General features: G+C 70.5%; 54 protein-coding genes (1 of these 54 running past the window's edge). 31 read left to right on the forward strand and 23 right to left on the reverse strand.

The window, feature by feature from the left end; translation table 11 throughout:
* Positions 1–995 (reverse strand): RNA-guided endonuclease TnpB family protein (locus ASC60_RS34215; RefSeq protein WP_055557656.1); only part of this gene is annotated, 995 nt, incomplete at its 3' end.
* Positions 996–1,066: 71 nt separating this feature from the next.
* Here ASC60_RS34215 and ASC60_RS40145 point away from each other — a divergent pair.
* Positions 1,067–1,327 (forward strand): transposase, encoded by a 261-nt coding sequence (locus ASC60_RS40145; protein WP_370592998.1) that lies wholly within the window; start codon positions 1,067–1,069, stop codon positions 1,325–1,327.
* A 149-nt stretch (positions 1,328–1,476) separates the two neighbouring features.
* Positions 1,477–2,037 (forward strand): hypothetical protein, encoded by a 561-nt coding sequence (locus tag ASC60_RS34220; RefSeq protein ID WP_055557602.1) that lies wholly within the window; start codon positions 1,477–1,479, stop codon positions 2,035–2,037.
* A gap of 98 nt (positions 2,038–2,135) precedes the next feature.
* Here ASC60_RS34220 and ASC60_RS34225 read toward each other — a convergent pair whose 3' ends face one another.
* The 3 genes from ASC60_RS34225 to ASC60_RS34235 all read right to left on the reverse strand — a co-directional run bounded on the left by ASC60_RS34225 (position 2,136) and on the right by ASC60_RS34235 (position 5,107).
* A complete protein-coding gene (locus ASC60_RS34225) occupies positions 2,136–3,497 on the reverse strand; it encodes a diaminopimelate decarboxylase (RefSeq protein WP_055557603.1) in 1,362 nt (453 codons plus the stop codon).
* Between the two features lie 94 nt (positions 3,498–3,591).
* Positions 3,592–4,611, reverse strand: a complete 1,020-nt coding sequence (locus ASC60_RS34230; RefSeq protein ID WP_055557604.1) for an NADP-dependent oxidoreductase — start codon at positions 4,609–4,611, stop codon at positions 3,592–3,594.
* A gap of 142 nt (positions 4,612–4,753) precedes the next feature.
* Entirely contained in the window at positions 4,754–5,107 is a 354-nt protein-coding gene (locus ASC60_RS34235; protein ID WP_055557605.1) for a hypothetical protein, read from the reverse strand.
* Between the two features lie 250 nt (positions 5,108–5,357).
* Here ASC60_RS34235 and hutU point away from each other — a divergent pair, with 250 nt between their 5' ends.
* The 4 genes from hutU (at position 5,358) to hutI (ending at position 10,967) form a co-directional block, all read left to right on the forward strand.
* Positions 5,358–7,034 carry a urocanate hydratase gene (hutU, locus tag ASC60_RS34240; protein WP_055557606.1) on the forward strand — a complete coding sequence of 559 codons (1,677 nt, stop codon included), beginning with the start codon at positions 5,358–5,360 and terminating at the stop codon, positions 7,032–7,034.
* A gap of 95 nt (positions 7,035–7,129) precedes the next feature.
* Entirely contained in the window at positions 7,130–8,317 is a 1,188-nt protein-coding gene (locus tag ASC60_RS34245; RefSeq protein WP_199831126.1) for an allantoate amidohydrolase, read from the forward strand.
* Positions 8,314–9,687: a formimidoylglutamate deiminase gene (locus ASC60_RS34250; RefSeq protein ID WP_055557657.1), complete on the forward strand. Its 1,374-nt coding sequence runs from the start codon at positions 8,314–8,316 to the stop codon at positions 9,685–9,687. Before ASC60_RS34245 ends, ASC60_RS34250 begins: the two co-directional genes overlap by 4 nt.
* An 83-nt stretch (positions 9,688–9,770) precedes the next feature.
* Entirely contained in the window at positions 9,771–10,967 is a 1,197-nt protein-coding gene (gene hutI / locus ASC60_RS34255) for an imidazolonepropionase (RefSeq protein WP_055557608.1), read from the forward strand.
* 80 nt (positions 10,968–11,047) lie between these two features.
* Here hutI and ASC60_RS34260 read toward each other — a convergent pair whose 3' ends face one another.
* Positions 11,048–11,995: an RNA polymerase sigma factor SigF gene (locus tag ASC60_RS34260; protein WP_055557609.1), complete on the reverse strand. Its 948-nt coding sequence runs from the start codon at positions 11,993–11,995 to the stop codon at positions 11,048–11,050.
* Positions 11,996–12,247: 252 nt separating this feature from the next.
* Here ASC60_RS34260 and ASC60_RS34265 point away from each other — a divergent pair, with 252 nt between their 5' ends.
* The 6 genes from ASC60_RS34265 to ASC60_RS42420 all read left to right on the forward strand — a co-directional run bounded on the left by ASC60_RS34265 (position 12,248) and on the right by ASC60_RS42420 (position 17,649).
* Positions 12,248–12,616: an STAS domain-containing protein gene (locus tag ASC60_RS34265; RefSeq protein ID WP_055557610.1), complete on the forward strand. Its 369-nt coding sequence runs from the start codon at positions 12,248–12,250 to the stop codon at positions 12,614–12,616.
* 183 nt (positions 12,617–12,799) lie between these two features.
* The gene (locus ASC60_RS34270) at positions 12,800–13,321 is read left to right on the forward strand and encodes an ATP-binding protein (RefSeq protein ID WP_055557611.1); all 522 of its coding nucleotides are present in this window, start codon (positions 12,800–12,802) and stop codon (positions 13,319–13,321) included.
* A 253-nt stretch (positions 13,322–13,574) separates the two neighbouring features.
* Positions 13,575–14,324 carry an LPXTG cell wall anchor domain-containing protein gene (locus ASC60_RS34275; RefSeq protein WP_055557612.1) on the forward strand — a complete coding sequence of 250 codons (750 nt, stop codon included), beginning with the start codon at positions 13,575–13,577 and terminating at the stop codon, positions 14,322–14,324.
* Positions 14,325–14,333: 9 nt separating this feature from the next.
* Positions 14,334–15,245, forward strand: a complete 912-nt coding sequence (locus ASC60_RS34280; RefSeq protein WP_055557613.1) for a hypothetical protein — start codon at positions 14,334–14,336, stop codon at positions 15,243–15,245.
* On the forward strand, positions 15,164–16,321 hold the full coding sequence (locus ASC60_RS34285; protein ID WP_079038811.1) for a neocarzinostatin apoprotein domain-containing protein: 1,158 nt from the start codon (positions 15,164–15,166) through the stop codon (positions 16,319–16,321). Before ASC60_RS34280 ends, ASC60_RS34285 begins: the two co-directional genes overlap by 82 nt.
* Before the next feature lie 14 nt (positions 16,322–16,335).
* Positions 16,336–17,649, forward strand: coding sequence for a hypothetical protein (locus tag ASC60_RS42420; RefSeq protein ID WP_055557615.1), 1,314 nt, complete (start codon positions 16,336–16,338; stop codon positions 17,647–17,649).
* A 78-nt stretch (positions 17,650–17,727) separates the two neighbouring features.
* On the opposite strand, the gene ASC60_RS34295 is transcribed toward ASC60_RS42420, so the two are convergent.
* Positions 17,728–19,257 (reverse strand): peptide MFS transporter, encoded by a 1,530-nt coding sequence (locus ASC60_RS34295; protein ID WP_055557616.1) that lies wholly within the window; start codon positions 19,255–19,257, stop codon positions 17,728–17,730.
* 356 nt (positions 19,258–19,613) lie between these two features.
* On the opposite strand from ASC60_RS34295, the gene ASC60_RS34300 reads away from it, so the two are divergent.
* Complete coding sequence (locus tag ASC60_RS34300) at positions 19,614–20,294, forward strand: response regulator transcription factor (RefSeq protein ID WP_055557617.1); 681 nt, start codon at positions 19,614–19,616, stop codon at positions 20,292–20,294.
* A gap of 22 nt (positions 20,295–20,316) precedes the next feature.
* Complete coding sequence (locus tag ASC60_RS34305; RefSeq protein WP_055557618.1) at positions 20,317–21,567, forward strand: ATP-binding protein; 1,251 nt, start codon at positions 20,317–20,319, stop codon at positions 21,565–21,567.
* Between the two features lie 13 nt (positions 21,568–21,580).
* Here ASC60_RS34305 and ASC60_RS34310 read toward each other — a convergent pair whose 3' ends face one another.
* Positions 21,581–22,117 carry a GtrA family protein gene (locus ASC60_RS34310; protein WP_055557619.1) on the reverse strand — a complete coding sequence of 179 codons (537 nt, stop codon included), beginning with the start codon at positions 22,115–22,117 and terminating at the stop codon, positions 21,581–21,583.
* A gap of 165 nt (positions 22,118–22,282) precedes the next feature.
* Between ASC60_RS34310 and ASC60_RS34315 the strand changes: the two genes are divergently transcribed.
* The 4 genes from ASC60_RS34315 to ASC60_RS34330 all read left to right on the forward strand — a co-directional run bounded on the left by ASC60_RS34315 (position 22,283) and on the right by ASC60_RS34330 (position 27,287).
* Entirely contained in the window at positions 22,283–23,422 is a 1,140-nt protein-coding gene (locus ASC60_RS34315; protein ID WP_079038809.1) for a 5-(carboxyamino)imidazole ribonucleotide synthase, read from the forward strand.
* On the forward strand, positions 23,419–23,949 hold the full coding sequence (gene purE / locus ASC60_RS34320) for a 5-(carboxyamino)imidazole ribonucleotide mutase (RefSeq protein ID WP_055557621.1): 531 nt from the start codon (positions 23,419–23,421) through the stop codon (positions 23,947–23,949). Before ASC60_RS34315 ends, purE begins: the two co-directional genes overlap by 4 nt.
* 550 nt (positions 23,950–24,499) lie before the next feature.
* Positions 24,500–25,699 carry a dipeptidase gene (locus ASC60_RS34325; protein WP_055557622.1) on the forward strand — a complete coding sequence of 400 codons (1,200 nt, stop codon included), beginning with the start codon at positions 24,500–24,502 and terminating at the stop codon, positions 25,697–25,699.
* Between the two features lie 160 nt (positions 25,700–25,859).
* A complete protein-coding gene (locus tag ASC60_RS34330; protein ID WP_055557623.1) occupies positions 25,860–27,287 on the forward strand; it encodes an alkaline phosphatase family protein in 1,428 nt (475 codons plus the stop codon).
* A gap of 64 nt (positions 27,288–27,351) precedes the next feature.
* Here the strand turns inward: ASC60_RS34330 and ASC60_RS34335 are convergent, their stop codons facing one another.
* Complete coding sequence (locus ASC60_RS34335; RefSeq protein WP_055557624.1) at positions 27,352–27,720, reverse strand: VOC family protein; 369 nt, start codon at positions 27,718–27,720, stop codon at positions 27,352–27,354.
* Between the two features lie 128 nt (positions 27,721–27,848).
* Complete coding sequence (locus ASC60_RS34340; RefSeq protein WP_055557625.1) at positions 27,849–29,189, reverse strand: UDP-glucose/GDP-mannose dehydrogenase family protein; 1,341 nt, start codon at positions 29,187–29,189, stop codon at positions 27,849–27,851.
* A gap of 167 nt (positions 29,190–29,356) precedes the next feature.
* Between ASC60_RS34340 and ASC60_RS34345 the strand changes: the two genes are divergently transcribed.
* Positions 29,357–30,520, forward strand: coding sequence for an acyl-CoA dehydrogenase (locus ASC60_RS34345; RefSeq protein WP_267892847.1), 1,164 nt, complete (start codon positions 29,357–29,359; stop codon positions 30,518–30,520).
* Between the two features lie 199 nt (positions 30,521–30,719).
* Here the strand turns inward: ASC60_RS34345 and ASC60_RS34350 are convergent, their stop codons facing one another.
* Both ASC60_RS34350 and ASC60_RS34355 read right to left on the reverse strand, forming a co-directional pair.
* Positions 30,720–31,895, reverse strand: a complete 1,176-nt coding sequence (locus tag ASC60_RS34350) for a site-specific integrase (RefSeq protein WP_055557626.1) — start codon at positions 31,893–31,895, stop codon at positions 30,720–30,722.
* Positions 31,896–31,916: 21 nt separating this feature from the next.
* Positions 31,917–32,468, reverse strand: coding sequence for a hypothetical protein (locus ASC60_RS34355; RefSeq protein WP_055557627.1), 552 nt, complete (start codon positions 32,466–32,468; stop codon positions 31,917–31,919).
* 127 nt (positions 32,469–32,595) lie between these two features.
* On the opposite strand from ASC60_RS34355, the gene ASC60_RS43450 reads away from it, so the two are divergent.
* From ASC60_RS43450 to ASC60_RS43460, 3 genes are read left to right on the forward strand one after another with little or no spacing between them, the layout of a single operon-like run.
* Entirely contained in the window at positions 32,596–32,844 is a 249-nt protein-coding gene (locus tag ASC60_RS43450; protein WP_234357245.1) for a hypothetical protein, read from the forward strand.
* Complete coding sequence (locus ASC60_RS43455; RefSeq protein ID WP_234357246.1) at positions 32,838–33,353, forward strand: DUF3987 domain-containing protein; 516 nt, start codon at positions 32,838–32,840, stop codon at positions 33,351–33,353. Before ASC60_RS43450 ends, ASC60_RS43455 begins: the two co-directional genes overlap by 7 nt.
* Positions 33,350–33,781 (forward strand): hypothetical protein, encoded by a 432-nt coding sequence (locus ASC60_RS43460; protein WP_234357247.1) that lies wholly within the window; start codon positions 33,350–33,352, stop codon positions 33,779–33,781. The genes ASC60_RS43455 and ASC60_RS43460 overlap by 4 nt, the downstream gene beginning before the upstream one ends.
* Positions 33,782–33,846: 65 nt before the next feature.
* On the opposite strand, the gene ASC60_RS40155 is transcribed toward ASC60_RS43460, so the two are convergent.
* Positions 33,847–35,193 (reverse strand): transcriptional regulator, encoded by a 1,347-nt coding sequence (locus ASC60_RS40155; protein ID WP_079038810.1) that lies wholly within the window; start codon positions 35,191–35,193, stop codon positions 33,847–33,849.
* 745 nt (positions 35,194–35,938) lie between these two features.
* On the opposite strand from ASC60_RS40155, the gene ASC60_RS34365 reads away from it, so the two are divergent.
* The 3 genes from ASC60_RS34365 to ASC60_RS34375 all read left to right on the forward strand — a co-directional run bounded on the left by ASC60_RS34365 (position 35,939) and on the right by ASC60_RS34375 (position 37,718).
* Complete coding sequence (locus ASC60_RS34365) at positions 35,939–36,190, forward strand: hypothetical protein (protein WP_234357248.1); 252 nt, start codon at positions 35,939–35,941, stop codon at positions 36,188–36,190.
* 150 nt (positions 36,191–36,340) lie between these two features.
* Positions 36,341–36,787 (forward strand): hypothetical protein, encoded by a 447-nt coding sequence (locus ASC60_RS34370; RefSeq protein ID WP_055557629.1) that lies wholly within the window; start codon positions 36,341–36,343, stop codon positions 36,785–36,787.
* An 82-nt stretch (positions 36,788–36,869) separates the two neighbouring features.
* Complete coding sequence (locus tag ASC60_RS34375) at positions 36,870–37,718, forward strand: protein kinase (protein WP_055557630.1); 849 nt, start codon at positions 36,870–36,872, stop codon at positions 37,716–37,718.
* Between the two features lie 170 nt (positions 37,719–37,888).
* Here the strand turns inward: ASC60_RS34375 and ASC60_RS41900 are convergent, their stop codons facing one another.
* A complete protein-coding gene (locus tag ASC60_RS41900; protein WP_159043374.1) occupies positions 37,889–38,065 on the reverse strand; it encodes a hypothetical protein in 177 nt (58 codons plus the stop codon).
* 16 nt (positions 38,066–38,081) lie between these two features.
* Positions 38,082–39,392 carry an LCP family protein gene (locus ASC60_RS34380; protein WP_199831123.1) on the reverse strand — a complete coding sequence of 437 codons (1,311 nt, stop codon included), beginning with the start codon at positions 39,390–39,392 and terminating at the stop codon, positions 38,082–38,084.
* A gap of 107 nt (positions 39,393–39,499) precedes the next feature.
* On the opposite strand from ASC60_RS34380, the gene ASC60_RS34385 reads away from it, so the two are divergent.
* Complete coding sequence (locus ASC60_RS34385) at positions 39,500–40,051, forward strand: acyl-CoA thioesterase (RefSeq protein ID WP_055557632.1); 552 nt, start codon at positions 39,500–39,502, stop codon at positions 40,049–40,051.
* Between the two features lie 49 nt (positions 40,052–40,100).
* Here the strand turns inward: ASC60_RS34385 and ASC60_RS34390 are convergent, their stop codons facing one another.
* A complete protein-coding gene (locus ASC60_RS34390; RefSeq protein WP_055557633.1) occupies positions 40,101–41,540 on the reverse strand; it encodes an LCP family protein in 1,440 nt (479 codons plus the stop codon).
* 211 nt (positions 41,541–41,751) lie between these two features.
* Between ASC60_RS34390 and ASC60_RS34395 the strand changes: the two genes are divergently transcribed.
* Positions 41,752–42,774: a glycosyltransferase family 2 protein gene (locus ASC60_RS34395; RefSeq protein WP_055557634.1), complete on the forward strand. Its 1,023-nt coding sequence runs from the start codon at positions 41,752–41,754 to the stop codon at positions 42,772–42,774.
* 82 nt (positions 42,775–42,856) lie between these two features.
* Here ASC60_RS34395 and ASC60_RS34400 read toward each other — a convergent pair whose 3' ends face one another.
* From ASC60_RS34400 to ASC60_RS34415, 4 genes are all read right to left on the reverse strand, one after another.
* Positions 42,857–44,488, reverse strand: coding sequence for an LCP family protein (locus tag ASC60_RS34400; RefSeq protein ID WP_055557635.1), 1,632 nt, complete (start codon positions 44,486–44,488; stop codon positions 42,857–42,859).
* Positions 44,489–44,557: 69 nt separating this feature from the next.
* Positions 44,558–46,249 (reverse strand): LCP family protein, encoded by a 1,692-nt coding sequence (locus tag ASC60_RS34405; protein ID WP_055557636.1) that lies wholly within the window; start codon positions 46,247–46,249, stop codon positions 44,558–44,560.
* 230 nt (positions 46,250–46,479) lie between these two features.
* Positions 46,480–47,601: an LCP family protein gene (locus ASC60_RS34410; RefSeq protein WP_055557637.1), complete on the reverse strand. Its 1,122-nt coding sequence runs from the start codon at positions 47,599–47,601 to the stop codon at positions 46,480–46,482.
* A 220-nt stretch (positions 47,602–47,821) separates the two neighbouring features.
* On the reverse strand, positions 47,822–48,565 hold the full coding sequence (locus ASC60_RS34415; protein WP_055557638.1) for a TIGR03089 family protein: 744 nt from the start codon (positions 48,563–48,565) through the stop codon (positions 47,822–47,824).
* A gap of 127 nt (positions 48,566–48,692) precedes the next feature.
* Between ASC60_RS34415 and ASC60_RS34420 the strand changes: the two genes are divergently transcribed.
* Both ASC60_RS34420 and ASC60_RS34425 read left to right on the forward strand, forming a co-directional pair.
* Positions 48,693–50,090, forward strand: a complete 1,398-nt coding sequence (locus ASC60_RS34420; RefSeq protein ID WP_055557639.1) for a peptidoglycan recognition protein — start codon at positions 48,693–48,695, stop codon at positions 50,088–50,090.
* Positions 50,091–50,162: 72 nt separating this feature from the next.
* Positions 50,163–51,263 (forward strand): sugar phosphate nucleotidyltransferase, encoded by a 1,101-nt coding sequence (locus ASC60_RS34425; protein WP_055557640.1) that lies wholly within the window; start codon positions 50,163–50,165, stop codon positions 51,261–51,263.
* A 20-nt stretch (positions 51,264–51,283) separates the two neighbouring features.
* Here ASC60_RS34425 and ASC60_RS34430 read toward each other — a convergent pair whose 3' ends face one another.
* The 4 genes from ASC60_RS34430 to ASC60_RS34445 form a co-directional block, all read right to left on the reverse strand.
* A complete protein-coding gene (locus tag ASC60_RS34430; protein ID WP_199831124.1) occupies positions 51,284–52,189 on the reverse strand; it encodes a DNA-3-methyladenine glycosylase in 906 nt (301 codons plus the stop codon).
* Positions 52,190–52,404: 215 nt separating this feature from the next.
* Positions 52,405–53,745, reverse strand: coding sequence for a coenzyme F420-0:L-glutamate ligase (locus tag ASC60_RS34435; RefSeq protein WP_055557641.1), 1,341 nt, complete (start codon positions 53,743–53,745; stop codon positions 52,405–52,407).
* The gene (gene cofD / locus ASC60_RS34440; protein WP_055557642.1) at positions 53,742–54,704 is read right to left on the reverse strand and encodes a 2-phospho-L-lactate transferase; all 963 of its coding nucleotides are present in this window, start codon (positions 54,702–54,704) and stop codon (positions 53,742–53,744) included. The genes ASC60_RS34435 and cofD overlap by 4 nt, the downstream gene beginning before the upstream one ends.
* 110 nt (positions 54,705–54,814) lie before the next feature.
* The gene (locus ASC60_RS34445; RefSeq protein WP_055557643.1) at positions 54,815–55,339 is read right to left on the reverse strand and encodes a cysteine dioxygenase family protein; all 525 of its coding nucleotides are present in this window, start codon (positions 55,337–55,339) and stop codon (positions 54,815–54,817) included.
* A gap of 613 nt (positions 55,340–55,952) precedes the next feature.
* Between ASC60_RS34445 and ASC60_RS34450 the strand changes: the two genes are divergently transcribed.
* Entirely contained in the window at positions 55,953–56,216 is a 264-nt protein-coding gene (locus tag ASC60_RS34450; RefSeq protein ID WP_004952403.1) for a WhiB family transcriptional regulator, read from the forward strand.
* A 336-nt stretch (positions 56,217–56,552) separates the two neighbouring features.
* A protein-coding gene (locus tag ASC60_RS34455) for a glycosyltransferase family 2 protein (RefSeq protein ID WP_055557644.1) crosses the window boundary here: on the forward strand, positions 56,553–56,879 show its 5' portion. 3,576 nt of this gene lie beyond the right edge of the window; 327 of the gene's 3,903 nt are visible here — the first part of the coding sequence; it begins with the start codon at positions 56,553–56,555; its stop codon lies beyond the right edge, outside the window.

Here is a 56,879-nt window from a genome sequence, read left to right on the forward strand (position 1 = left end):
ACTCCGCACTCGGAGCAGACTTGCGAGGTCGGCTCGAAGCGTCCGATCTTCCCGAAGTACCTGCCGTGCTTGATGGCCTTGTACTCCAGCATGTTCACGAACGCCGACCATCCGGCGTCGTGCACGGACTTGGCCAGCCGGGTGCGTGCGAGGCCGGACACTGCGAGGTCTTCCACATACACCGCTTGGTTGTCGCGGATGATCTGTGTGGAGGCCCTGTGGTGCCAGTCCCGGCGGCGGTCGGCCACCCGGGCATGCTGCCGCGCGACCCGGACACGGGCCTTGGCCCGGTTCTTCGATCCCCGGGCCTTGCGGGAGAGATCCTTCTGCAACCGTTTGAGCTTCTTCTCAGCACGCCGCAGGAACTTCGGGGAGTGGATGCGGGTGCCGTCGGAGAGGACGGCGAAGGTGGTCAGGCCCAGGTCGATGCCGACTTCGGTCTCCAGCTCGGGGAGGATATGTGGTTCGGTGTTCACCACGAAGCTCATGAAGTACCGGCCCGCGCAGTCCTTGGTGACCGTCACAGAGGTGGGCGTGGCTGGAAGTGGCCTGGACCACGTGACCTTGATTGCGCCGACCTTGGCTACATACACCGTGCCGTTGTCCTGGAGAGAGAAGGCGTCGGCGGTCAGGCGGATGGACTGCCGCGTGTCCTTCTTCGACTTGTACCGAGGCGGTGCGACCTTGCGGCCTTTGCGTCTGCCTTTGAGGGAGTCGAAGAAGTTCCTGTAGGCGGTATCCAAGTCCCGCAGCGACTGCTGAAGCGCGACCGCCGATACCTCGGCGAGCCAGGCGCGCTCGGTGGTGCGCTTGGCCTGGGTGATGCGGTGCCGGGACAGCTCGGCCGACGTCACATACGGCCGCCCTGCCGCATGTGCTTCCTGCCGGTCGCGCAGGCAGTCGTTCCACACCACACGCACACACCCGAACGCCTGCGCCAGCGCGCGGCGCTGCGGGGCGTCCGGGTAGACCCGGTAGTTATAGCGGAGCTGCACGAACACGAACATATGTCGGCCTCATGGACAGCGAGGACGAATGTTGCCATGACAAGCATATGGTTTCGGCGATGCACGTTCACTTGATCGTTGTGACCAATTACCAGCGTGGAGTGTTCACCAATGAGATGCTGACACGCTGCGAAAAGATCATGCGGAACGTGTGCCAGGACTTCGAGGCGGACCAGTACACCAGAGCACCGCGGCGTCTTGCACGGACATCTACAGTCGCCGTCCTACTTCTCCGCCTCCTGCGGAGGCGCGCCGCTGACGATCCTCCGCCAACCCATCGAGCAGCAACAACGTCGGCTCTGACTTCCAGGCCAGAGTAGTCCAGAGATGCGGTTCATCCTCGGCCTGAAGGCCAGGGCATCCACGCAAGGTGATCGGTAGGCCTTTGAGAACCGCCATCTCACCGAATTCTCAGCGACCTTGACTACAGTCCGCGTTCGATGGCCTGAGACGTCGAGGAGGTCGGCAGATGGGACGCGGGGCGTATGCGCTGATACGGGTCGCCGTGGTCGTACGGGCACCCGCCGGATGGCTGTGGTGGTTGGGCGTTCTGGCCGGGGGCATCGGGACGCTGCTCCCCGGCCTCACCGGCCGCCGCATCGGCCTGCTGGCCGGGGCGGCGCTCTTCCTGATCGCGGCCCTTGTGGTGTTTGTCGTACGGCGCGGCCGGTATCTGACCCTGGCCCAGGAGGCCACCCGCGCGGGCGTGTCGGTGTTCCTCCAGGACCGCGCGGTGACCCTGCGGACCCGCCGCCGCGCCCTGCGGTGGTGGCTGCTCCTGGCCTTCCTGGCCGCTGTCGGCTCGTCCTTCGCCGTCCCCGCGGCGGGCGGCCTGCTGCTGGCGGGCCTCGGCGCGGGGCTGTGGGCGAAGGCGCTGTGGCTGGGCCGCTGGGAGCATGCGCACGACGCGCTGCTGTGGGTCCGTACGGACTGGGTCCCCCGTGGCCGACCGGCGGGCCGCGACGTCCGCGGCTACCAGACGACGGGCCCCGCGGCGGGCGACGCGGGGCCGGGCGGCGCGAAGCGGTGACTCCTGGCGGGGTGCGGGGTGCGGGCGCGGGCGCGGGTGTGCGGTGGGGGCGCGGTGCGTTCGGTGGGTGGTGGTGCCGCCGTTGGCGGCTTCCCGCTCTACAGGGCCGTCAGACCCTCGGCCTCGGCGCCGCCGCTCTCGGCCACGATCTCCGCCATCGTCTGCGGCTTCCGGACCTCCGCGAAGCGGACGCCGTCGTCGCCGGGCGCGAATCCGTACACGCCCGGCCTGGGCAGGCTGTTGTAGGCGAAGTGGTTCGAGAAGTAGTACGCGCCGGTGTCCAGCAGGCCCACCAGGTCCCCCGCCGCCAGCTCCGGCAGGGCCCGGTTCTCGGCCACCAGGTCGCCCGCGAAGCAGCAGGGGCCCGCGATGTCCTGGGTGACCGGGCCGTCGGGGCCCGTGCGCTTGGGGCGCCCGTTCGCGTCGTACGTGGCGACCCGCAGGGGCCAGGAGGTGGGGGCGAAGACCGTACGGGTGGCGAGCTGCGCGCCCGCGTGCGTCACGGCGATCGGTCGGCCGCCGGCCCACTTCGCGTATTCGACGCGCGCCAGCACCACTCCTGATTTGGCGAGGAGTGACCGCCCGAACTCGGTGACCAGGCCGTACCGCCCGTCGAGGAGACCGGGGACGGTGGTTTTCAGGAGTCGCGCGTACTCGTGGTAGCTGGGTGTCACCTCGTCGGAGGTGAAGTTCACGGGGAGGCCGCCGCCGATGTCGAGGGTGTCGATCTGGCGGCGGCCGACCGTCTGGTTGATCTCCTCGGCGAGTTCGTACGCGGCCCGGACGCCCGCCGCCATCAGCTCCAGCGGGCACCCCTGCGAGCCGACGTGGGCGTGCAGCCGGGTCAGCCAGGGGCGCTCGGCGAAGGCGCGTACGACCCAGTCGCGCGCCCCTACGTCGCGCAGCGCGACCCCGAACTTGGAGGTCTCCGTGGCGGTGCTGAGCGCGCCGATGCTGCCGCCGCCCACCTGCGGATTGACCCGCAGGCCCAGCGGGGACCGAGTGGGGACGGCGCCCACGAGCGCGTCGAGCCGGGCCAGCTCCTGCGGGTTGTCGGCGTTGACGGCGATGCCCAGGTCGAGGGCTTCGCGCAGCTCGGCGTGGGTCTTGGCGGGCGAGTCGAGGACGATGCGGCCGGGGTCCGCCCCGGCGGCCCGGGCGAGGGCCAGCTCACCGGGGCTGGCCACCTCGCAGCCCAGCCCCTCGTCGGTCAGCAGCCGCAGGACGGGGACGAGCGCGGCGGCCTTCACGGCGAAGGCGTGCAGAACGGGCGTGCCGGGCGCCGTGACCTCGTCGAAGGCGGCCCGCAGCTCGGCCGCGGCGGCGCGGATGCCGGTGACGTCGAGCAGTCCGACGACGGGCTGCTCGGGGCCGATCAGCCCCTGCTCGACGGCGGCACGCACGGCCCGCTCACGCCGCTCGACGGCGCTGGCCGGGACCGGGGTCGGGTTCGCAGTCATGCCCTCAGCCAACCACCCGACCGGGGCCACAGGCCAGGCCGGCGGGTGTGCGGGGCGCCGTGGCACCGATGCCGGGCCGGGTCCACGACCCGACTCATAGCTCCACCAGCACCGCCCCCAGGTGGCGTCCCTCCAGCAACTCCACCAGCGCGCGCGGGGCTTGGGCGATGCCGGTCAGGCGGGTGTGGGGGTAGGTGATGGCGCCCGCGCGCAGCGCGCGGCCGAATTCGCGCAGGTACGTCGGGGCCGCGTCCGGGTGGTCGTAGGCGCTGATGCCGCGCAGGGTGACGCCGCGGGTGATGAGGGCGAGGGTGCTGATCGGGGTGGTGGCGAGGGCGTCGTCGGACAGCTGGGCGGCGAGCGCGCCGACGAGGGCGAAGCGGGCCCTGCGGCGGGCCAGGGCGAGGGCGGCGCGCAGTTGCTCGCCGCCGACGGTGTCGAACAGGACGTCGATGCCGTCCGGCGCCGCCGCGCGCAGTTGCTCCTCGATGGGGGCCGCGCCGCGGATGACGACCGCGTCGTAGCCCAGCTCCTCGATGAGCCGGTCGGCCTTCGCACGGGAACCGGTGGAGCCGATGACCCGCGCGGCGCCGTGGAGCCGCGCGAACTGCCCGGCCAGGGTGCCGACCCCGCCCGCGGCCCCGGTGACGAACACCGTGTCGCCGCGCCGCACCCCGGCGCCGCGCACCACGCCCAGCCAGGCGGTGAAGCCCTGGGAGAGGTGGGCGGCGGGGTCGGGCAGCGCGTCGGGGTCGAGCGGGGGCGCCTCGGCCGCGTCGAGGACGGCGTACTCGCGCCAGCCGGAGTGGTGGCGGACGAGGGCGCCGCGGGTCAGGCCGGTGTCCGGCGGGGCGCTGACCACTTCGCCGATGGCGGGGCCCCGCATGACGTCGCCGACCCGGTTGCGCAGCTGCGGCAGGCCGAGGGTGCCGGGGTCGGCCGAGGTGAGCGGGCGCATGGCGGCGGCGACGCTCATCAGCCGGTTCCGCACCAGCACCTGGCCCCGGCCGGGGGTGGGCAGCGGGGCGTGGACGACCTCGAAGTGGTCGGTGGTGAGCGGCCCTTCGGGCCGGGCGGCGAGGCGCACCTCGCGATGGGTGACGGGCAGGGACACGGCGGGCTCCGGGACGGGCGGCGGCTGGGGGCGCCATGACGCCGACGAGATCGCCTCAGGGAATCTCGCAGGTCGCGCCTCAGCGGCCGAACGGGCGTCGGCGGCCGGCCGGCCGAACCGGCGGGCCGCCGAGGAGGAGGGATCAGGTGAAGTGGATACACCTGACGGTTTTCGCGGGGGTGATGTTCCTCCAGTGGTCGGCGTCGACGCTCCTATACAGGCCGGTGCACCTGCCCCGCGAAGGCGCGCCCGAGTAGAGGAAGACCTTGCCGGTGGTGGTGTTCTTGACCGATCGCATCGTGAAGGTCGCGATCGACACGTCCTTGAGCGGCGAGGGCCGGAGGAACGTCTTGCAGGTCCCCCTCAGATTCTCCTGCGAGCACAGCGTGACGCCGGCCGCCGTGGAGGACCGCGCCTGCGCAGCTTCGGCGACGGGGACGGTGACCAGCCCGGCGACAAGCGTGGCCACCGCAAGGGTCGTTACCTGCTTGAACATGTCGAGACTCCTGTCTGCGAGCGCGTGACCTGCCGACCGGCAGAGGCTGATTCCTGAATTCCACCCAGAAGACTGAAAGAACCCCGGTATTCGATATTTGCCAGGAAGTGCCCTGTCTAGTCGGTTTTGTGTGCCGTTTGTTCGGGGAACCGCCCGGGTGTATACCGCAGCCGCCCCTATTGACTAGCTATATTCATCAAAGACAAGATGTGAATAACTCGATCCAGTCGATGGCAGGGAGGCACGGCCCATGTCAGGACCGCGACCCGTACGGGCCCCGCGTGGTACGGAGCTGAGCGCCCGGGGGTGGCAGCAGGAAGCCGCCCTGCGGATGCTGCAGAACAACCTCGACCCGGAGGTCGCCGAGCACCCCGACAAGCTCGTCGTCTACGGCGGCACCGGCAAGGCGGCCCGCGACTGGCGTTCGTTCGACGCCATGGTCCGTACGCTGCGCACGCTGAAGCAGGACGAGACGATGCTCGTCCAGTCGGGCCGTCCGGTCGGCGTCATGCAGACCCACGAATGGGCGCCCCGCGTCCTGATCGCCAACTCCAACCTGGTCGGCGACTGGGCGAACTGGGAGGAGTTCCGCCGCCTGGAGGCGCTGGGCCTGACCATGTACGGCCAGATGACCGCGGGCTCGTGGATCTACATCGGCACCCAGGGCATCCTCCAGGGCACGTACGAGACGTTCGCGGCCGTCGCGGAGAAGCTGCATTCAATGGGTAAAGGGGTCCACGGCACCCTCGCCGGGACGATCACGCTCACGGCCGGTCTCGGCGGCATGGGCGGCGCCCAGCCGCTCGCGGTCACCATGAACGACGGCGTCGCGATCTGTATCGACTGCGACCCACGCGCCATCGAGCGCCGTATCGAGCACCGCTACCTGGACGTGCGCGCCGACAGCCTGGACCACGCGCTCCAGCTCGCGGTCGAGGCGCGCGACGCCCGCCGCCCGCTGTCCATCGGCGTGCTGGGGAACGCGGCCGAGCTGGTCCCGCGGCTGCTCGCGATGAACGCGCCGATCGACATCGTCACCGACCAGACCAGCGCCCACGACCCGCTGTCGTACCTGCCGATCGGCGTGGACTTCGACGAGATGGCGTCGTACGCCGCCGAGAAGCCCGCCGACTTCACCCAGCGGGCGCGCGAGGCGATGGCCCGGCACGTGGAGGCCATGGTCGGCTTCATGGACGCGGGCGCCGAGGTCTTCGACTACGGCAACTCGATCCGCGGCGAGGCCAAGCTCGCGGGCTTCGAGCGCGCCTTCGCCTTCCCCGGCTTCGTGCCCGCGTACATCCGGCCGCTGTTCTGCGAGGGCAAGGGCCCGTTCCGCTGGGCGGCGCTGTCCGGCGACCCGAAGGACATCGCGGCCACGGACAAGGCGATCCTCGACCTCTTCCCGGAGAACGAGTCCCTGGCCCGCTGGATCAAGATGGCGGGGGAGCGGGTCCACTTCCAGGGGCTGCCCGCCCGCATCTGCTGGCTCGGCTACGGTGAGCGCGACCGGGCGGGGGAGCGGTTCAACGAGATGGTGGCCGACGGGACGCTCGCCGCGCCGCTGGCCATCGGCCGCGACCACCTGGACTGCGGCTCGGTGGCCTCCCCGTACCGCGAGACCGAGGCCATGCTGGACGGCTCGGACGCGATCGCCGACTGGCCGCTGCTGAACGCCATGGTCAACGTGGCCTCGGGCGCCTCCTGGGTCTCGGTCCACCACGGCGGCGGGGTCGGCATGGGCCGCTCGATCCACGCGGGCCAGGTGACGGTCGCCGACGGTACGCCGCTGGCTGCCGAGAAGATCCGCCGCGTCCTGACGAACGACCCGGGGATGGGCGTGATCCGCCACGTGGACGCGGGCTACGACCGCGCCGACGAGGTGGCCGCCGAGCGCGACGTCCGCATCCCCATGAGGGAGTCGGAGTGACCGTGGTGCCCACCCCCCGGCCCGCATCCGCTCACCCAACGGAGGCTGAGACCACAGTGGGCACACCCCCCACGACCGGCGCGTCGTTCCACGAGATGTGGCGCGACCTCGCCCCCATCGGCCGCCACGCGGAAACCGGCGGCTACCGCCGCTACGCCTGGACCGGCGCCGACACCGACTGCCGGGCCTGGTTCCAGGCGCAGGCGGAGGCCCGCGGCCTCACCTACGAGCTGGACCGCAACGGCAACCAGTGGGCCTGGCTGGGCGACCCCACCGCGGGCGACGCCGTGGTCACCGGCTCCCACCTGGACTCCGTCCCCGACGGCGGCGCCTTCGACGGCCCCCTCGGCGTCGTCTCGTCCTTCGCCGCCCTGGACCAGCTCCGGGCACGCGGCGCCGCGCCCACCAAACCCCTCGCCATCGTCAACTTCGGCGACGAGGAGGGCGCCCGCTTCGGCCTGGCCTGCGTCGGGTCCCGGCTCACCGCGGGGCAGCTCGGCCCGGAGCAGGCGCACGCCCTCCGGGACGCGGACGGCGTCACGCTGCCGCGGGCCATGGAGCGCGCCGGGTACGACCCGGAGGCCATCGGGCCGGACCCGGAGCGGCTGGCCCGCATCGGCGCCTTCGTGGAGCTGCACATCGAGCAGGGCCGCGGCCTGAACGACACGAGCCACCCCGTGGGCGTCGCCTCCGCGATCTGGCCGCACGGCCGCTGGCGGTTCGACTTCCACGGCGAGGCCAATCACGCCGGGACGACCCGGCTGGACGACCGCCGCGACCCGATGCTCACCTACGCGAACACCGTCCTCGCGGCCCGCAAGAAGGCCCGCCTGGCGGGGGCGCTGGCGACCTTCGGCAAGGTGGGCGTCGAGCCGAACGGGGTGAACGCGATCGCCGGCCTGGTGCGCGGCTGGCTGGACTCGCGGGCCCCCGACGAGGAGACCCTGGCCGCCGTCGTCGGCGAGATCGAGCGCGCCGCGGTCGAGCGCGGGCGGCGCGACGGGGTGGACGTCCGCGTCACCCGGGAGTCCTTCACCCCCATCGTGGAATTCGCCCACGACCTGCGTGACCAGCTGTCGGGCCTGCTCGGCGGCGTTCCGGTCCTGCCCACCGGGGCCGGGCACGACGCGGGCATTTTGTCCGCGTCGGTTCCGACCGCCATGCTGTTTGTAAGGAACCCCACCGGCGTCTCGCACTCACCCGCGGAGACGGCGGGCGAGGACGACTGCCTCGCCGGTGTGGCCGCGCTCGCACAGGTACTGGAGGGGTTGGCGTGTCACTGACGGCGCAGACCTACTGGGCGGAGTACGCCTGGCTGGACGGGCAGGTGGTGCCGGACGTGGTCATCGTGGTGGCCACGGACGGGCGGATCAAGGCCGTGCGGCCCGGGAGCCCCCTGCATCCGGCCGGTTCCGTCACCCTGCGCGGTCTGACCGTCCCCGGCCTGGCCAACGCGCACAGCCACGCCTTCCACCGGGCGCTGCGCGGCATCGTGCAGGCGGGCGCCTCGGCGCGCCCGCCGGACGGGGCGGCGCCGGACTCCTTCTGGACCTGGCGCAAGGTGATGTACGAGGTGGCCGGCCGGCTCACCCCGGACAGCTACTTCGATCTCGCCCGCGCCGTGTACGCCGAGATGGCCATGGCGGGCATCACCTGCGTCGGCGAGTTCCACTATGTGCACCACGCGCCCGGCGGCGGCCGCTACGCCGACCCCAACGCCATGGGGGAGGCCCTGATCGCGGCCGCGGCCGAGGCCGGTATCCGCATCACCCTCCTCGACACCTGCTATCTCTCCTCCGGCTTCGGCAAGGAGCCCGACCAGCACCAGCTCCGCTTCTCGGACGGCACCGCGGACGCCTGGGCCGAGCGGGTCTCCGCGCTGAAGAGCGACGGCAACACCCGCGTCGGCGCCGCCATCCACTCGGTGCGGGCCGTGCCCGTCGATCAGCTCGCGACCGTGTCCGGCTGGGCCGAGGGGCAGGCGGCGCCCCTCCACGTCCACCTCTCCGAGCAGACCGCCGAGAACGACGCCTGCGTGGAGGCGCACGGCTTCACCCCCACCCGGCTGCTCGCCGACCACGGGGTGCTGGGCCCGCGCACGACCGCCGTGCACGCGACCCACCTCACCCCCGGCGACATCCGGCTGCTGGGCCACTCGGCCACCGGTGTGTGCATGTGCCCGACCACCGAGCGGGACCTCGCCGACGGCATCGGCCCGGCCGCCCAGCTGAGCCAGGCGGGCTCACCGCTGTCCCTGGGCAGCGACAGCCACGCCGTGATCGACATCCTCGAAGAGGCCCGCGCCATGGAGCTGGACGAGCGGCTGCACACCCGCACCCGCGGCCACTGGACCGCCGCCCAGCTGCTGCGCGCCGCCACCGCCGACGGTCACGCGGCGCTCGGCTGGGGCGCGGACACCGGCCGGATCGAGGTGGGCGCGCTCGCCGACCTCACCACGATCGCGCTGGATTCGGTCCGCACGGCGGGGCCGCCGGCCCGGCTGGGCGCCGAGACGGCGATATTCGCGGCGACCAACGCGGACGTCCGGCACACCGTGGTCGGCGGCCGCCACGTCGTACGGGACGGGGCGCACCAGCTCGTCCCGCGCGTCCCCGAAGCGCTGGCCGGAGCCATCGCGGCCCTGCACGGCTGACCAGCCCGACCAGGCTGACCACGCCGATCACATTGACCAGGCCGACCAGGCCCAGCCGGCTGATCAAGGAGAAGGCCCCCACCATGACCACCGCCACGGACACGGTCGCGACCCCCACCACGACCGCCCTCACCCACATCTCCAGCCTCGTCACCAACGACCCCTCCCTCGGCGAAGGCCCCCTCGGTCTGATCCAGGACGCGGCGGTCGTCATCGACGGTGACCGCATCGCCTGGGTCGGTGAGACAAGCAAAGCACCCGCCACCGACAACCGGGTCGACGCGGCGGGCCGGGCCGCCGTCCCGGGCTTCGTCGACTCCCACTCCCACCTGGTCTTCGCGGGCGACCGCACCGAGGAGTTCAACGCCCGGATGTCCGGCCGGGCCTACAGCGCGGGCGGCATCCGCACCACCGTGGCCGCCACCCGCGCCGCCTCGAACAACGTGCTCAACGCCAACGTCGCCCGCTATGTGGTGGAGGCCCTGCACCAGGGCACCACCACCCTGGAGATCAAGTCCGGCTACGGCCTCACGTCGGAGGACGAGGCCCGCGCCCTGTCCATCGCCGCCGCCCACACCGACGAGGTGACCTTCCTCGGCGCGCACATCGTCGCCCCCGAGTTCGCCGACGACCCCGCCGCGTACGTCGACCTCGTCACCGGCCCGATGCTCGACATGTGCGCCCCGCACGCCCGCTGGGTCGACGTCTTCTGCGAACAGGGCGCCTTCGACGGCGACCAGGCCCGGGCCGTCCTCACCGCCGGGAAGGAGCGCGGGCTCATTCCGCGCGTCCACGCCAACCAGCTGTCGTACGGCCCCGGTGTGCGGCTGGCCGTCGAGCTGGGCGCGGCCTCCGCCGACCACTGCACCCATCTCACCGACGCCGATGTGGACGCCCTGGCGCAGGGCGACACCGTCGCCACCCTGCTGCCCGGGGCGGAGTTCTCCACCCGCTCCACCTATCCGGACGCGCGCCGGCTGCTGGACGCGGGCGCCACGGTCGCGCTGTCGCCGGACTGCAACCCCGGCTCGTCCTTCACCAGCTCGATGCCGTTCTGCGTCGCCCTGGCCGTACGGGAGATGGGGATGACCCCCGACGAGGCGGTCTGGGCGGCCACCGCGGGCGGGGCGCGGGCGCTGCGCCGCGACGACGTGGGGCGGATCGCCCCCGGCGCCCGGGCCGACCTCGCGCTGCTGGACGCGCCCTCCCACGTCCACCTCGCCTACCGCCCCGGCGTGCCGCTGGTCTCGGCGGTCTGGCGCGCCGGCACGCTCGTCTGACCGCACTTCAGAGGCACCGGGCACGCATAAGGGCCCGTCCCGAACGAGCGGGGACGGGCCCTCATCCGTCAGCGGAAGCGTTACTCCTCGATCATCAGTCCCTTGCGGAGCCGACGGAGGGTGCGCGACAGCAGCCTGGAGACGTGCATCTGGGAGATGCCCAGTTCCTCACCGATCTCCGACTGCGTCATGTTGGCGACGAAGCGCAGGGAGAGGATCTGGCGGTCCCGGGCGGGCAGATCGGCGATCAGGGGCTTCAGGGACTCGACGTACTCGATGCCTTCGAGCCCGTGGTCCTCGTACCCGATGCGGTCCGCCAGCGCGCCCTCGGAGTCGTCCTCCTCGGGCTGGGCGTCCAGCGAGCTGGCGGTGTACGCGTTGCTCGCGGCCATGCCCTCGACGACCTCGGCGGTGGTGATGTCCAGACGCTCGGCCAATTCGCCGACGGTCGGTGCGCGGTCGAGCCGCTGGGCCAGTTCGTCGCCGGCCTTGGCCAGGTCCAGCCGCAGCTCCTGCAGCCGCCGGGGGACGCGCACGGACCAACTGGTGTCCCGGAAGAAGCGCTTGATCTCGCCGACGATGGTCGGCATCGCGAAGGTGGGGAACTCGACACCCCGACCCGGTTCGAACCGGTCGATGGCCTTGATGAGGCCGATGGTGCCGACCTGGACGATGTCCTCCATCGGCTCGCTGCGGGAGCGGAAGCGGGAGGCGGCGAACTTGACCAGTGCCAGGTTCAGCTCGACCAGGGTGTTGCGGACGTAGGCGTACTCGTGGGTGCCCTCTTCGAGCACCTCGATCCGCTCGAAGAGCGTCTTCGAGAGGGCCCTCGCGTCGACCGGGCTCACCGTCTCAAACGACGGGATTTCCGGCAGATCGGACAGTTCGGTCAATTCATCGAGGGAATATCCGGCGATCGTCTGGGCACCCGCATCAGGGACGAACTGTTCGGGTACGTGAGCCGACGAGACGGTGGCCCTGGTACTCCAAGACGGGTCGGTACGCGAGTCGTCGAGCTGGGGTGACATAGTCTCCTCCGTCGTTCTCGGCATATGGCTGCCGATGCCATGACGTGCTGCTCCGGTGAGCGGCGCCTCCAAAGCCGGGCCGTGTTCGGATGTGTTCTTACTACGCCTACCCGTATTCGCTGGTGCGTGGCAAGTCCACGTTGTCCATATTTGCCGAACTATGCGAAATGTTCGGCTACCGGAGGACCGGTCAAAGGCGTAAGGTTCATTGCGCGCAATCGAAAGCAACGAGACGCCAGAAGAGGTGCGCACATGGACCGCGGGATGGTCGGCAGCGCCAGCAAGGGCCGGCTCCAGGTCGAGGTTCGGCACCACGGGGCGAGCGCGGTCGTGACACCGACGGGTGAGTTGGACCACCACACCGCCGAGGTGCTGCGGGAGCCGCTGGAGAAGTGCGTGGAGGGGGGACGCGTGCGACTGGTGGTGGACTGCTCGCATCTGGAGTTCTGCGATTCCACCGGGCTGAACGTGCTGCTCGGCGCCCGCCTGAAGGCCGAGGCCGAAGGCGGGGCCGTCCATCTGGCCGGTATGCAGCCGGTCGTTGCCCGTGTGTTCGAGATCACAGGTGCGGAGGCCGTCTTCACGGTCCATGAATCCCTTGACGCGGCGCTGGTCGAGTGATCTCCGCCACTCCTGTTTCCGGTGTGTCGGCAGGGTGTCATCGAGGCGTTGTCCGCGTCACATGAGCCGTACCGGAGAAGTGGGTGTTCTCACGCTTTGGCCGGGCAGGAGACAGGCTGAAACTGTTGAAGAGATCAGGTGTCCCTTGTCCCTGAATCGGTGAATCGGTGAGGTGAAGCGCTGATGAGCACCACCCGGCCGTACCCGCCGGGCGACCGCGGCCCGGATCCGGACGGCCCTGCCGCTTCGGCTGCCCCACCGGCCACTCCTCCCCCCGGGCCATCCCCCGGGCGGATCCGTCAGCTCCGCAGGCTCCATCTGATCGGGGCCAGCGGAGCGGTGCCGCGCGCCCGGGACTTCACGCGCGAGGCGCTGCGTGACTGGGGCTGGCTTCCGGCCGCGACCGCCGATCAGCGGGCCGCCGCGGAGGATGTGCTGCTCGTCGTCTCCGAGCTGGTCACCAATGCCTGCCTGCACGCCGACGGCCCCGAGGAGCTGCGGGTCAGCTGCAACGCGAAGGTGCTCCGCCTCGAAGTCGTGGATCTCGGCACCGGTACGCCCGCACCCCGCACCCCGCACCGCGCCGGGCGGCCGGGCGGCCATGGCATGTTCATCGTGCAGCGGCTGTGCCTCGACTGGGGGGTCGTGCGGAACGCGGAGGGATCCGGCAAGACCGTCTGGGCCGAGCTGGCCGCGCCCGCCTGAAGAGCACGGCCCCGGTCCCTCTCCGCCCGGGTGCCGAGCGCCCTCCGGTCCGGCCCTCCGGGGCCGTCTTCCGGCCCGTCGTCCGGCCGGTCTCGGCCCTGTGTCGCAGTGCCGCACCCAGTTCATCCATGACACGCCGATTCGGCGTGCTCTTTGTCTTCCCTCGGCAAGGTCCCCGGCGTACTGTCGGCGCCCGATCTGATGTGCCGTCAGTTAGCTTGCGGCTGCGGCGCTTGGCGAGAGGGGATCTCAGGTGTCCCGACCACAACGCCGTACGGCCAGTCGCGGCGGTGCCCTCACGTTGGCCGCGGCCGTGGCCGGTTCGGCGGTACTGCTCACCGCTCCGGCCGCCCACGCGGCCACGGTGGACGTCAACTATCAGTGCAAGACGCCGATCGGCGACAAAAGCGCCGTATCGCCCATCGATATCAAGGGCGCTCCGAGCGGCAGCGCCTACAAGCTCACCATGTCCTTCGAGAAGGGCGTCTCCTCCAGCCCGGTGGAACTGGGCAAGGGGGCCATGCATCCGAGCGCGCTCATCAAGCTGGGCGGCGCGGAGACCGGCACCGTGCCGGTGTCGGGTCCCCCCAACTCGCAGGCCGTCCCCGCCAATACGCCCATCAAGATCAGCACGCTGACGGGCACGTACACCCCCAAGAAGAGCGGAAAGGTCACCTTCACCGCCTCGACCCTGACCATCAAGGCGCTGGGCACGACCACGACCTGTACGCCGGGCAACAGCCCCAAGCCTTCGCTGACCCTGGACGTCACGGCCGCGGGCGGCTCATCCGGCGGCTCCGACTCCACCGGGGGCACGGGCGACAGCGGCGGTACGGGCGGCACCGGCGGCACCGGCGGTACGGGCGGCACCGGCGGCGGACAGCTGCCGCAGACCGGACCCGCCGACTCCGCCATCGCGCTCGGCACCCTCGGCGGCACGGTGCTCCTCACCGGGGCGGCCGGGGCGCTCTGGCTGACCCGCCGCCGGCGGGCCGCGCGCTAGAAGCGGGCGATGCCGTCCCGTACCGGCGCCGCGTTCCGCGCGTGCGCCGCCGCACTGACCGTGGCCGCGGCGCCGCTGGGCGCGGTCGCGACGCCCGCCGCTGCCGCCGGGCCCGGGTGGTCGGCGGCGCCCGCGCCCGGCGCGGGCAGCGCGCCGGACGCCGCCGACCGACCGTACTTCTACCTGGAGGGACGGCCCGGCACCGTACTCCGGGACAAGCTCTCGGTCACCAACGAGGACCAGCGCCCCCACACCCTCCGGCTCCGGGGGGAGGGAGCCGAGGGAACGTGGATCGCGTTCGCCGCCCGCACGGTCAGCGTCCCGGCCCGCACCCGCGCCGACGTCCCCTTCACCGTCACCCTTCCGCCCGACGCGGCGCCCGGTGACCGCTCCGGCGCGCTCGTCGTCACCGGCGACGGCCACCGGACCGGCGTACGGATGCGTCTGCGGATCAGCGGGGCCACGCTGTCCGCGCTCTCCGTCGAGGACGTAACGGTCGTACGGACCGGGGACGGCGGCGGGGCGGCCATCCGCTACGCGGTCGTCAACCGCGGCAACACCGCGCTGACGCCACGGCTGGCCGTACGCGCCGACGGCCTCTTCGGCGCGGTGCTGCGCCGGGACGCCCGCACCCTCCCCGTCCAGGTGCCGCCGGGCAAGCGGGTACGGCTCACCGAGCGCTGGCCGGACGCCCCCGCCCTCGACGCGGTGGACGTGAAGCTCACCGTCACCGCGGGCGGCGGCGCGCACGCGGCGGCCTCCGCCACGTACACCGCCGCCCCCGGATGGCTGCTCGCCGCCGCGGCGGCCACGGCGCTGGGCGCGGCGGGCGGCGGCACCTGGCTGCTCCGCAGACGCACACGCACAAGCAGTCGGAGCCGGAGCCGGATGGACGGTACGGAGTCAGGAGCGAGCGCGTGAACGCCGGTACGCACCACCGTCGGTACGCCGGGCTGCTGGCCGCCCTGCTCACCGGGCTCGCCCTCGTCATCCCCACCCCCGGGCCCGCCGCCGCGGCGGCCGACGACGGCCCGGCCGCGACGGTGTCCCGGGAACAGGCGGGCGCGGGCGGCACGATCACCGTGAGCGGCACCGGCTGGCGGCCGCGCGCCCTGCTCACCCTGCTCATCTGCGGTCAGAACATGATCGGCGGCACCAACTCCTGCGCCAACGCCGACGGCAGGGCGGTCACCACCGGAGCGGACGGCACGTTCCGCCGGAAGCTGCCGGTCACCGAACCGCCCAAGCCCTGCCCCTGCGTCGTCCACGTCGCGACCGTGACCGGCGAAGCCGCCGCCGCGGACGTGGCGTTCAAGGTCGCCGGACATCCCGTCGCGCCCTTGCCCGAGCAGCGCACCGGAGGCGAACGGCTCAGCGTGCTCTCCGCGCGGCTCGACGGGTCGAGCGGGCTGCTGACCTGGTTCGGCGCGCCCCCGCAGCGACGACTCGTCGTCACCGTCGGCAATCTCGGCTCGACCCCCGCCCGCGACCCGGTCTTCAAGGTGGGCACCGCGCACGGTGTCTTCGCCCCGGACTGGGAGGAGCAGCAGTGGCGGGGCACGATCCAGCCGGGTAAGAAGGCCCAGGTCAAGCTGCCGGTCGAGTTGTCGGCGGGCGCGCACGGCGACTACCGGGTGTCGCTCGAGTACGGGCGCAAGGTGCTCGTCGAACAGCCGTGGGGCGTGGGGCGGCCCTGGGGCGTGACCCTCTTCTGGATCCTGCTGTGCGTCGTCGTCCCGGCGGCGGTCTTCCGTATCGGCATGGCCGTCGTGGACAAGGTCCGGCCGCGCACACCCCCGGGCGGCGAGGCGGACAAGGCCAACAAGGCCAACAAGGCCAACAAGGCCAACCAGGCCGACCAGGCCGACAAGGACGCCTCGGCCTCCCCGGCCACCGCTCTGCCCTGGTTCACCCCGGACACGCTGCCGGGGACACCGACGCACCACCTTTCCGCACCGTCCGAGGAGAACCGACCGAACCCGAAGGGAACGACGTGAGGACGCAACGAAGAGTGAGTGCGGCCGCCGTCGCACTGCTGCTCGGCGGTGCGGGCGTGCTGCTCGGCGCGAGCACCGCATACGGCGCCGAGGTCTCGTACGAGACCGAATGCCTGCCGCCGCCCATCTCCGGGCTGCCCCCGGTGGAGGGCACCACGACCGTGGACGTCCAGGCCCCGGCGACGGCCAAGGTCGGCGACGAGGTCGAGGTGGTGTGGAAGACGGTCCAGGCCGCCTCCAAGAACCCGCCCATCCTCGACATCGAGGAGAACACCGTGCAGCCCACCGGCACGCTCACGGTGGGCGGCGCGCAGACCGGCGAACTGGCCATGCAGGGGCCGCGGGAGAATCCGCCGATCCCCAAGGACAGCCCGATGAAGCTGCCGGACATGAAGGCCAAGCTGAAGCTGACGAAGGCCGGTGAGGTCACGCTGACGCCCGGCGCGTACAACATCAACGTCAGCAAGCCGCTGTCGACCGACACCAAGTGCACGGCGAAGGAGACCGTGAAGGCGGCCGCCACCATCAAGGTGACGGAGGGCAGCACGTCGGGCGGCACCACCTCCGGTACGACGTCCGGAACCACTTCCGGTACGACGTCCGGGACCACGTCCGGCACCACCTCCGGTACGACGTCCGGAACCACGTCCGGCACCACCAGCGGCACCACCGCCGGTGGCGGCGGCGGGGGCGACTCGTACACCGGCAAGGAGGTGCAGGTCGAGTACGCCTGCAAGACGCCCATCGGCGACAAGACCGCGACCTCCCCGGTCCGTATCGACGCCAAGAAGAGCGGCGGCGGCTTCGCCCTGACCGTGAAGTTCGGCAAGTCCGTGATGGACAGCCCGGCCGACATCCCCGCGAACTCGGTCAAGCCCTCCATGGCGGTCAAGGTCGGCGGCGCGGACAAGGGCACCGTCGCGGTGCAGGGTCCGGCCAACAAGGACCCCATCAAGTCCGGTGCCCCGATCGAGATCCCGGACCTGACCGGCACCTACAAGCCGGGTGCGAGCGGCAAGTCGACGCTCACCCCGGGCGTGCTGACCGTCAAGGCGCTCGGTACGACCACCACCTGTACCCCCGCCAAGGACCCCGGCGCCTCGCTGGAGCTGGACACCACGGCCCAGCCCGGCGGCACCACGGGAGGCACCACCACCTCCGGCGGCACCGGCACCTCGGGCAGCGGCACCAGCGGCGGCCTCGCCGAGACCGGGTCGAACGACCACGGCGGCCTCACGGCGCTCGGCCTGATCGCCGGTACGACGATCCTGCTCGGCGGCGCGATCTTCACCCTCACCCCGTGGCGCAAGCTGCGCGGCACCCGCTGAACGAGCAACGGCTGCTGGGCGTGACAACGCTCAAGGGCCCGGCCGCTGGTTTCAGCGGCCAGGCCCTCGTCGCCTCCGTCAGTGCACGTCGGCCATGAGCGCCTCGACCTTCTTGCGGTACGTGAAGACCGCGAGGCCCGCGAGCGCCGCCGCGGTCGCCTCCAGCGCGATGACGCCCGGACCGCTCAGGTCGACCCCGGCGATGGACAGCAGCCCGGTGACGCAGTCGCCGGCGGTGACGGCGAGGAACCACACGCCCATCAGCTGGCTGGCGTACTTCGCGGGCGCCATCTTGGTGGTCACCGAGAGGCCGACCGGAGAGAGGCACAGCTCGCCGGTGGTCTGGAGCAGGTAGATCGACACCAGCCACAGGGGGCTGACCTTCGTCCCGTCCGAGGCCATCTGCATCGGCAGCACGAAGACGAAGAACGAGGCGCCGATCATGACCAGGCCGAAGGCGAACTTCAGCGTGGTGTTCGGCTCCCGGTCACGCCGGGCGAGCCACAGCCACAGCCAGGCGAAGACCGGGGCCAGCGCCATGATCAGCAGCGGGTTGACGGACTGGAACCACGAGGACGGGAACTGCAGCCCGAAGATCGTGTCCGCGGTCTTGACCTCGGCGAAGGCGGACATCGTCGAACCGCCCTGATCGAAGATCATCCAGAACACGGCGGCGGCCGCGAAGAACCAGATGTAGCCGCTGACCTTGGTCTGCTCGACCGCCGACAGCTCCCGGTCGCGCTTGATCCGCACCAGCACCCCGATCGGGATGATGAGGCCGAGCAGGGTGATCGGGACCAGCGCCCAGTTGATCGTCCAGCTGCCGCTGAACACCACGCCGGTGTAGAAGACGGCGGCGACGGCCAGCCAGATCAGGCCCTTGCGCAGCCAGGACCGGCGCTCCTCGGCCGCCAGCGGCGTCGGCACGGTGTTGCTCGCGGGGCTCAAGTGGCGGGTGCCGACCAGGAACTGGACCAGGCCCAGCGCCATGCCGAGCGCCGCGAGCGCGAAGCCCAGGTGCCAGTTGTACGACTGGCCGACGGTGCCGATCACCAGCGGGGCGGCGAAAGCGCCGAGGTTGATGCCGATGTAGAAGATGGTGAAGCCGCCGTCGCGGCGCGGGTCCTGCGGCCCGTCGTAGAGCTGGCCGACCATCGTGGAGATGTTCGCCTTGATCAGCCCGGAGCCGAGCGCCACCAGCAGGAGGCCGAGGAAGAAGGTCGGCTCACCGGGGACGGCGAGCGCCAGGTGCCCGGCCATCACGATCCCGGAGGCCACCACGACGGTCTTGCGCGGCCCCCAGACCCGGTCGCCGAACCAGCCGCCCGGCATGGCCAGCAGATAGACCATGGCCAGGTAGACCGAGTAGATGGCCACCGCGTTGCCCTCGGTCATCCCGAGGCCGCCGCCCTGACCGCCGTCCTTGGCGTCCGGGCCGCCGGAGATCAGATAGACGACGAGGAGCGCTCTCATGCCGTAGAAGCTGAAGCGCTCCCACATTTCGATCATGAAGAGCGTGGCGAGGCCGCGCGGGTGGCCGAAGAAGGTCTTGCCGCCGCTGGCAGGGGTCTCCTGCGCGGTCGCGCCCTTCGACATGCTGGACGCCATGTGGGGGTTCCTTACAAAACTTGAGGGTGCACTGCCGCGCGTCGACACGCGTAGAAACGCCCGTGGGGGTGGCTGAGCGCCGGGCGTCCCACCCCTGTTCGAGGCTCGGTCAGGTCGTCGCCGGCTCCGTCCGTTCCGCTGACTCCCGATGCCCGGACCGGACATGACAGAGACCTTCGGCGCGTCGAACCACCAAAGGCCCCGGAGGAGTGCTACAGACGTTGTTTCACCCTACGACACGCACTTGACGATCCCGGGTGAGACATAGCTCACGGAATCGGTGTGCGACCGGTCGTGCTCCCAGCGTCGCCACCTGCGCGCCCCGTGGGTGAACTCAAGCGGACTACCATCACCTCATGACCCGAGTTTTGCTCGCCGAGGATGACGCATCGATCTCGGAGCCCCTGGCCCGCGCCCTGCGCCGTGAGGGGTACGAGGTGGAGGTGCGGGAGGACGGACCCACCGCGCTCGACGCCGGTCTGCAAGGAGGCGTCGATCTGCTCGTCCTCGACCTCGGGCTGCCCGGGATGGACGGGCTGGAGGTCTGCCGCCGGCTGCGCACCGAGGGCCACGGCTTCCCGGTGCTGGTGCTCACCGCCCGCGCCGACGAGGTGGACACCGTGGTCGGCCTCGACGCCGGTGCCGATGACTACGTCACCAAGCCCTTCCGCCTCGCCGAACTGCTCGCCCGCGTCCGGGCCCTGCTGCGCCGCGGCGCCGTCGAGACCCAGGCCCAGGCGCCCGCCACCCACGGCGTGCGCATCGACGTCGAGTCGCACCGCGCGTGGATGGGCGAGGAGGAGCTGCAGCTGACCGCGAAGGAATTCGACCTGCTGCGGGTCCTGGTGCGGGACGCGGGCCGGGTCGTCACCCGCGACCAGCTGATGCGCGAGGTGTGGGACACCACTTGGTGGTCCTCCACCAAGACGCTCGACATGCACATCTCCTGGCTGCGCAAGAAGCTCGGGGACGACGCCGCCAACCCCCGCTACATCGCCACCGTCCGGGGTGTCGGCTTCAGGTTCGAGAAAAGCTGACGGTGGCTGACACGGTGGGACCATGCGCCGTCGTTTGATCAACTCCACGCTCGCCGTGGTGCTCGTCGTCATCGCCGTCTTCGGTGTCTCCCTGGTCATCGTCGAGACCCGGACCATCGAGAACAGCGCCCAGGAGAGCGTCAGCTCGGACACGGTGCGGCTGGTCAGCATCGTCGACAGCAGGCTGCTCGGTGGCGAGGGCGTCACCCACAAGGTGCTGCGCGAACAGATCGAGCCCGGGCGCTACGCCCTGATCACGATCCCGCACCACCCGGACGTCGAGATCGGCAAGCGCCCCGAGGGCAGCGTCATCTCCTCCGAGGAGCGCGGCGAGCAGGGCGAGACGGTACGGGTCGAGGCGTCCCGTACGACGGTGAGCCGCGAGATCGGCCGCACCATGCTGATCATCCTGGCGGTGGCGCTGCTCGCGGTCCTCGCCGCCGTCTTCCTCGCCGTACGGCAGGCGCACCGGCTCTCCGCGCCGCTCACCGACCTCGCCGAGACGGCCGAGCGGCTGGGCTCCGGTGATCCGCGGCCGCGCCACCGCCGCTACGGGGTGCCCGAACTGGACCGGGTCGCCGACGTCCTGGACGCGAGTGCCGAGCGCATCGCCCGGATGCTCACCGCCGAGCGGCGGCTGGCGGCGGACGCCTCGCACCAGCTGCGGACGCCGCTGACCGCGCTGTCCATGCGGCTGGAGGAGATCACGCTCACCGACGACCCGGACATCGTCAAGGAGGAGGCGTCGATCGCGCTGGGCCAGGTCGAGCGGCTGACCGACGTCGTCCAGCGGCTGCTGACGAACTCGCGCGACCCGCGCAGCGGCTCCGCGGTCGCCTTCGACCTGGACGAGGTCGTCAAGCAGCAGATCGAGGAGTGGCGCCCGGCCTCCCGCAGCGAGGGGCGCGCGATCGTGCGCTCCGGCAAGAAGGGGCTGCGGGCGGTCGGCACCCCGGGCGCGGTCGCCCAGGTGCTCGCGACGCTCATCGAGAACTCGCTGATGCACGGCGACGGTACGGTCGCGCTGCGCACCCGCGTCACCGGCAACCAGGCGGTGGTCGAGGTCACCGACGAGGGCCCGGGCGTACCGCCCGACCTCGGCGCGCGGGTCTTCGAACGGACGGTCAGCGGACGGAACTCCACCGGCCTCGGCCTCGCCGTCGCCCGCGACCTGGCGGAGGCGGACGGCGGCCGGCTGGAGCTGCTGCAGCCGTACCCGCCGGTGTTCGCGCTCTTCCTGAGCCGCGTGGCGGAGGACGTCCGGCCCTCCTAGGGCCGTGGGCGGCTTACTTGCGGATCGGCTGCTCGGCGGTGCGGCGGGCGCCCCGGGCGGGCTGCGCATCCGACAGGAACGCCTCCGCGCGCTCCACCGCCTCCCGCGCGGGCAGCGTCCGGAACACCCAGGTCCGGTAGGACCAGAAGCGGAAGAGGGTGGCGATGCCGATGCCGAGGAACTTGAACACGTTGCTCGCGAGCGAGCTGTCCCAGCCGAAGCCGTACGTCGCGGTGTAGAGCACACCGTTTTCGATGATCAGGCCGATCGCGCTGAACAGCAGGAACAGGCTGAGTTCCTTGGTGCGCCGCTGCTTGTCCCGGTCGCGGTAGGTGAAATACCGGTAGCCCACGTAGTTGAAGCAGGTCGCGGCCACCGTCGCCACGATGCTGGCCCGGACCACGGGCAGCTCGGTGACGCTGCGGACCAGGTTGAAGACGGCGAGGTTGACGAAGACGCCGGCGCCGCCGACCACACCGAACTTCGCGATCTCCCGGGCGAGCCGCCCCACCTGGGTGCTCAGCCCGCCGAGCATGCGTCGTTCACTCATGGTGATCGCTCAGCCCCGTTTCGTCCGCTTCGACAACATCTCCCCATGCTAACCAGGGCCGGGGACGCTCGCCCGGAGGCTGTGGACAAGAGTCCGGTAGGAATATGTGGAGGATCATCCAAGCGCAGGTCAGGGGCGGTCGTGGCGAGAAGTTACCCTTGCAAGGTGACATTTCCGGTAGTCGGCATGGTCGGCGGCGGCCAGCTCGCCCGCATGACCCACGAGGCGGGTATCCCCCTCGGCATCAGGTTCAAGCTGCTCAGTGACACTCCCCAGGACTCGGCGGCCCAAGTGGTCAGCGATGTCGTCATCGGCGACTATCGCGACCTGGAAACGCTTCGTGCGTTCGCACAAGGCTGTGATGTGGTCACGTTCGACCACGAACACGTCCCGGCCGAGCATCTGCGGGCACTGGAGGCGGACGGTGTCGTCATCCGCCCCGGCGTCGAGGCCCTGCTGCACGCGCAGGACAAGGGCGTGATGCGGGAGCGGCTGCGCGCGGCCGGAGTGCCGTGCCCGCGCCACCGCATCGTGACGGACCCGGAGGACGTCGCGCGGTTCGCCGAGGAGGGCGACGGCTTCCCGGTCGTCCTCAAGACGGTGCGCGGCGGCTACGACGGCAAGGGCGTGTGGGTCGTCCACGGTACGGACGACGCCGCCGACCCGTTCCGGGCCGGGGTCCCCGTCCTCGCCGAGGAGCTGGTCGACTTCGCGCGCGAGCTGGCCGCCAACGTCGTGCGCTCCCCGCACGGCCAGGCCGTCGCCTACCCCGTCGTGGAGTCCATACAGGTGAACGGCGTCTGCGACACCGTCATCGCTCCCGCCCCCGATCTCTCCGAGGCCCTGTCCGCGCAGGCGCAGGAGCTGGCGCTGAAGATCGCGGCGGAGCTGGGTGTGGTCGGCCATCTCGCGGTCGAGCTGTTCGAGACCCGCGACGGCCGGATCCTCGTCAACGAGCTGGCGATGCGCCCCCACAACTCCGGCCACTGGACCCAGGACGGCGCCGTCACCTCCCAGTTCGCCAACCATGTGCGCGCGGTGCTCGACCTGCCGCTCGGCGACCCGCGCACCCGGGCGACCTGGACCGTCATGACCAACGTCCTCGGCGGCGACTACCCCGACATGTACGCGGCGTACCTCCACTGCATGGCCCGGGACCCCGCGCTGAAGATCCACATGTACGGCAAGGGCGTGAAGCCCGGCCGCAAGGTCGGCCACGTCAACACCTACGGCGACGACCTGGCCGACGTCCGCGAGCGCGGCCGCCACGCCGCCGACTACCTCCGAGGGACCATCACCGAATGAGCGCTCCTGTGCCCGCGATCGGCATCGTCATGGGCTCCGACTCCGACTGGCCGGTCATGGAAGAAGCGGCCAAGGCCCTCGACGAGTTCGAGATCCCGTACGAGGTGGACGTCGTCTCCGCGCACCGGATGCCGCGCGAGATGGTCGCGTACGGCGAGAGCGCCGCGCAGCGGGGCCTGAAGGCCATCATCGCGGGCGCCGGCGGCGCGGCCCATCTCCCGGGCATGCTCGCCTCGGTCACCCCGCTGCCGGTGATCGGCGTGCCGGTGCCGCTGAAGTACCTGGACGGCATGGACTCGCTCCTCTCCATCGTCCAGATGCCCGCGGGCGTCCCCGTCGCCACGGTCTCCATCGGCGGCGCCCGCAACGCGGGCCTCCTCGCCGCGCGCATCCTCGCCGCCCACGACGCGGAGCTGCAGGGCCGCATGCGGGAGTTCCAGGACGAGCTGAACGAACAGGCCACGGAAAAGGGCAAGCGCCTCCGCGCCAAGGTGGACGGCGCGCCGTCGTTCGGCTTCGGTCACTGAGCGGACCCCGCCAGCGGCGGCGCAGCCCCACCCCGCCTCGACCCACCAGCCTTGTGGGCTGGGGCCCGCGACCGGTTGTTGTTCCCCACCCCGCCCCTTCCCGAACCGGCGGCAAGCCTCCGGGCCTCCGGGGCCGCGCTCTTGCCGGGTGCCTGGCTCGGCTTGAAGGTGGGGGCCCCGGGCCTCACCGTGGGCCCGGGCGAGGTGGATTGTGTTCCCGTCCCGCTCCTTCCCTAGCCGCGGGCACACCGCGGGCCCCCGCCGGCCTTGTGGGCTGGGCCCGCGGGGGCTTGTTCCCCACCCCTTCCCGCACCGGGGCGGGCCCCGGCCCCCGGGGCTGCCGCCCCCGGCCTGAGGCTGGAGCGTTCCGGCCCCTCCGGCGTTTGAGGAGCGGGGTCCGGGGGCGGAGCCCTGGTGGGGGTGTGGGGGCGGAGCCCCCAGCCGGGGGACGGGGCCTGCCCCCGGCTGGGGAAGGGGCGGGGTGGGGGAGGGCCCGCCGCAGGCGCGTCGCTGCCGTGACTTCGCCGACCCCCCGTACGAAAATGCCCGGATGACCGATCACCTCGCGCACGCCCGTGACCTGCTGGCCACCCACCCCGTCGTGGACGGCCACAACGACCTTCCCTGGGCCCTGCGCGAGCAGGTCCGTTACGACCTCGACCGCCTCGACATCGCCGTCGACCAGAGGGCCCGCACCCACACCGACATCCCCCGCCTCCGCGAGGGCGGCGTCGGCGCCCAGTTCTGGTCGGTGTTCGTACGATCGGACTTCTCCGGGGACACGGCCGTCAGCGCGACCCTCGAACAGATCGACGTCGTGCGCCGTTTGACCGAGCGTTACGCCGATGACCTCCGGCTGTCGCTCACGGCGGACGACATGGAGGCGGCCCGCGCCGAGGGCCGGATCGCGTCGCTCATGGGCGCCGAGGGCGGCCACAGCATCAACTGCTCACTGGCCACCCTCCGCGCCCTGTACGACCTCGGGGTGCGCTATATGACGCTCACCCACAACGACAACATCCCGTGGGCGGACTCGGCGACGGACGAGCCGAGGGCGCACGGCCTGACCCGCTTCGGCGAGGAGGTCGTCCGCGAGATGAACCGGCTCGGCATGCTCGTCGACCTGTCCCACGTGTCGGCCGACACGATGCGCGACGCGCTCCGGGTGAGCGAGGCGCCGGTGGTCTTCTCGCACTCCTCCGCCCGCGCCGTCTGCGACCATCCGCGCAACGTCCCGGACGACGTCCTGGCGGCGCTGGCGGCGGGCGGCGGGGTGGCGATGGTCACCTTCGTGCCGAAGTTCGTGCTGCCGGAGGCGGTCGAGTGGACGAAGGCGGCGGACGAGAACATGCGCGCGCACGGGCTGCATCCGCTGGAGCTGACGGAGGCCGCGAAGAAGGTGCAGCGCGCCTTCGAGGAGGCCCATCCGCGCCCGATGGCAACCGCGGCCACCGTCGCCGACCACCTCGACCATATGCGCGAGGTGGCGGGTGTCGACCACATCGGCATCGGCGGCGACTTCGACGGCGCCGCCTTCACCCCGTCCGGCCTGGACGATGTCGCGGGCTATCCGAACCTCATCGCGGAACTCCTGGACCGCCACTGGTCCGAGGCCGAACTCGCCAAACTGACCTGGCACAACGCCGTCCGGGCGCTGCGCGGCGCCGAGGACGTGGCGCGCGGGCTGCGCGCGGTCCGGGGGCCGTCCATCGCGACCATCGACCAGCTGGACGGCGCCCCGGAGGCCTGATCTCCGGCACCACCCCAACGGCCCCTTTACCAGGGCTTGGTGGCTTTGCGATGTGTTGATGCATCGTTCACGTAATGCGTCTCTTCCCCGTCGCCGGCATGGCGAGAGAGTCGTCAGCGGTCTGACGATCGCTCATGCGTGAACACGGGAAAGAGGCGTTATGCCCGACTTCACCCGCCGTAGACTCCTTGGCGCCGCCGCCGGTTCGCTCGGCGCGGGCGCGGCCATGACGCTCCTGCCGCCGAGCGTGCAGCAGGCGATAGCCGCCGGGCCGCCGAAGGGCGGCTCGCTCGACGACATCGAGCACGTCGTCCTGCTGATGCAGGAAAACCGCTCGTTCGACCACTACTTCGGCACCCTCAAGGGAGTGCGCGGCTTCGCCGACCCGGACGCCCTGACCCTCTCCACCGGCAAGTCGGTGTTCCACCAGCCGGACGCGGTCAACCCGGACGGCTATCTGCTCCCGTTCCACCTGGACACCCACTCCACGAGCGCCCAGGCGATCCCGTCCACCAGCCACGCCTGGTCGGTGCAGCACGAGGCGTGGAACAACGGCCGGATGGACAAGTGGCTTCCGGCCCACCGCAAGGCCGACGGGGAGAACGGGCCGTACGTCATGGGCTACCACACCCGTGAGGACATCCCGTTCCAGTTCGCCCTGGCCGAGGCGTTCACCATCTGCGACAACTACTTCTGCTCGGTCTTCGGCCCCACCTGGCCCAACCGGCTGTACTGGATGACGGGCACCATCGACCCGGCCGGGGTGAAGGGCGGCCCGGTCCTGGAGAACAAGGCACCCAAGCCGTACCGCTGGACGACCTACGCCGAGCGCCTGCAGAAGGCGGGCGTGAGCTGGAAGGTCTACCAGGAGGAGGACAACTACGGCTGCAACATGCTGGAGGAGTTCCAGCGGTTCCAGGACGCGCGGCCGGGCGACCCGCTGTACGACCGCGGCATGGTGCACAGCCCCGCCGGGACGTTCGAGGAGGACGCCCGCAACGACCGGCTGCCGGCCGTCTCCTGGATCATCCCGACCGCCGAGGTCTCCGAGCACCCGGACTACCTTCCGGCGGCCGGCGCCGACTACGTGGCCTCCAAGATCGAGGCCATCGCGTCCAACCCCGAGGTGTGGCGCAAGACCGTCTTCATCCTCAACTACGACGAGAACGACGGGCTGTTCGACCATGTACCGCCGCCCATCCCGAAGGCCGGGACCGTGGACGAGTTCGTGGGCGGCCTGCCCATCGGCGGCGGCTTCCGCGTGCCCTGCCTCATCGTCTCGCCGTGGACGGTGGGCGGCTGGGCCGCGGGCGAGGCGTTCGACCACACCTCGGTGCTCCAGTTCCTGGAGCGGCTGACGGGGGTCGAGGAGCCCAACATCAGCGAATGGCGCCGCCGTACGTTCGGCGACCTCACCTCGGCCTTCGGCTTCGGCCACGCCGCGCCGAGGCCGCCGAAGCTGCCCGACGACACGGCGAAGCAGTTGGAGAAGGCCAAGGAGGAGGTCGCGAACCTCCCCGAGCCCACCCTTCCGGGAGCCGGCCAGAAGCCCCCGCAGCAGGAGAAGGGCCGCCGCCCGCGCCGCTGAACCCCCTCTCCGCCGCCCCCTCTTCCGCTCCCACCGGCCGCCCTGACGGTGGGAGCGGAAGGTCTCAGGGGTGGAGCAGGCAGAAGGGGTGCCCCGCCGGGTCGGCGAAGACGCGGAAGTCCCGCTTGCCGCCGTCGTCGTCGAGGTCCAGCGGCCGCGCGCCCAGCGCCAGCACCCGCTCCTGCGCCTCCGCCATGTCGGTCACCCGCAGATCGAGGTGCAGCTGCTGCGCCCCGTCCGGCGACGGCCAGCTGGGCGCGACGTGGCCCGGCGCCTCCTGGAACGCCAGCCTGTCCCCGTCGGGCAGGTACAGGTCGACCCAGTCCTTCCCCTCTCCCTTGAGCTCGCCGCCCAGCACCTGCTGGTAGAAGCGGGCGAGCGCGGTGGGGTCGGGGCAGTCGACGACGGTGACGGTCAGCTTGGCGATGGCCATGGCTCCTCCTTGGGTCCCGGACCGGGTTGACCGGGCCGGGGCCCGCCAAACAGGCAGCCGAAGAGGGGGGGGAGAGCCGAAGAGGGGGCCTGAGAAGGGAGCGGAGAGGGCAGCCGGAGGGCGCCGGGCTACGCCATCGGGCGGCCCAGCGCGCGGTACGTCCACCCGGCGTCGCGCCAGTAGTCGGGGTCCAGCGCGTTGCGGCCGTCCAGGATGCGGCGCTCGGCGACCATCTCGCCCAGGCCCACCGGGTCCAGCTCGCGGAACTCGCGCCATTCGGTGAGGTGCAGCACCGCATGGGCGCCCCGGGCCGCCTCCAGGGCGGTGGGGGCGTAGGCGAGGGTCGGGAAGAGGGCGCGGGCGTTCTCCATGCCCTTGGGGTCGAAGACGGTCACCTGGGCGCCCTGGAGCTGTATCTGCCCGGCCACATTGAGCGCGGGGGAGTCCCGGACGTCGTCGGAGTCCGGCTTGAACGTGGCGCCCAGCACCGCCACCCGCTTGCCGAGGAAGCTGCCGCCGACCGCGTCGCGGGCCAGCTCGACCATGTGGCCGCGGCGCCGCATGTTGATCGAGTCGACCTCGCGGAGGAAGGTCAGGGCCTGGTCCGCGCCGAGTTCACCGGCGCGGGCCATGAAGGCGCGGATGTCCTTGGGCAGGCAGCCGCCGCCGAAGCCGATCCCGGCCCGCAGGAACTTCTTCCCGATCCGCTCGTCGTAGCCGATGGCCTCGGCGAGCTTGACCACGTCGCCGCCCGCCGCCTCGCAGACCTCGGCCATGGCGTTGATGAACGAGATCTTCGTGGCCAGGAAGGAGTTCGCCGAGGTCTTCACCAGCTCGGCGGTCGGGAAGTCGGTCACCACGAACGGCGACCCCTCCGCGACCGGCGTCGCGTACACCTCCCGCAGCACCTTCTCCGACTTGTCGCTGGTGACCCCGATCACGATCCGGTCCGGGTGCAGGGTGTCCTCGACGGCGAAGCCCTCGCGCAGGAACTCCGGGTTCCACGCCAGCTCGGCATCCGCACCGGCCGGGGCCAGCTCGGCGAGCCGCGCCGCGAGCCGGTCCGCGCTGCCGACCGGGACGGTGGACTTGCCGACGACCAGCGCCGGGCGGCGCAGATGCGGGGCGAGCGATTCCACCGCGTTGTCCACGTGGCGCATGTCACACGCGTACTCGCCGTGCTTCTGCGGGGTGTTCACGCAGATGAAGTGGACGTCGCCGAACTGCCCGGCCTCCTCGTAGGAGCTGGTGAAGCGCAGCCGCCCGGTCGCGCCGGGGACGCCCGCCACATGCCGCTTCAGCAGATCTTCCAGACCTGGTTCGTACATCGGCACCCGGCCCTCGGAGAGCATCGCGATCTTCTCGGGCACGATGTCCAGGCCCAGCACCTCGAAGCCCAGCTCGGCCATGGCCGCGGCGTGGGTCGCGCCCAGGTAGCCGGTGCCGATCACGGTGATCTTGAGGGCCATGTGGTGCTCCAGAAGCGTCGGTCTCAGATGCGCTGCCTGAGCATAGTCGGCACCCAGGGCAGGGCTCAGCGGCTTGCTGTCGGGTAGCTCACGTATACGGGGCGGGGCAGCGGCCCTAGAATTCTGTTACTTAACGGTAGTTAGCATCACAAGGGAGTGAGAAGACCTTGGCGTCCTCGGGAAACGCAGACTTCGACCTGTACCGGCCGTCCGAGGAGCACGACATGCTCCGAGATTCGGTCCGCTCGCTCGCCGAGGCGAAAATAGCCCCCTTCGCGGCCGAGGTCGACGAGGAAGGCCGCTTCCCACAGGAAGCGCTGGACTCCCTGGTCGCCAATGATCTGCACGCGGTGCACGTCCCCGAGTCGTACGGCGGCGCCGGCGCCGACGCGCTCGCGACCGTGATCGTCATCGAGGAGGTCGCCCGGGTGTGCGCCTCCTCCTCCCTGATCCCCGCGGTCAACAAGCTGGGCTCGCTGCCCGTCATCCTCTCCGGCTCCGAGGAGCTGAAGAAGCGGTACCTGGGCCCGCTCGCCAAGGGCGACGCGATGTTCTCGTACTGCCTCTCCGAGCCCGACGCGGGCTCCGACGCGGTCGGCATGAAGACCAAGGCGGTGCGCGACGGCGACTCTTTCGTCCTCAACGGCGTCAAGCGCTGGATCACCAACGCCGGGGTCTCCGACTACTACACGGTGATGGCCGTCACCGACCCCGAGAAGCGTTCCAAGGGCATCTCCGCCTTCGTCGTGGAGAAGTCCGACGAGGGCGTCTCCTTCGGCGCCCCGGAGAAGAAGCTCGGCATCAAGGGCTCCCCGACGCGCGAGGTCTACCTCGACAACGTGCGCATCCCCGCCGACCGCATGATCGGCGCCGAGGGCACCGGCTTCGCCACCGCGATGAAGACCCTCGACCACACCCGCATCACCATCGCCGCCCAGGCCCTCGGTATCGCCCAGGGCGCCCTCGACTACGCCAAGGGCTACGTCAAGGAGCGCAAGCAGTTCGGCAAGCCGATCGCCGACTTCCAGGGCATCCAGTTCATGCTCGCCGACATGGCCATGAAGATCTCCGCCGCGCGCGCCCTGACCTACCAGGCGGCCGCCGCCTCCGAGCGCGGCGACGCCGACCTCACCTACCAGGGCGCCGCCGCCAAGTGCTTCGCCTCGGACGTGGCGATGGAGGTCACCACGGACGCCGTCCAGCTCCTCGGCGGCTACGGCTACACCCGCGACTACCCGGTCGAGCGCATGATGCGCGACGCCAAGATCACCCAGATTTATGAGGGTACGAACCAAGTCCAGCGGATTGTGATGGCCAGGAACCTCCCCTAGCAGGGTTTTCGCAGCTCAGGCACTGTTTCGACGGCCCGGCGAGTCGGTCACGGCTTCCTGTCCGTTGCGGCCCGATCAGGCCCGTTCCTGGGCGTCATGCTGGGGAAATCCTGGGCAGATGCCGGGCCAGAAACGGCCTCTGACCTGTGTAAACAGCGCAGCCCCCGGCGCAAAGCCGGGGGCTGTTGTCGTACGCGGATCAGGCGACCTCTGATGCCTCCGTGGGATCGTCAGCGCCGGGCGTCAGCATCGTTGCGATGGCGGCCCGGCCGCGCTGCTCGGCCCCTTCGAAGATGTAGTGGTAGTGCTCCCTCAGCACGTCCGTACTGCTGTGGCCCATCCAGTCGGCCACATCGTTCTCGGGGACTCCGGCGTACAGAAGCCGTGACCCGTAGTAGTGCCGGAGTGAGTGAGCCTTGCAGTACTCCACCTGTCCCTTGCTCAGAGCCTGCATCCAGATCTTCGGGTAGAAGTACGACGCGTAGAGGTAGCCAGTCCGCGTCACGTTAGGGAAGAGAAGCCTCTCAGGCCCCCATACGCCGTGGTTCTTTATGTGCCGTCGAAGCTCGAAGGCGACGTTCGGCGGGAGGGGGACGGTACGCCCTGGCTCGCCTTCGTCCCGAGCCTTGATATGACGACGCTGGATCGCGCTGTTCCTCCCCGACTCGGTGTCTCCGTCCTCTGCAATCTGGAAGTCGACGCGAAGCGTCTCGCCCTTGAAGTCGACCTGGTCGCGGGACACTGCCATCGCCTCACCCAGCCGCAGGCCGCATCCGGCCATGAGCCACAGCATCGCGCGGTAACGCGAAGGGGCGGCATCCAGCATCGCCAGGACTTCCCGCGTCGTAAGCCGTCGAGCGGTGCTCTTGTGCTCCCGGATCTCCCTGGCGCGACTGCCCGCGCCCTTGACTTTCTTGCACGGGTTCCGGCCGATGATCTCGTTGGCGACAGCCCAGTCCATCATCCCGGAGAAGAACGAAAACCGCTGACGCCGTGTGCGAGCGGACAGCTTCCGGTCCTGCTCCATCCACAAGAGCCACTGCTCAACGTCAGCGACCTTGAGGGATACGATGGAACGCGCCTTGAAGAACGGCTCAATGGTCGTGTTGAGGATCGACCGGTACTGCTTCTTGGTGCTGTTCTCCAGCTTCCTCTGATTCGTCCACTGCTCCCATACCGCCGTCACCGGCTGCTTACCCAGCCTGTCGTCCAGGTAGGTCCCGGCGTCGAGTTCTTGTTCCTTGCGCTTGCGCTGGTCGTCGGCTCGCTTCTTGGTCTCGAACGTCTTCTGCCGCTGCTTGCCGTCCGGGTCGTACCAGTAAGTAGTCCACTTCTTCGGGTCGTCCGTAGACCGTGCAACCCATGCCCTTGCCACTTGCCCTCCCCTTGGCTGTTATTACTGTTCGTCCATCAAGTGAGCAGTCACTCTGTCCAGGTACTCACCGTTCGTGATCTCTCTTGCCTTCGCGGTGAGCTGACCCCCGGCCTTGCCGGGCACGGTGGTGAGCAGATCTCGCTTCCTGGCCTCCTTGAGGTGACCTCGGAGCGTTTCGGGACGCTTCTGGGTTAGTTCGGCCAAGTACGCCGTCACGTTGGGCACGGCCCGCGAAACGGCCCTGACGTAGGACTCCGCGAGGAACGCCAGGTAGGCATCCGAGATGCCCTCAGAGCCCAGCAGCCACCGAAGAGCCTCCGCCTCCGCGTCCTGCGTGACCTGCTGCTCAGGGTCGGCCGACCGGGTGGCGCGGAACTGGTCGCCCGCCTTCTTGAAGTCGACCTGCCGCAGCACCGTGGACGACACGCCACCCTGCGTGGCAGCAGGCTCGACGTCTGGGCGCGGGGTGATCAGTACGCGGGTGGGGCCGCTGGCTGGGTCGGCGTCAGCAGCCCACCGCATGAGTACGTGCCACGGGCCTACGTCTTGAGTGATCTCGATGTCTTCGCTCACACACCAACCTTAGCACCCCGGGTGGTCACGCCTAGGTTTGTCGGTGAGGGTTGGTGGGTGTACTTCTGAGATTAGGCCGGACAGTAACGGGCGGGAGGTGCCGCCCACCGGCAACAGAGGAGACGTGTTGACCAAGCTCATGACCGTTGATGACGTGGCGGCCTATCTGGGCAAGCCGCGTTCATGGGTGTATGGCAACTGGCGGCGAGAGCAGATCCGTTCCGGAAGCCTTGGCACACACACCACGTCCGGCATCACCTCCGGGGCAAGCCTCGTTTCCTACCTTTGGGATCAGCAGGAAGCGACCACCGAAACCGAGCGGGGGGGCGCGACGTTCGCGCCCTGGTGGTGGAAGAGGAATGGACGGAGGTGCTGAAGCGGGTCAAGCGTGATCCATCGTTCACTACGAAACTTCGTGCAGCGTGGGACGGGGCAACGCTCAGGAACACCACCAAGGAAGAGGCTCAAGAGGTGAAAGAGCCTGCCATGGTGGTGCACTCACACATCACGCCTTCCGACTGGGCCAAGTACGTGGGCGATTCTGATGCTGCCGGAGGCTCGTATAACCGCATCCTGCCCTTCCTTCTCGGGTCGGTTCCGATGCTGGACGACGACCGGCTGAGCTTGCCCAATGTGGATGGCGGAGAACTGTCTGACGCCTACGGCTGGGCTACCGCCCGGCCTCGTGTGATCACGCTCAGGGAGGACGCGCGGCCGTTGTGGCGCATCGTCCGGCGGTACGCCCGCATCCTGGGTGAATCCCTGCCCGAAACTCAAGCGGTGTTCATCGAACGGACTGCGGAACAGACACTCAGGGGCGCAGCTTCTCTCGCCGCTTCTGAGTGTTCAGAGGTCATCACGGAAGAGGTGTTGTCGGCCGCTTGACCAAGGGAGTCAACGCATCGAAGGCGAAGCGTCAGCCGCTCAGCCTCGCTGAGAAGGTCCGGACCCGCATCGAACTGCACGGCGGTCGCGCCACTTCCTCACAGATCCTGCCCTACGTCGGAGCAACCGCAGCAGAGGTCAAGGCACTGCCCGGAATCGTTGTCACCCAAGATCGCTCCGGAGTCGGCCGCCCAGCGACCATCTTTACTCTCGCGCAGCGCGATATTCCAACTCCCTCCGTAGCGGAAACCAGCAGCCGGCCGGGGGTTGCCGAACAGTTTTCATCGACGCACCGTGACGCTAACCATCCCACAGTTGTGCAGCTTGATGCCTACCGTCCGGAACCGGCGCAGGCCCGCAAGCCCGCGCCGGAACAGCGGCGGTCGGAACCGCTCGGAGATTCGAATCCGTTCCTCACGCTGCTCTAACAAATCAACACCACTGAAAGAGATAATGGCCGCGTACTCGAAAGAGGGCGCGGCCGTTCCCCTTGTTACGCCGGAATCAACCTCGGGGCGACCAGCCGTGCGCGCTCGTATAGATCACGTGCGGCCCGATTCTTGAGGTGAGGCCGAATTAGCTGCGACATCCTCGCCATATGCTTATCAACTTGCCCAGATTGGATTGCAGGGTAGCCATCCACTACCTTGCCCCACGTAGCGCAAGCCTCATCCAAATGGCCGATTGTTAGTTGACGCTCAGCCAACATTGCACTGAACCGCATCCCGCTTCGATTAGATTCGTTTTCCGGTTCTCGCAAACGGAAATGGAGCTGAAGATTGTCAATGCTTCCGCCCACATCTCCTAGCGCATATCTGACTTGCGCGGTGTGGTACGCCAGCGTAGCCAGACTGTAGCCGCCAAATGTTTGGTGCTGGCTCTCCGCTTTGCTCATGGCTGTCTCAGTTTCTCGGATGCTTCGGAGTGCATTGAAGCGATCTCCTGCAACGGCATATGAGTGAGCCTGTTGCCCTGCCATGAAAGCTTTCATTCTGGGTGCAGCAGTAGGAGATGCCTCGCTTGCTGCGTTTGCCCAGTTAACTGCCGTCGAACCATGACCCAAATCGACTGATTGAACCGACATCCCTCGGAGAATGTGGCAGTAGGTCATGTAATCGTCGCTGGCGCCAGCAAGCTCTAGACCCCTTACGTAATATCGCTGAGCGGTGCCGTGCAATCCTTCATCTACCGCCATCCAGCCTGTGAGATAACACAAGAAAGATGCCGCAGAAACCATTTCTTTGCGGACTTCACTTGATGCATCTGCCTTCAAGTATGGGGCCACGATGTTGACCAGGAAAGCGGCAGCCATGGGACGCGCGTATCGCCCTCCGAATTCATCGTCAAGGTCTGAAAGCCGGTCTGTCATGGCGGTTACAGTATTAACTTCAGACATGCCGACGTGTTGCGTTTGTCCGGTTTGGATGGCTTCCATCCGGCCTACAACGTCCGGCCAGTTGGGTACCGCCAGCGCGACAGAGAAGAGGCCCGCGCCAAGGATGCTGCGGCGCGAAGGGTCCATGTCCTGCCTCCCCAAGTCGATCAACGCTTCAACGGTACTCAGGCGTGCGTTCGACTCGTTGGCAGGCAGGGGGAACCCTGCCTCAGCGTGCGTGATCGGTCGGCCCAGCTTCCGGGCGAACGCCTCCAAGATCAGCGGTCGGGCAGCCTCTTTCGGCATGTGGCCCTTGAGCCACTGATGGGCGGACGGCTCCCGGTACTTCTGTGGCGTTCCGCGTTCGGTGCCAATGCGGTTGACCTCCTGGACGAGCTGCCGCAGCGTCCACCCGGTCTCTCGGAACAGCCGTTCCAGGCCCTCGTTCGGCTCCCGCTCACTCACTCGGCGCTCAACTCCCCCGCTAAAGCAGGCGCTTAAAGCTCTTAAAAACTGCCGCTCTTGCCACGGTACCGCGATGCGTAGTGGAGCGGTTGCCTAGAGCGAGAAGGACCCCCGCAACCGTGCGACCGGTCCGGGGGCATGGCCAACGCTGCGAAGGAGCGTCAACATGAGAGAGCGTATCGCCCGATCCATGAGGCCGTGGCTGCGGAGGTTATTCCCCGCCACCGGTCGCCATCGGACAGTCGATACCTCAAGGTTCGCACCGGCACCCGCTGCCGTGCCCCTACCCGCCCCGGCCTGCGTGCCTGTCTGTAACGCAGACACGCCCACGCTTCAGCTCCCGCGCATCGCGGCCGGAGAACGTTTCCCGATCGTTTGGGACACCGACCCCGTGCCGTTGTACGTCCTCCGGCACGAGCGGCAGCGAGCCTCGGGGATCTCGCGGTGAGCGCGATCGAGCCTCCAGCCCAACCGCAGGAGGCACAGCAAGACGCGCCCAAGCCCCCGACTCAGCAGGAGTTGGACGAGCGTGCGGACGCCCTGAATCAGAGGATTGACAAGCACCTTGGGCGCGGGGGGCTGACCCGATGACCTCGTGTGCCACGTGCACCCGGCTGAAGCAGGAGAAGGCCAAAGCCATGGAAGCCGGTGACTATCGGCTGGCCGCCGATCTTGAACTGAAGATCCGGCACCATCCGGACGGTCACAAGATGCCTCCGTTCGGACCTCGATGGGGGTGGATCGGGTGAACGAGCCGACGCTGTACAACGGGCCCCAGCCGGGCGAGGAGGCTTACGACGCCGCCACGGGACGTCTGGGCGTTCTTCAAGCCGTCTGTGACATCGATGAACTCATCTTCGATCACCAGATGCCGGGCCCACTCGTCGCGTTCCTCCGCCCCCAGAGGGGCGGACAGGAGTGGATGACTGACTCCAGGAACGTCCAGTTCCCCAACGAGGCACGACCGCATCCCGACTCCAGCGACGCGCAGCCCTGACGCATCCCATGACTCCACCCGCCAGACGGTGTTGATTCCCGCCTGGTGGGTGGGTGAGCCCCCGCCCCGATCGTGCGCAACAGGAAGGGCTAGCGGTCGGGGCGGGTCAGCAAGTGCCGTGCACCACTCCAACCAGGGAGGGATCCAGCAATGACAGCAGTGGTGAACGACCAGCGGACCGGCCGCTCACTGGTCAGCGAAGAGTTATTCGGTAGCCTCGTTCACTTCGTGGCCACCCACAACGGGCAGACCCCGGAGCGGGCCGAGCGCATCGCCGACCAGGCGGTTGCGTTCCTCGCGACCGTGGCCACCGCCACCGTGCCCATGGTCCCGTCGGACGACGTGGACATGGGTCTGCACGCCTTCATCCTGCACACCAAGGCGTACGGGGAGTTCTGCGCCCAGTACGCCGGGCGCTTCCTGCACCACAACCCCGCCCCCGGTGGTGGCGGGCGCACCCTGGAAGCGGTCACGGCCAGCGCGCACGCCATGAAGGCGGCGGGTTTCATGGTCTTCGATGACCTGTGGACCGTGAACGGGGAGAACGCCGCGCAGTGCGATTCCGACTGCGGACGGCCGTACGGACGGGCGGAGTAGTCTCCGGCCGGTGATGTGAGACAGGGCCGCTCCTCGGCACATGCTGAGGGGCGGTTCGCTCTTCTAGAGAGGATCAGATTTCGTGGCCGAAGCAGCGTCGTACGAGATCCCCACCAGTGTCTTAGAGACGCTGGTGGCTTCAGGGAGGCGGCTCGTACTCGACCGGCGCGGGTCAACTGTTTGGGAGGTCGAGACGCAGCAGGGCCTGTATGCCGTGAAGCTCGGCTATCCAATCAAAGCAACAAGCGAATGGGAGGCCCAGGAATGGACGGCCCTGGCCCCCGCCCGCGAGGGTGCGATCTTGCAGCAGCTCGACAGGGGCAACGTCAGCTACGGCGAATGGGAACACGGCACCTGGAACGTCCAGCCCTGGCACCAGGGCAACAGCCTGTACGACCTGTGGCAGCCGCACCGCGCCGAAGGGGCCTCATCAGAGCCCGACCTAAGTGAAGCGCTGTCGTGCGCGGAAGCCGTGGCCGCGTTGCACGCGACAGGGTGGGCGCACGGGGACATCCAGCCCGCACATCTGATCATCAGCGATGAGGGAACGGCGCTCATTGATCTCGCGCTGGCCCAGGGCGGAGACATCCCCACCGCCTACGACTTCAGCTATCGGGGCTGTCTCGTCCACTACGAGAGCCCAGAGATCTCCCGGAGCGTTCTGGAGACCGGCACGGCCACCCCGACCATGACAGCGGACGTCTACGCCCTTGGTGCCTCACTCTTCATCAGCGCGACCGGACTGCGCCACGTCGAGTACCCCGACGACGTCAGCCGCAAGGATCAACGGCAAGCCATCGTGGACGGACCGCACCGCCCGGTGAACGTGCCCGGAGTGCTCGGCAAACTCATCGACGCCATGCTCAGCTCCGAGCCTGCCGACCGGCCCACGAGTGCAGAAGTCTGTAAGGAACTGAGCAACGGGCGCTGAGCCCCCTTGATGGCCCCGCCCGTCTGATCCGCCCCGGGACGGATGGGCGGGGCTCGCCGCAGTTCAGGCAGGTTGGTCACGTGACCAACGCATGACCAACAGCGGCCCCGGGAGCCCAGTGATCCTGGGGAGACTCCCTCTGAAGGGGTCGTTCATGCAGGTCACAGCCCCTACAGCCTGTAAAGCTCGCCGGGGGCGGGGGCGTCGTATGCGATGCCCCCGCCCTCGTCGTGCCGAGCGCGCACCGTCCCGCCGCTCTCCGGTTCGGCGGCCGTGGCGGCGGCGAAGGTGCGGCCGCCCTGACAGACGACCGCCGCCGGGCGCTCGGGCCCGGCGGCGGTCGTCATGCGGACGGCGTGGTGGTCAGTTGCCGGAGACGGTGACCTTCTCGTCGTTCTTCAGCTCGCCCACCAGCTGCTTGACCTTGGGCATGTCCCACTGGACGGCGCTGCCCTTGGAAGTGGGGAGACCGGGGTTGGAGACGGGCATGTTCATCTGCTTGCCCTCACCGTTGGAGACGCTCTTCATCGCGAAGAACATGTCCTTCAGGTCCCACAGGCTCATGTCCTTGTCGACGATCAGGCTGTCCAGGCCGGCGCCCATCATCGGGTAGAGCTTGAAGGGGTTCATGACCGTGCTCGGCGTCGCCGCCTTGTTGGCGAGTGCCGCCAGGAACCGCTGCTGGTTCTTGGTGCGGTCCAGGTCACCGCCGGCCAGGCCGTGGCGCTGGCGGACGAAGGCGAGCGCCTGCTGGCCGTTGAGCGTCTGCTCGCCCTTCTTGAAGTCGGCCCCGGAGAACTTGTCGTTCATGTCCTGGGGGATGTTGATGTCGACCCCGCCGACCCCGTCGACGATCTTGGCGAAGCCGTCGAAGCCGATCTCCGCGTAGTGGTCGATCTTCAGGCCGGTGTTGTACTCGATGGTCCGGGTGAGCAGCTGCGGGCCCTCCGAGGAGTAGGAGGCGTTCAGCTTGTTCTGGCTCGCCGGGATCCGGTTGCCGCTCGACGAGCCGGTGAAGGCCGGGATGGTGACCCAGGAGTCACGCGGGAGGCTGACCATGGTGTTCCCGTTCTCACCGACGTGGAGCAGGATCATGGAGTCGGTGCGGCGGCCCTCGGCGGAGCCGGTGTGCAGCTTCTTCTTGTCCTCCGCGGACATGCCCTCACGGCTGTCCGAACCGACGATCAGGTAGTTGGTGCCCTTGCCGCCGGTCGGCCGGTCCTCGACCTTGCTGAGGTCGACCTCGCGCTTGAGCTTGCCGTCGGCCCAGAAGTAGGTGCCGATACCGACCGCGAGCAGCAGCACGACCAGGGTGACCAGTCCGATGGTTATCCGACGCCGCCAGTTCACCGGTCCGCCCCTCCGCGCGCCGCCGCCGGGACGGCCGGGACCGCCCGGCCCGCCGGGGCCGCGGCCGCCGCCGTATACCTGGCCTGTGTTGTAACCGTCGCCACCGTGGCCGCCGTACTCGTCATGGCTCGGCGAGGGCCGCGGCACGCTCCCCCGCGGTGACAGCTCCGGGGGCAGCGGCGGCTCGGCGGGCTGCTGCCCGCCGCCCGGCGCCGCCCGCCGTACCTGCGGCATGGAGCGGGCCCCCTCTGGCTGGGGGCTACCGCTGCCGCGTCCGTACCGGTCGTTGCGGTCACCGGTCCAACCCTGGGGCCATTCGCTCATGCATGGCAGTGTGCCTGGTCGGACCTGCTGTCTTACAGGGCGGGTGCCGTATCGCGGCATGGCTGTTGCAGAGCTGATAAGAATCCGGCCCGCATAGGGTGGACGGCATGACCAAACCGGCCCACGACGTGGATACGGACCTTCCGGGCAAGCCCACGTCCGCCTCCCGCACCACGCTGTCGCACATCATGACCGGCAACGACACCAATCTCCTCGGCACCGTCCACGGCGGCGTGATCATGAAGCTCGTCGACGACGCCGCCGGGGCGGTCGCGGGACGGCACTCCGAGGGTCCCGCGGTCACCGCGTCGATGGACGAGATGGCCTTCCTGGAGCCGGTCCGCGTCGGCGATCTCGTCCATGTGAAGGCCCAGGTCAACTGGACCGGACGGTCCTCCATGGAGGTCGGGGTGCGGGTGCTGGCCGAGCGCTGGAACGAGTCCACTCCCGCCACCCAGGTCGGCAGCGCCTATCTGGTCTTCGCCGCGGTCGACGCCGACGGCAAGCCCCGGCCCGTGCCGCCGGTCATACCGGAGACCGAGCGCGACAAGCGGCGCTACCAGGAGGCCGAGATCCGCCGCACCCACCGGCTGGCCCGCCGCCGCGCGATCAAGGAGCTGCGCGCCCGGCGCGTCGCGGAGGGCGCCGAGGAGCTGTGAGCGGCAAAGGCGACCGCGGCAGCCGTCACACCGCCACGGGCCGGCACCGCTACGCGCAGCCGACCTCGTCGCCGGTGACGGCCTCGATGCCGGGGCGGTCCTTGCGCGGGTCCTCGGTGCGTACCGGGTGGACGTCCTTGTAGTCCGCGCCGACCGTGACCTGGATGACCCCGCCCTGGCCCGGTACCGGCTTCAGCTGCGCTCCGGGCAGTGCGGCGGCCAGGGTGCGCACCGAGCGGTCCCAGACCGGGTCGTAACGGATGACCGTGCGCGCCAGGTCCTTGGTGGCCGCGTCGGCGGGGGAGCCGGTGGTGGCGAAGCCGGTGGCGTGCAGCGCCCGGTCCGCGCGGCGGGCGAGCCCGGTCGTCCCGGTGCCGTTGAGCACGTGGACCCGGACCTGCCGCGGGGCCACGTCGACGATGGTGGCCGCGGACCGCGCGTGGTGCCGGGTCAGCGGCTGGTCCCGGCGGATGGCGTCGAACAGCCGCTTCGCCCTGGGCCGGTCCCAGTGCAGTGTGGAGCCGACGCCCCCCAGCGGCCGCCCCGGCAGGATCACCGGGACCGAGGCGAACTCGGAGGACGCCGGGGTGAGGCCGTTCATGGCCCGGCCCAGGGCCATCAGGTCCTCCGCGCCGAAGCCGTGGTCGGCGCGGACGGAGCCGAGCAGGGTGGTGGCGACGGCGTTGAACCGCACCGGGTTCAGCAGGACGCCGCCCGCCGCCGTCTGGTGGAGCACCGAGGCCAGGAAGCGCTGTTGGCGCTGGATGCGGCCGAGGTCGGAGGTGCCGTCGGTGTGGCGGGAGCGGACGTACTGCAGCGCCTGGCCGCCGCCCAGGACATGGCTGCCGGGCGGCAGGTCGAGGCCGGTGTGGTCGTCCTTGAGCCGCCGGGCCGTGCACACCTTCACCCCGCCGACCATGTCGACGGTCTTCATGAAGCTGGTGAAGTCGACCTCCAGATAGTGGTCGATGTGCACGCCGGTCGCGTGCTCGACGGTGCGCACGGTGAGGCTGGGCCCGCCCTCGGCGTAGGCGGCGTTGAGCCGCTGCGGATGGGCGGGGTGCCGTTTCCCGGCGCGGTCGGTGTAGGCGGGGATCACGGCGTACGAGTCGCGGGGCAGGCTGACCACGGAGGCCCGGCGGCGGTCCGCCGACAGGTGGATCAGGATGACCGTGTCGGTGCAGTGGCAGGGCGCCCCGCCGAGCCGGTACAGCACCTTCTCCTGCCGGGTGATCCGGTCCCGGCCGTCGGTGCCGACGACCAGGAAGTTGACCCCGCCCCCGGCGTTCTCCGGCCGGTTGTCCAGGCCGCCGAAGGCGTCCACCCGGTGGATGCCGGATTCCAGCTCCCGGACCAGCAGGTGCCCGATCGCGCTGACCGCCAGCACCAGGCACGCGAGGCACAGGGCGATCCGCAGACCCCAGCGGCGGCGCCGCCCGGAGCGGGGCCGGGGGCGTGGCGGGCGCGTCGATCGGGCCGGTGCACTCACCGAAGGAGACCTCCGTGAACGGGCCCGGGCGGGGCGCTGGCGGGTCGGAACCGCTGTCACGGTAGGGCCATACGATGAGCACCCCGGCGCCCCACGCCGCTGGTGCCGACCGCTGCCACCCGGGCGGCGCGTTCCGGTGCCCCCATTCGCGGTAACGTGGGCCCGCTACTGCAGTCTCCCGGGGGCCAGACCCCCCGAACCCCGAGGTGCCATGCCCCCGCGTCAGCTCCCGGCCGTCTCCGTGATCATGCCGGTGCTCAATGAGGAACGCCATCTGCGCAATGCCGTGCGGCACATCCTGGAGCAGGAGTACGACGGTGAGATGGAGGTGGTGATCGCGGTCGGCCCGTCCGCGGACCGCACCGAAGAGATCGCCGCCGAGCTGGCCGCCGAGGATCCGCGGGTGAACACCGTGCCCAACCCCACGGGCCGCACTCCCGCCGCGCTGAACGTCGCGATCAAGGCGTCCCGCCACCCGGTGGTGGTGCGGGTCGACGGGCACGGCATGCTCTCGCCGGACTACATCGCGACCGCCGTGCGGCTGCTGGAGGAGACCGGCGCGCAGAACGTCGGCGGCATCATGCACGCCGAGGGCGAGAACGACTGGGAGCGGGCCGTGGCCGCCGCCATGACCTCGAAGATCGGCGTCGGCAACGCCGCCTTCCACACCGGTGGCGAGGCGGCCCCCGCCGACACCGTCTACCTGGGCGTCTTCCGCCGTGAGGCGCTGGAGCAGCAGGGCGGCTACAACGAGGAATTCATCCGCGCCCAGGACTGGGAGCTGAACTTCCGCATCCGTGAGGCGGGCGGGCTGGTCTGGTTCTCGCCCGAGCTGAAGGTCTCGTACCGGCCGCGGCCGAACGTGCGGGAGCTGGCCAAGCAGTACCGGAACTACGGGCGCTGGCGCCATGTCGTGGCCCGCTTCCACCAGGGTTCGATCAATATGCGCTACCTCGCCCCGCCGGCCGCCGTGGTGGCCATCGCGGCGGGCGCCGTGGTGGGCGCGGCCGTCACCCCGTGGGGGTTCCTGGTCCCGGGCGGCTATCTGGCGGCCATCGTCGCGGGCTCGGTCCCGGCCGGGAAGGGGCTTCCGGTGGGGGCCCGGGTGCGGATCCCGCTCGCGCTGGCGACCATGCACATGTCGTGGGGCTGGGGCTTCCTGACCAGCCCCCGGGCGCTCGCCAAGAAGGTCATCGCCAGCCGCCGCCCGGCGGTCGTGGCGCAGAGCGGGTGAGCCCGGCGTACGGATGACGTGAGGGGCCGGACCAGGTGCGGGCGGGTCCGGCCCCTTCGGTCGCGTCTGGCGGAAGGCGCCGTCAGAAGGTGTAGTTCGGGTTGACCGACATGCACGCCTTCTCGTCCTCGCCGTTGAGGGCGTCGGCGCTCTCCGGCGTCTTGTCGTCGTCGGCCGACCCGGTCTTCGGGTAGGTCGTGCCCGAACGCCAGTCGTTGCCGACGACCACGGTCACGTTCTGCACCGACTTCGAGGACTTCACCGCGCTCTTGGGCAGCCCCAGCGCCTTGGCCACGGCGAGGGCGTCGCCCTGCTCGGCCTCGTTCGGGTAGGCCACGGTGGTGTCGGCCTGCGAGATGAGCGCCGTGTTCGCGGTGGCCTTGGTGTAGCCGAGCTGCACCAGCTGGTCGGTGAGCACCCGGGCGCGGCCGGAGACGGGCCCGTACACCGTGGAGGCGGTGCCGTTCTGCACGGTGACCGGGACCTCGCCCTTGGGCGCGGTGGGGGCCGGGGTCCTGTCGGGCTTCTTCTTGTCCTTGCCGTCCAGCGCCGTGTCGTTGCGCAGCAGCGAGAAGGTCTGCTCGGCGTCGCCGGGCTTGGGCTCCACGAACTGCTCGTCCGCGCTGTACTGCCACGGCATGGTGACCATCGTGGTGCGCTCGGTCGGCACCCGCTTCAGGTCGTTGCCCAGGTTGTACAGCTTCTTGACGTCGCCGAGGCCGTGGTCGACGGTCAGCGCGTCGGTGGCCGCCTCCGCCAGGTCCATCAGCTTGCCCGGGTCGCTGAGCTTGGTGCCCTTGTTCAGCTGGCGGATCATCGAGCTCATGTACATGTGCTGGGCCTTGGCCCGGCCGATGTCGGAGTTGTCCTCGAAGCCGTAGCGGGTCCGCAGCCACTGGAGGGCCTGGATCCCCTTGACCGGGTGGGTGCCCTTGGTCAGCCGCAGCCCCGAGCCGTGGCCCTTGCTGTCGTGCGAGTAGACGTTGTCCTTCACGCACACCGGGACGCCGCCGACGGCGTCCGCCATGGAGACCACACCGGTGAAGTCGATCATCATGAAGTGATCGATGTAGACGCCGGTCAGTTCCTTCCAGGTGGCCACCGTGCAGCCCGGGCCGCCGTGCTGCAGCGACTGGTTGATCGCCGCCTGGGTCTTCGGGTAGACGCGCCCGTCGTCCGGGTCGGTGCACCGGGGGATGGTCACCCGGGTGTCGCGCGGGATGCTGACCACCGACATGTTGCTGCGGTCGGCCGAGACGTGCACCAGCATCTGCACATCGGCCAGCGGCTTGCGGTCGGCGTCCTGCTTGGCACCGCCGAGCTTCACGTTCTCCGCGGTGTTACGGCTGTCCGAACCGATCAGCAGGATGTTCAGCGGGGTCTGGCCCGCCGCGTTCGGCTCGGGCTTGCCCAGCTTGCTGTCGCCGAGGTCGAGGGCTTCCTTCCGCAGATTGCCGTTCAGGTGGTTGTAGTACAGATAGCCACCGGCTGCCGCGGCCAGTACCAGCACGGCCACCGTCAGCGCGCTCCACCGCACCACCCGTAACCCCCGGCTGCCGCGCTTGGCCGCCGGGCCACCCCGGCCGTCGCCGCGGCGGCCCGCGTCACCGGACGCGGGGCCTTCCGCTCCGGGCGGTCTGGCATCCTCACCGGTGCCGCGCGGTTCGGGCACGGCTTGCCGCCGTCCCTCCCCCCGCACACTGCTCTGCCGCATCGGGCCCCTCCCCGTACTTCTGTACTCGTCCGGACCGATGGGCGAGGGTGCTCCGACGGTCGGGGGTGGTCACTTGGCGCAGACGTTCTTGTCGTCGGCCTCGACCTTCTGAATGTCCTTCGGTGCCTTCGCCGGAGCGGAGATGGGGGTCCCCGCGCCCTTGTAGTCGGCGCCGAGCGTCAGCGTCATCTCCGCCCTGGGGGCGGCGTCCTTCGTGCCTTCCTTCATCGCGGACGCGGGCAGGCCCATGCTGTCGGCCAGCCGACGCGCCTGGTCCGCCTGGTTGGGAGCGTACTCCAGAGTGGTCTTCTCAAGATCTGCCGGAGCGTTTCCGCCGTTGCTGGTGAGCGGCATCCCCTCGATGTTCTGCATCCAGTCCAGGGTCTCCTGGGCGGCCCCCGTCTGCCCGCTGCCGTTCAGCACCTTGGCCCGGACCTCCGCCGCGTCGGCCTTCGGCCCCTTGAGCCGCGCCGCCTGCTTGTCCTTGGCCGCCTTCTCCTGCTTCTTCACATCGGTCAGCGACACGTCCTGCCGGACCATGGCGAACAGCGGCTCGGCCTTGGTCTGGTCGAGCAGCACGGTCGCGCCGTCGGTGTTGTCGACGACCGGGACCGTCGTGAAGGTCATGTTCTTCAGATCGACCTTGCCGAGCGCCTGGCCCAGCGAGACCAGCTTGTCGACGGTGCCGATGCCGGTGTCCACGGTGAGCGCCTTGGTGGCGGTGTTGGCCAGGCCCCACATCTTGCTGGGGCTGCTGAGCGTCCCGTTCCCCTTCATCTTGCGCATCATGGAGCTGAGGAACTGCTGCTGCAGCTTGATCCGGTCCAGGTCGCCGCCGAAGCCCACCGAGTGCCGGGTCCGGACGAACGCCAGCGCCTGCTCGCCCTTGATGTTGTGCTTGCCGGCCTTCAGTTTCAGATGCGACTTGGGGTCGTCGATGTCCTTGGCGAGACAGACGTCGACCCCGCCGACCGCCGTGGACATCGACTTGACGGCGTTGAAGTCGGCCATCATGAAGTGGGTGATGTTCAGCCCGGTGATCTTCTCGGCCGTCTTCATGGTGCAGCCGGGGTCGCGCCCCTCCTGCCCGAGGCTGGTGTTGAAGCGCGCCTCCTGCTCGCCCCGGATGATCTTCTTCGTCCCGTCCTTCTGCACGGTCGGGCAGTCCGGGATGTCCGTGATCATGTCGCGGGGAATGGACAGCACCGTGGCGTTGGTCCGGTCCCCGGAGACGTGCATGACGAGCGTGGTGTCGGCGTGGCCGACGCTACCCGCGTCACCGTAGCCCGTGTTCCCCTTGCCATCACGCCGGTCGGTGCCGATGAGCAGGATGTTCATCGGTCCGTCGGTGACAGCGGCGTTGTTCTCGCCGATGTCCACCTTGCTGATGTTCCCGTTGAGGTGCTGATAGACGAAGTACGCCGCGGCCGAGCCGCCGACCAGCACGAAGGCCAGGGTGCCACTGCCCCAGTACAGCGCCTTCTTCGTCTTCGACTTCTTCGGCTTCGGCTTTCTCCTGCTCGCGGGTGCCGCCGCCTTCTCCGGCTCCTGCTTGCCCGCCGCCCGCCTGCGTCCCCGCGGCTCGGGCTCGGGGGCGCGGCGGCGGCCCGTGCTTCTGGGGGCAGCGTCGTGGGGCCCGGCGGCAGCGGCCGTCTCCCCAGCGGGGTCCAGCCGCAGCTCATAGTTGCCGGTGTTCGGGTCGAACACCCACTGATCGGCGGGGTCGATGTCACCGTCCCGCCCATGGCCTTGCGCGTCCACGGTCGCCTGTGTCCTCCGTCGGTGCCACGCGGGCGCCTCCCCCTCAAGGCGCTCGGTCCGTCTTCATATACAGTGCGCGGTCACATCTCGGAGCGCACCGGATCGCTCACACTATCCGCCCGGATCCGCGTCAAGCGACGCCGGTGACACATTCCACTTCCCTACAACTGGGCAATCTGCCCAATCCTTTCGAGATTCTTCACGAGTCGGGGCCTCGCTTTTACCGGCCTTTACTCGCAGATGTCACGGGCCGCCGTGGTCCCCTGGTACGGAGCGCGGTCCACGCCCTTGGGGTCCTCGCCACGGGTGGCCGTGACGGCGCGGGTCACCGACACCGGGCGGTCCAGACGCAGTTGCCGGAACAGCCGGTCGGCATCGGGCTGGACGAGTTCATCACGGTTCTTGTTGTACGTATACGGCTGTCGCGGAATCGTAAGAAAACGGATCTTCTCGCGCGGGATGTCCCGCACCCCGCGCACCAGCCCGTAGAGGTCCTTGAGGGTGTCCAGCCCCGGATCGGTGGTCAGCGCGGACGTCGCCGCGTTGAGCACCGGATACAGCTTCGCCGGATTGAGCAGTACACCATTGCTCTGCACTTTCTTCACAAGGGAGCTGAGGAACTCCTGCTGGCGGGCGATGCGCTCGGTGTCGCTGCCGTTGCCGATGGAGTAGCGGGCGCGGACATAGCCGAGGGCCTTCTCCCCGTGCAGGACCTGACGGCCCGCCGGCAGCTTCAGGTGCGCGTCGTCGTCGTCGACCGGCTCCGTCAGGCACACCTCGACGCCCCCGACCGCGTTCACCAGCTTCTTGAAGCCGCTGAAGTCCACGATCACATGGTGGTCCACCCGGATCCCGGTGAGCTTCTCCACGGTACGGATCGTGCAGGCCGCGCCGCCGAACTCGAACGCCCAGTTGAACTGGGCGAACCGGGCCGCCAGCGGGCCGCCGTCCTTCGGCCGGTCGCAGTCCGGCACGTCCACCATCAGGTCGCGCGGGATGGAGACGGCGGTCGCGCTCTTCCCCCCGGCCTGGAGGTGCAGCAGGATCGTGGTGTCCGAACGCTGGGTGCCGGTGTCCCGGCCGTACTTGCCGTTCCCCTTGCCGCCCCGGTTGTCGGAGCCGATCACCAGGATGTTCTGCGCGTCGCGGACCATCGACACCGGCCGCTCGGCCTCGTACTTCCGCAGCTCGTCGGCGGTCCGGGTATCGGTGCGGATGTTGCGGTCGAGGCGCTCGTAGAACCACCACCCCGTCCCGGCGACCGACAGCACCAGCAGGGTCGCGCCCAGCGCGACCACGCGCAGCCAGCGGCGCCCGGGTCTCGGCGCCGGCTCTTGGCCGTCAGTCGTCACGTCCGCGTCCTCCCACCCCGCCTCCCGCCCGGCGGCGGACGGGAGCGGTATCGCGTGCTGGGCCGATCATTGGGACAGACATGCGAACCCCGCACATGGTTGTACGTATCCGTCGATCATCGCGCGGGGTGTACGCCGGGGCGCGCGGGCTCGGCCCGGCGATCCGCCGTACGGGTGAGACGGACCGCCGGGCCGTGGGCCCGCGTGGGTTTCCGTGGGGCTAGACGGTGACGCGCTCGCTCTCCCGGCGCTCGGCGAGCCCCTTCTCGTCCAGCTGGTCCAGATGGCGGCACAGCACCACCGAGCCGCCCGCCGCCAGCGGCGCGTACAGCCCGTACGACAGTCCCTCCCAGCCGTCGTACGGCAATCCCGACAGCACCCGGGAGCCCGGCTCCAGCCCGTGCGCGGCCGCGTCCGCGCGCGCCCGCTCCACCAGCTCCGCGCCGGTCAGCTCCCGTCCGCCGACGGCCAGCGCGGGCGCGGCCGGGTCCACCGGGGCGTACGGCGCGAAGCGGTCGCCCTGGCTCGGCACCTCCACGGCGTAGTCGGCGAAGCCCTGCGGCGGCTGCGGGAACCGGCCGCCCAGGGGCCGCAGGGCGAGCGCCATCCGCTCCCCGGAGCACGCGCGCGCCTCCTCCAGGGTGTCCGGCCCGCTCACCACCACATCGGCCGCGGCCGGGTCGCCGCCGACGTCCGCGAGGACTCCGGCCGACGAACAGGCCAGCAGCCACACCGCGGTCTGCCAGTGCGCGGGCAGCAGCAGCGCGACCCGGTCGCCGGGGGCGACGGCCAGATCGTCCTGCAGCAGGTTGGCGGTTTTGGCCACCCAATTGGCGAACGTGGCCACGGAGAGTTCGACGCGCTCGCCCGTCGCATCGTCGTAGAAGGTCACGAGGGGGCGCGCGGGATCCGCGGCGAGCGCGGATCGCAGCAGGTCGGCGGGGGTGCGATCGGTGGCGTTCATCCGCGCAAGGGTACGCGCCCCACCCGTTCCGGCGGAGCGGGAGCCGGAGGCCGGGCGACTGGTCCGTCGGCCCCTGACCGCGCGTCCGAATAGACAGTTGTGTCACGATATGCACAGGATTTTCATCATGCGTGGATTCCTTGCATCCTCGGTCGGCGTCGTGTGCACCGCCGCCCTCGCCCTCCCGTCCGCCCTGGGCACCGCACATGCCCGGGCCGACCACGCCGACCGCGCCGCCCTCAGGGGCGGCACCCAGTCGCTGCCCCTGCTCCCGCCCGACCGGGGGCGCCCGCTCGACCGGGGCATGGCCGCCCCCGGCGCCGAACGGCGGTTCGCCGCCCGCGACGTATCCCCCTTCTCCCTCGTCGGGGTCGTCTGGAACGACGCCTCCGCCGACCTCCCCGGCCACGTCCAGGTGCGCACCCGCGCCGCCCGCACCGGCGCGTGGTCCGCCTGGCGCGACCTCCGGGCGTACGAGGACGACGCGCCCGACCCTGTCCCCGGTGCCGCGGGCGGCGCCTCCGACGGCGGCGCCGGGCATCCGCGCGGCGGCACCGCCCCGCTGTGGGTCGGCGACTCCGACGGCGTCCAGGCCCGGATCCGCGCCGCCCGGCCCGCCGGCGCGGTTCCGGCCGGGCTCCCCGCCGGGCTGCGGCTCGAACTCGTCAACCCCGGCGCGGCCCCCGCCCCGCCCCCGGCCCACCCCACCCCCGCGCAGCCGGCCGTCCCGCACCCCACCGCCGTCCCGCACCCGCACGCACACCCCCACCCCACCGCCGCCGCGCGGCCGCGCCAGGAGCCGCGTCCCACCGGTGGTGCCGCGTCCCCCACCGCCCGGCCCGCCACCCCGACCCCGACCCCGCGCCCGTCCGGGTCGGCCGGGCTCCCCGCCGGCCAGTCCGAGGCCGGCGCCGCACGCCACACCGCGCCCCGGCCGCGCATCATCACCCGCGCCGGATGGGGCGCCGACGAGACGATCCGCGAGAGCGGCTACGTCTACAGCAAGACCGTCAAAGTCGCCTTCGTCCACCACACGGTGACCGGCAACAGCTACACCTGCGCCCAGGTTCCCTCCGTTTTGCGCAGTATCTACCGATACCACGTTCAGAGCATGGGCTGGCGCGACTACGGCTACAACTTCACCGTCGACAAGTGCGGGAACATCTACGAAGGCCGCTCAGGAGGCGTGGCCAAAGCCGTACTCGGGGCGCACACCCTCGGCTTCAACGAGAACAGCATGGGCATCGCCGTCCTCGGTACGTACTCCACCACGAACCCCTCCGCCAAGGCCATGAAGGCCCTCTCCCAACTCACCGCATGGAAACTCGGCCTCTTCAACCGGAATCCTCGCGGCACCACCCATCTGGTGTCCGGCGGCGGAGACAGGTACGAAAAGGGCACCAGGGTGAAGCTGCGCGTCATCTCCGGACACCGTGACGGCTTCGCCACCGAATGCCCAGGAGAGCGCCTGTACCGCAAGCTCGGCTCCGTACGCAGCACAGCCGCCCGGCTCCAGGGGCGCTGACAAGGCGCGGTCCGGGCTTTTGCATACACTGGCCGCCGACCATGGGGAGCCAGAGCAGGAAGCAGAGACTACGTGACCAAAGCGCCAGCAACGCCGGAAGCGATCCTCCTGGTCGGCGGCAAGGGAACGCGGCTGCGCCCGATGACGGTGCACACTCCCAAGCCGATGGTCCCGGCGGCCGGCGTTCCCTTCCTGACGCACCAACTCGCCCGCGCCCGCGCCGCCGGGGTCGAGCACATCGTGCTCGCCACCTCCTACCTGGCCGAGGTCTTCGAACCGTACTTCGGTGACGGCTCCTCCCTCGGACTCCACCTGGAGTACGTCACGGAGGAGGAGCCGCTCGGCACCGGCGGCGCCATCCGCAACGTCGCCTCCCGGCTGCGCTCGGGGCCCGGCGACCCGGTGCTCATCTTCAACGGCGACATCCTCACCGGCCTCGACATCCGCGCCCTCGTCGAGACCCACTGCCGGACCGGGGCCGATGTCTCCCTCCACCTCACCCGGGTCAGCGACCCCCGCGTCTACGGCCTCGTGCCCACCGACGAACAGGGCCGGGTCACCGCCTTCCTGGAGAAGCCGCAGACCCCCGAGGAGATCGTCACCGACCAGATCAACGCGGGCGCGTACGTCTTCAACCGCTCCGTGATCGACGCCATACCGGCCGACCGGCCCGTCTCCGTCGAACGCGAGACCTTCCCCGGGCTCCTCGCCGAGGGCGCCCACCTCCAGGGCATGGTCGACTCCACGTACTGGCTCGACCTCGGCACCCCGCAGGCCTTCGTCCGCGGCTCCGCCGACCTCGTCCTCGGCCGCGTCCCCTCCCCGGCCGTCCCGGGCCGCTGCGGCGACCGCCTCATCCTGGAGACCGCCACCGTCGCGGGCGACGCCAAGCTCACCGGCGGCACGGTCATCGGGCCGCGGGCCCGGGTGGGCGCGGGCGCGCGCATCGACGGCAGCACGGTGCTGGAGGGGGCCGTCGTCGAAGAGGGCGCCGAGGTGCGCGACTCGCTGATCGGCGCGGGGGCGCGGGTCGGCGCCCGTACGGTGCTGCACGGCGCGGTGGTCGGGGACGGCGCGCTGGTGGGCCCGGACAACGAACTGCGCGACGGGCTGCGGGTGTGGTGCGGGGTGGACATCCCGCCGGGCGCGGTGCGGTTCTCCTCCGACCAGTAACGCCGGCCGGCGACCACGCGCTACATCGCCCGGAAGTCCCGTACGGCGAAACGCGGCGCGCGGCGGGGCGGCGTACGGCCCGACAGCAGGATCAGGCGGGCCGCCCGATGCCGCTGCCCGGCGTAGGGCGCGAGGAGTTCCAGCATCGCCGCGTCGTCCGTACCGCGTTCACCCGTGAGCGCGTAGCCGACGATACGGGGCAGATGCAGATCCCCGACCGTGATCGCGTCCGGGGTGCCGTTGCTGCGCTGCAGGGTCTCCGCCGCCGTCCAGGGGCCGATGCCCGGAATCAGCTGGAGACGCTGCGAGGCGGCGTCGAGATCCATGGCCGCGGCCTCCTCCAGCCGCCGGGCGACCCGCACGGCCCGCAGGATCGTCGCCGAACGCTTGCCGTCCACGCCCGCCCGGTGCCACTCCCACGACGGGATCAGCGCCCAGGCACGCGGATCGGGCATCACCCGCATGCGCTCCACCGGCCCCGGCGCGGGCTCACCGTGGCGCTGCAGCAGCAACCGCCAGGCCCGGTACGCCTCGTCGCTGGTGACCTTCTGCTCCAGGATCGAGGGGATCAGCGACTCCAGCACCAGCCCGGTCCGGATCAGCCGCAGCCCGGGGTTGCGGCGGTGCGCCTCGTGGACGAGCCGGTGCCGCGGGGTGAACGCGGACGGATCGTCGTCGTCGCCGAGGAGCGCGGGCAGCCGGTCCAGCAGCCATTCGGCCCCCGGCCCCCAGGCCCGGGCCTCGACGCCCTTGCCGTCCCGCGCGATCCGAACGGTCCCGGGCCCCTCCGGGGTCCGGCTGGCCCGCCAGAACGCCCCGTCCGCGTCGACGCGGAACGCCGGGTCTCCCGGGCCCCGCCGCAGCACTCCGAGGTTCCGCGCGAGGTCGTACGCGCAGGAAGGCACCCACACACGACGTCCCACCACGCCGCCACCCTAAGCCCCGTCCGGAAGGCCGGTGGACGGCGGCCGCCCCGCCCGGAAGGCCGGTGGACGGCGGCCGGGCCTGCCCCCGCCCACCGCGACCGCCCCGCACACACCCGCACACCCACAACGCACCCGCACCACCCCCGCACCGGCGCGCACCCCCGCCCCGCGCGCCGGTGAAGCGCAACCGAGACCGAGACCCGCGCCCCGCAGCGCTACCGGACCGCCACGAACCCGTCCACGCCGCGCTCCGGCCGGGCCGCGGGGGCCGCCGCCGGGTGGCCCACGGCGACCGCGCCCATCGGATCCCAGTCCTCCGGCAGGTCCAGCACCTCCCGCACCACCGGTCGGCAGAACATCGTCGACGACACCCACGCCGACCCCAGCCGCTCGCCCGCCAGCGCGACCAGCAGGTTCTGCACCCCGGCCCCGGCCGCGACCACGAACATCTCCCGCTCCGCCGCGTTCCGCCGGGGGTCCGGATAGGTGTGGGCCCCGTCCGCGACCAGGCACGGCACCACCAGATACGGCGCCTTGCGCAGCACGTCCCCGCGCCGCACCCGCTTGGCGATGGACTCCTCCGAGAAGCCGTCCCCCCGCAGATCGGCGATCCAGGCGTCCCGCATGGCGTCGAGCAGCCGCACCCGCGACTCCTCCGACTCCAGCAGCACGAACCGCCACGGCGTCGTGTGGTGCGGCGCGGGCGCGGTGACGGCGGCGGCCACGGCGCGCCGCACCGCCGCGCCGTCCACCGGCTCGTCGGTGAACTCCCGGACCGTACGGCGCAGGGTCACCGCTTCCCGTACGGCCTCGGAGGTGCCCAGCCGGAACATGTCGTCGGCGGCGCCGCGCACCAGCGGCCGCGCCCCCGGATCGGGCTCCCCGCCTGCGTCCACCACGTGCGGCAGCCCCCGCAGCACCGCCACCGGCAGCCCGTCCGCCTTGCCCTTGACCAGCTCCCCGGCGGCGGCCAGCTCGTCGGCGGTGGCGACGACGGTGACGCTCAGCGCGTTCCCGTGGGTGTCGGTGCCGCCCCGCAGGTCGTCCAGGACACGCACCCCGGCCGCGCCGATGGCGACATCGGTGACCCCGGTGCGCCAGGGCCGCCCGAAGGTGTCGGTGACGATGACGCCGACGTCGACGCCGAGCGCGTCCCGCAGCCCGGCCCGGATGGCCCGGGCGGACGCGTCGGGGTCCTCGGGGAGCAACAGGATGGTCCCGGTGGGGGTGTTGGAGGCGTCGACCCCGGCGGCGGCCATGACCAGGCCCTGCCGGGTCTCGACGATCCGGGTGCGCCCGCGCCGAGCGACGACCCGGACGGTCTCGGCGTCTATGGCCGCCTCGCGGTCGTCGCCCGCGACGACGCGCCCCTCCGCCTTGCTGACGATCTTCGAGGTGACGAGCAGGACGTCGCCGTGCGCGAGCCCCGGCAGACCGCCGGCGGTCGCGGCGTCGGCGATGAGCTTGGCGAGGTCGTCGCCGGGCCGCACCTCGGGCAGCCCGGGGAGGGCCCAGACCTGGTACGAGGGTGTCTTCGGGGAGGGCGGTCCGCTCATGCCCGGACCTCCTCGGCCAGCGCCAGCGCCTCGGTGGCCATGCGCGCGGTGGCCTCGGTGTCGGCCATCATGAGCGGGACGGCACGGCAGCGGATCCCGGCGGCCTCGACCTCGTCGACCGCCCCGGCGTCCACGGTGTCGACGAGCCAGCCGTCGAGCAGCCCGGAGCCGTAGTGCTTGGCGACGGCGGCGGCGGTGGATTCGACGCCGACGGCGGCGAGCACCTTGTCGGCCATGCCGCGCACGGGCGCGTCGCCGACGATGGGGGAGAGGCCGACGACGGGCACCCCGGCATCGGCGATGGCCTCGCGCACTCCGGGGACGGCCAGGATGGTGCCGACGCTGACGACGGGGTTGGACGGCGGGAAGAGGACGACGTCGGCGTCGGCGATGGCCTCCAGGACGCCGGGCGCGGGCTTGGCCTGGTCGGCGCCGACGGGCACCACCGCGTGGGCGGGCACGGAGGCGCGCATCCGGACCCAGTACTCCTGGAAGTGGACGGCCTTGCGGCCCTCGCCTTCAGGGTCGTCGATGAGGACGTGCGTCTCGACGCGGTCGTCCGTCATCGGCAGCAGCCGCACCCCCGGCTGCCACCGCGCGCACAGCGCCTCGGTGACGGCGCTGAGCGAATAGCCGGCGCCCATCATCTGCGTGCGGACGATGTGGGTGGCGAAGTCCCGGTCGCCGAGGCCGAACCACTCGGGCCCCACGCCGTACGCCGCCAGCTCCTCCTTGACGGCGAAGGTCTCCTCGGCCCGGCCCCAGCCCTGCTCCTCATGGATGCCACCGCCGAGGGTGTACATCACGGTGTCCAGGTCGGGGCAGACCTTGAGGCCGAAGAGATGGATGTCATCGCCGGTGTTGCCGATGACCGTGATGTCGGCGTCGGGAACCGCCGACATCAGACCACGGAGGAAACGGGCACCGCCGATGCCGCCTGCCAGAACCACAATGCGCATGGAGGACAGTCTGTCAGCCGAAGGCTGATCCGTTGAGGGCGGTGGTGGGTGACGGGAGGGCAGTCTGTCAGCCGAAGGCTGATCCGTTGAGGGTGGTGGTGGGTGACGGCTCAGCGCAGGACGTCCAGGGCGCCGGGGGCCGCCGTATCGGCGGGCGTACCGGTGGTCCGGGCGGGATGCGGCGGCATCTCGGTGAGGCCGGGGAAGTAGATGTGCAGGCTGACGGCGGGTTCGAGCGCGTCGTTGACGACATCGTGCACGTATCCGGGCGCGAAGACGCGCTGCGCTCCGGCGCGCAGCGTATGCCGTGCGCCGCCGTCCTCCCCCACGCGCTCGGTCAACTCGCCCTGGAGGACGGTGAGTACGCCGGAGGAGCGCCCGTGGTCATGTGCTCCGCTGCCCTGGCCGGGCACCCAGCTGAGCAGCCACACCTCATAGCCGGGGCCGGTGCGCAGCCGGTGGTACCAGCGGGTGGTGGCGTCGTACCGGACGAGCGGCGCCCAGCCGTCGCGGTCGGCGGCGATGTCGCGGGCCAGTCCGGCGAAGCCGGAGACGGTGGTGGGGTGCGCGGGTGCGGGCGGCAGCAGATGCGGGATGGCGAGCGGGTCACCGGCGATCTGGACGTCGCTGTTCATGTGGGGGTTCCTCGACGGGAAGCGCGGCGGGGCGCGAAGCGGAGCTGTGCGGGGTGACGCAGGGAGACGCGAAGGAAACGCGAGGGAGAAAGCCGGAGCCTCGGATGGGCATCAACAGCTGGAACAGCGACAGCGAGCCTGCACGGCGCAGCGGAACCCGTGGTCACGGGTCGACTGGGGCGCGTGGGTCACTGACATGGGGACAAGCACAGCGGGTCCTCGCCGTCCTGTCAACTTGATCACCGGTCTGGCGGAAAACGTCACCACTTCCGGTCGATGTGGAGGCAGAAAGGTTTGTGCCGGCGTTAGCAGGACACATGGCGCAGCACCCGCTGCCGAGTGCAACGGGAACGGCGTCCACGGCGTCCTCCACGGTGAGTGCGAGGAGGAGGAACCGGGGTAGCGGAGGAAAACGTGTCGAGTTTAGGCCGATTTGAACACTTTCCGCGCAGCCTTGGTTCCGCAGAGTGAATAAGAGGCCCAATAGCAGATCTCGGCTTGACTGGCCCGGATCGGCGCACTTGTAATTTCACACGTGTCGTTCTGCCGGTCGACCGACGGCACCAGGGCACGGGGACGGCACCGGGGACGCAAAAACAGACGAGGGGCGCACATGACCGAGTTGTTCCAGCAACTGCTGGTCGAAGAGGCGGACGAGGAGCTCGGTTGGCAGGAGCGCGCGCTGTGCGCCCAGACCGATCCCGAATCGTTCTTCCCGGAAAAGGGCGGTTCCACGCGCGAAGCGAAGAAGGTCTGCCTGGCCTGTGAGGTTCGTTCCGAATGCCTCGAGTACGCCCTCGCCAACGACGAACGCTTCGGCATCTGGGGCGGTCTCTCCGAGCGGGAGCGCCGCCGGCTGAAGAAGGCGGCGGTCTGACAGATCCGCACAGCTCACGGCTTGCTACGCGCGAAGCGTCTCCGTGAGGGGCGGTGGTCGGGTGACGGACGGGCCAGCGACGCGAAGCGTCTCCGTGAGGGGCGGTGGTCGGGTGACGGGTGGGCCAGTGACGCGAAGCGTCTCCGTGAGGGGCGGTGGTCGGGTGACGGACGGGCCAGCGACGCGAAGCGTCTCCGTGAGGGGCGGTGGTCGGGTGACGGGTGGGCGGACGACCGCGTACGCAGCCGTTAGTGTGGGGGCCCGTCCGAGGCGCGCCAACGTCCCCCTGGGGCGGGCTCGTCCACCGCAGTCCAGCGAACCGGGGCCCGTACCTCGATGTCCGTGCACAGCCACTCGGAGGCCCCATACCCGGCCGCCTCCGCCGGATTTGCCGCCGCGCAACCGGCACCTGAGTTTCCGCGCCACGTCGTCACCGCCGTGCTGGTCGCCCACGACGGCGCCCGCTGGCTGCCCGACGCGCTCACCGGCCTGCTCGGCCAGGAGCGGCCCGTGCAGAGCGTCGTCGCCGCCGACACCGGCAGCGCCGACGAATCGGCCCGGCTGCTGACCGAAGCCCTCGGCGAGGACCGGGTCCTGCACCTGGCGCGCCGCAGCGGCTTCGGTACGGCCGTCGCCGAGGCCGTCCGCGGCGCCCCGGTGCTG

This window comes from Streptomyces sp. NBRC 110028 (assembly GCF_001417735.1).
In the GTDB taxonomy this organism is placed as follows: Bacteria; Actinomycetota; Actinomycetes; order Streptomycetales; family Streptomycetaceae; genus Streptomyces.

Bases quoted from the DNA above. Each gene is read 5' to 3' on its own strand.
- ASC60_RS34245 (WP_199831126.1), top strand. From the start codon at position 7,130: ATGTGGCGCGACCTCGCCCCCATCGGCCGCCACGCGGAAACCGGCGGC.
- ASC60_RS34415 (WP_055557638.1), bottom strand. From the start codon at position 48,565: ATGAACGCCACCGATCGCACCCCCGCCGACCTGCTGCGATCCGCGCTC.
- ASC60_RS34445 (WP_055557643.1), bottom strand. From the start codon at position 55,339: ATGAACAGCGACGTCCAGATCGCCGGTGACCCGCTCGCCATCCCGCAT.
- ASC60_RS40145 (WP_370592998.1), top strand. From the start codon at position 1,067: ATGCACGTTCACTTGATCGTTGTGACCAATTACCAGCGTGGAGTGTTC.
- ASC60_RS34435 (WP_055557641.1), bottom strand. From the start codon at position 53,745: ATGAGCGGACCGCCCTCCCCGAAGACACCCTCGTACCAGGTCTGGGCC.
- purE (WP_055557621.1), top strand. From the start codon at position 23,419: ATGAGCGCTCCTGTGCCCGCGATCGGCATCGTCATGGGCTCCGACTCC.
- hutU (WP_055557606.1), top strand. From the start codon at position 5,358: ATGTCAGGACCGCGACCCGTACGGGCCCCGCGTGGTACGGAGCTGAGC.
- ASC60_RS34330 (WP_055557623.1), top strand. From the start codon at position 25,860: ATGCCCGACTTCACCCGCCGTAGACTCCTTGGCGCCGCCGCCGGTTCG.
- ASC60_RS34295 (WP_055557616.1), bottom strand. From the start codon at position 19,257: ATGGCGTCCAGCATGTCGAAGGGCGCGACCGCGCAGGAGACCCCTGCC.
- ASC60_RS34420 (WP_055557639.1), top strand. From the start codon at position 48,693: ATGCGTGGATTCCTTGCATCCTCGGTCGGCGTCGTGTGCACCGCCGCC.
- ASC60_RS34260 (WP_055557609.1), bottom strand. From the start codon at position 11,995: ATGTCACCCCAGCTCGACGACTCGCGTACCGACCCGTCTTGGAGTACC.
- ASC60_RS41900 (WP_159043374.1), bottom strand. From the start codon at position 38,065: ATGACGACCGCCGCCGGGCCCGAGCGCCCGGCGGCGGTCGTCTGTCAG.
- ASC60_RS34220 (WP_055557602.1), top strand. From the start codon at position 1,477: ATGGGACGCGGGGCGTATGCGCTGATACGGGTCGCCGTGGTCGTACGG.
- ASC60_RS34335 (WP_055557624.1), bottom strand. From the start codon at position 27,720: ATGGCCATCGCCAAGCTGACCGTCACCGTCGTCGACTGCCCCGACCCC.
- ASC60_RS34395 (WP_055557634.1), top strand. From the start codon at position 41,752: ATGCCCCCGCGTCAGCTCCCGGCCGTCTCCGTGATCATGCCGGTGCTC.
- ASC60_RS34280 (WP_055557613.1), top strand. From the start codon at position 14,334: ATGCCGTCCCGTACCGGCGCCGCGTTCCGCGCGTGCGCCGCCGCACTG.
- ASC60_RS34265 (WP_055557610.1), top strand. From the start codon at position 12,248: ATGGACCGCGGGATGGTCGGCAGCGCCAGCAAGGGCCGGCTCCAGGTC.
- ASC60_RS34450 (WP_004952403.1), top strand. From the start codon at position 55,953: ATGACCGAGTTGTTCCAGCAACTGCTGGTCGAAGAGGCGGACGAGGAG.
- ASC60_RS34385 (WP_055557632.1), top strand. From the start codon at position 39,500: ATGACCAAACCGGCCCACGACGTGGATACGGACCTTCCGGGCAAGCCC.
- ASC60_RS34370 (WP_055557629.1), top strand. From the start codon at position 36,341: ATGACAGCAGTGGTGAACGACCAGCGGACCGGCCGCTCACTGGTCAGC.
- ASC60_RS34325 (WP_055557622.1), top strand. From the start codon at position 24,500: ATGACCGATCACCTCGCGCACGCCCGTGACCTGCTGGCCACCCACCCC.
- ASC60_RS34270 (WP_055557611.1), top strand. From the start codon at position 12,800: ATGAGCACCACCCGGCCGTACCCGCCGGGCGACCGCGGCCCGGATCCG.
- cofD (WP_055557642.1), bottom strand. From the start codon at position 54,704: ATGCGCATTGTGGTTCTGGCAGGCGGCATCGGCGGTGCCCGTTTCCTC.
- ASC60_RS34380 (WP_199831123.1), bottom strand. From the start codon at position 39,392: ATGAGCGAATGGCCCCAGGGTTGGACCGGTGACCGCAACGACCGGTAC.
- ASC60_RS34235 (WP_055557605.1), bottom strand. From the start codon at position 5,107: ATGTTCAAGCAGGTAACGACCCTTGCGGTGGCCACGCTTGTCGCCGGG.
- ASC60_RS34310 (WP_055557619.1), bottom strand. From the start codon at position 22,117: ATGAGTGAACGACGCATGCTCGGCGGGCTGAGCACCCAGGTGGGGCGG.
- ASC60_RS34305 (WP_055557618.1), top strand. From the start codon at position 20,317: ATGCGCCGTCGTTTGATCAACTCCACGCTCGCCGTGGTGCTCGTCGTC.
- ASC60_RS34400 (WP_055557635.1), bottom strand. From the start codon at position 44,488: ATGCGGCAGAGCAGTGTGCGGGGGGAGGGACGGCGGCAAGCCGTGCCC.
- hutI (WP_055557608.1), top strand. From the start codon at position 9,771: ATGACCACCGCCACGGACACGGTCGCGACCCCCACCACGACCGCCCTC.
- ASC60_RS34225 (WP_055557603.1), bottom strand. From the start codon at position 3,497: ATGACTGCGAACCCGACCCCGGTCCCGGCCAGCGCCGTCGAGCGGCGT.
- ASC60_RS34340 (WP_055557625.1), bottom strand. From the start codon at position 29,189: ATGGCCCTCAAGATCACCGTGATCGGCACCGGCTACCTGGGCGCGACC.
- ASC60_RS34300 (WP_055557617.1), top strand. From the start codon at position 19,614: ATGACCCGAGTTTTGCTCGCCGAGGATGACGCATCGATCTCGGAGCCC.